The sequence below is a fragment of the Flavobacterium sp. UBA2787 genome, from assembly GCA_002352205.1.
GTDB lineage: Bacteria > Bacteroidota > Bacteroidia > Flavobacteriales > Flavobacteriaceae > Flavobacterium.
The window spans coordinates 1-57,671 of the sequence record DEHZ01000004.1; the positions used below are offsets into that span (position 1 = coordinate 1).

General features: G+C 34.9%; 45 protein-coding genes, 1 tRNA gene and 2 pseudogenes. 30 read left to right on the plus strand and 18 right to left on the minus strand.

What is annotated here, in order from left to right:
• Positions 1 to 3,638, minus strand: a pseudogene (locus tag B4N66_RS02865) (hypothetical protein); the annotation flags it as partial.
• Between the two features lie 155 nt (positions 3,639 to 3,793).
• On the opposite strand from B4N66_RS02865, the gene folE reads away from it, so the two are divergent.
• The 5 genes from folE to B4N66_RS02890 all read left to right on the plus strand — a co-directional run bounded on the left by folE (position 3,794) and on the right by B4N66_RS02890 (position 8,134).
• Entirely contained in the window at positions 3,794 to 4,465 is a 672-nt protein-coding gene (gene folE, locus B4N66_RS02870; protein WP_291092232.1) for a GTP cyclohydrolase I FolE, read from the plus strand.
• Positions 4,466 to 4,763: 298 nt separating this feature from the next.
• A complete protein-coding gene (gene cysS / locus B4N66_RS02875; RefSeq protein ID WP_291092233.1) occupies positions 4,764 to 6,245 on the plus strand; it encodes a cysteine--tRNA ligase in 1,482 nt (493 codons plus the stop codon).
• A gap of 95 nt (positions 6,246 to 6,340) precedes the next feature.
• Positions 6,341 to 6,565, plus strand: a complete 225-nt coding sequence (yidD, locus tag B4N66_RS02880; RefSeq protein ID WP_291092234.1) for a membrane protein insertion efficiency factor YidD — start codon at positions 6,341 to 6,343, stop codon at positions 6,563 to 6,565.
• Between the two features lie 82 nt (positions 6,566 to 6,647).
• The gene (gene lgt / locus B4N66_RS02885) at positions 6,648 to 7,574 is read left to right on the plus strand and encodes a prolipoprotein diacylglyceryl transferase (protein WP_291092235.1); all 927 of its coding nucleotides are present in this window, start codon (positions 6,648 to 6,650) and stop codon (positions 7,572 to 7,574) included.
• 35 nt (positions 7,575 to 7,609) lie between these two features.
• On the plus strand, positions 7,610 to 8,134 hold the full coding sequence (locus B4N66_RS02890; protein ID WP_291092236.1) for a hypothetical protein: 525 nt from the start codon (positions 7,610 to 7,612) through the stop codon (positions 8,132 to 8,134).
• Between the two features lie 667 nt (positions 8,135 to 8,801).
• On the opposite strand, the gene secDF is transcribed toward B4N66_RS02890, so the two are convergent.
• From secDF to gyrB, 3 genes are all read right to left on the minus strand, one after another.
• Positions 8,802 to 11,768: a protein translocase subunit SecDF gene (gene secDF / locus B4N66_RS02895; protein WP_291092237.1), complete on the minus strand. Its 2,967-nt coding sequence runs from the start codon at positions 11,766 to 11,768 to the stop codon at positions 8,802 to 8,804.
• Between the two features lie 191 nt (positions 11,769 to 11,959).
• Positions 11,960 to 12,895 (minus strand): malate dehydrogenase, encoded by a 936-nt coding sequence (gene mdh, locus B4N66_RS02900; RefSeq protein ID WP_291092238.1) that lies wholly within the window; start codon positions 12,893 to 12,895, stop codon positions 11,960 to 11,962.
• A 29-nt stretch (positions 12,896 to 12,924) separates the two neighbouring features.
• Positions 12,925 to 14,865, minus strand: coding sequence for a DNA topoisomerase (ATP-hydrolyzing) subunit B (gene gyrB / locus B4N66_RS02905; RefSeq protein ID WP_291092239.1), 1,941 nt, complete (start codon positions 14,863 to 14,865; stop codon positions 12,925 to 12,927).
• A 767-nt stretch (positions 14,866 to 15,632) separates the two neighbouring features.
• On the opposite strand from gyrB, the gene B4N66_RS02910 reads away from it, so the two are divergent.
• The 5 genes from B4N66_RS02910 (at position 15,633) to B4N66_RS02930 (ending at position 22,587) form a co-directional block, all read left to right on the plus strand.
• On the plus strand, positions 15,633 to 16,799 hold the full coding sequence (locus tag B4N66_RS02910; RefSeq protein ID WP_291092240.1) for a zinc-dependent alcohol dehydrogenase: 1,167 nt from the start codon (positions 15,633 to 15,635) through the stop codon (positions 16,797 to 16,799).
• A gap of 114 nt (positions 16,800 to 16,913) precedes the next feature.
• Positions 16,914 to 19,550: a cyanophycin synthetase gene (gene cphA / locus B4N66_RS02915; RefSeq protein ID WP_291092241.1), complete on the plus strand. Its 2,637-nt coding sequence runs from the start codon at positions 16,914 to 16,916 to the stop codon at positions 19,548 to 19,550.
• Between the two features lie 369 nt (positions 19,551 to 19,919).
• A complete protein-coding gene (locus B4N66_RS02920; RefSeq protein WP_291092242.1) occupies positions 19,920 to 20,468 on the plus strand; it encodes a hypothetical protein in 549 nt (182 codons plus the stop codon).
• 171 nt (positions 20,469 to 20,639) lie between these two features.
• On the plus strand, positions 20,640 to 21,755 hold the full coding sequence (locus B4N66_RS02925) for a DUF4268 domain-containing protein (protein WP_291092243.1): 1,116 nt from the start codon (positions 20,640 to 20,642) through the stop codon (positions 21,753 to 21,755).
• A gap of 199 nt (positions 21,756 to 21,954) precedes the next feature.
• Positions 21,955 to 22,587, plus strand: a complete 633-nt coding sequence (locus B4N66_RS02930; RefSeq protein ID WP_291092244.1) for a class I SAM-dependent methyltransferase — start codon at positions 21,955 to 21,957, stop codon at positions 22,585 to 22,587.
• A 264-nt stretch (positions 22,588 to 22,851) separates the two neighbouring features.
• Here B4N66_RS02930 and B4N66_RS02935 read toward each other — a convergent pair.
• A tRNA-Pro gene (locus B4N66_RS02935) sits at positions 22,852 to 22,925 on the minus strand.
• 92 nt (positions 22,926 to 23,017) lie between these two features.
• Between B4N66_RS02935 and B4N66_RS02940 the strand changes: the two genes are divergently transcribed.
• Positions 23,018 to 23,503 (plus strand): phosphoglycerate mutase family protein, encoded by a 486-nt coding sequence (locus B4N66_RS02940; protein ID WP_291092245.1) that lies wholly within the window; start codon positions 23,018 to 23,020, stop codon positions 23,501 to 23,503.
• Positions 23,504 to 23,615: 112 nt separating this feature from the next.
• On the opposite strand, the gene B4N66_RS02945 is transcribed toward B4N66_RS02940, so the two are convergent.
• Together B4N66_RS02945 and B4N66_RS02950 are read right to left on the minus strand one after the other, a co-directional pair.
• On the minus strand, positions 23,616 to 25,130 hold the full coding sequence (locus tag B4N66_RS02945) for a S8 family peptidase (protein WP_291092246.1): 1,515 nt from the start codon (positions 25,128 to 25,130) through the stop codon (positions 23,616 to 23,618).
• Positions 25,131 to 25,277: 147 nt separating this feature from the next.
• Entirely contained in the window at positions 25,278 to 25,961 is a 684-nt protein-coding gene (locus tag B4N66_RS02950) for an OmpW/AlkL family protein (RefSeq protein ID WP_291092247.1), read from the minus strand.
• 138 nt (positions 25,962 to 26,099) lie between these two features.
• Between B4N66_RS02950 and smpB the strand changes: the two genes are divergently transcribed.
• Complete coding sequence (smpB, locus tag B4N66_RS02955) at positions 26,100 to 26,552, plus strand: SsrA-binding protein SmpB (protein WP_291092248.1); 453 nt, start codon at positions 26,100 to 26,102, stop codon at positions 26,550 to 26,552.
• 268 nt (positions 26,553 to 26,820) lie between these two features.
• Positions 26,821 to 27,873, plus strand: a complete 1,053-nt coding sequence (locus B4N66_RS02960) for a Fic family protein (protein ID WP_291092249.1) — start codon at positions 26,821 to 26,823, stop codon at positions 27,871 to 27,873.
• A gap of 28 nt (positions 27,874 to 27,901) precedes the next feature.
• On the opposite strand, the gene B4N66_RS02965 is transcribed toward B4N66_RS02960, so the two are convergent.
• Complete coding sequence (locus tag B4N66_RS02965; RefSeq protein ID WP_291092250.1) at positions 27,902 to 29,182, minus strand: cyanophycinase; 1,281 nt, start codon at positions 29,180 to 29,182, stop codon at positions 27,902 to 27,904.
• Positions 29,183 to 29,218: 36 nt separating this feature from the next.
• Positions 29,219 to 29,860 carry a protein-L-isoaspartate(D-aspartate) O-methyltransferase gene (locus B4N66_RS02970; protein ID WP_291092251.1) on the minus strand — a complete coding sequence of 214 codons (642 nt, stop codon included), beginning with the start codon at positions 29,858 to 29,860 and terminating at the stop codon, positions 29,219 to 29,221.
• 178 nt (positions 29,861 to 30,038) lie between these two features.
• Between B4N66_RS02970 and mnmE the strand changes: the two genes are divergently transcribed.
• Both mnmE and B4N66_RS02980 read left to right on the plus strand, forming a co-directional pair.
• Positions 30,039 to 31,439, plus strand: coding sequence for a tRNA uridine-5-carboxymethylaminomethyl(34) synthesis GTPase MnmE (gene mnmE, locus B4N66_RS02975; RefSeq protein ID WP_291092252.1), 1,401 nt, complete (start codon positions 30,039 to 30,041; stop codon positions 31,437 to 31,439).
• Positions 31,440 to 31,728: 289 nt separating this feature from the next.
• Complete coding sequence (locus B4N66_RS02980) at positions 31,729 to 32,622, plus strand: DUF4349 domain-containing protein (protein WP_291092253.1); 894 nt, start codon at positions 31,729 to 31,731, stop codon at positions 32,620 to 32,622.
• An 82-nt stretch (positions 32,623 to 32,704) separates the two neighbouring features.
• Here B4N66_RS02980 and dnaK read toward each other — a convergent pair whose 3' ends face one another.
• The 3 genes from dnaK to B4N66_RS02995 all read right to left on the minus strand — a co-directional run bounded on the left by dnaK (position 32,705) and on the right by B4N66_RS02995 (position 38,319).
• Positions 32,705 to 34,591 (minus strand): molecular chaperone DnaK, encoded by a 1,887-nt coding sequence (dnaK, locus tag B4N66_RS02985; protein ID WP_291092254.1) that lies wholly within the window; start codon positions 34,589 to 34,591, stop codon positions 32,705 to 32,707.
• A gap of 187 nt (positions 34,592 to 34,778) precedes the next feature.
• Complete coding sequence (locus tag B4N66_RS02990) at positions 34,779 to 35,804, minus strand: tetratricopeptide repeat protein (protein WP_291092255.1); 1,026 nt, start codon at positions 35,802 to 35,804, stop codon at positions 34,779 to 34,781.
• A 16-nt stretch (positions 35,805 to 35,820) separates the two neighbouring features.
• On the minus strand, positions 35,821 to 38,319 hold the full coding sequence (locus tag B4N66_RS02995; RefSeq protein WP_291092256.1) for a M14 family zinc carboxypeptidase: 2,499 nt from the start codon (positions 38,317 to 38,319) through the stop codon (positions 35,821 to 35,823).
• 168 nt (positions 38,320 to 38,487) lie between these two features.
• On the opposite strand from B4N66_RS02995, the gene B4N66_RS03000 reads away from it, so the two are divergent.
• The 4 genes and pseudogenes from B4N66_RS03000 (at position 38,488) to B4N66_RS03015 (ending at position 41,543) form a co-directional block, all read left to right on the plus strand.
• A complete protein-coding gene (locus B4N66_RS03000; RefSeq protein ID WP_291092257.1) occupies positions 38,488 to 39,912 on the plus strand; it encodes an L-serine ammonia-lyase in 1,425 nt (474 codons plus the stop codon).
• A 29-nt stretch (positions 39,913 to 39,941) separates the two neighbouring features.
• A complete protein-coding gene (locus tag B4N66_RS03005) occupies positions 39,942 to 40,571 on the plus strand; it encodes a glutaredoxin (RefSeq protein WP_291092258.1) in 630 nt (209 codons plus the stop codon).
• A gap of 12 nt (positions 40,572 to 40,583) precedes the next feature.
• Positions 40,584 to 40,853 (plus strand): annotated as a pseudogene (locus B4N66_RS03010) (L-serine ammonia-lyase, iron-sulfur-dependent, subunit alpha); the annotation flags it as partial.
• A gap of 6 nt (positions 40,854 to 40,859) precedes the next feature.
• Positions 40,860 to 41,543: a potassium channel family protein gene (locus tag B4N66_RS03015; RefSeq protein ID WP_291092259.1), complete on the plus strand. Its 684-nt coding sequence runs from the start codon at positions 40,860 to 40,862 to the stop codon at positions 41,541 to 41,543.
• 388 nt (positions 41,544 to 41,931) lie between these two features.
• Here B4N66_RS03015 and B4N66_RS03020 read toward each other — a convergent pair whose 3' ends face one another.
• The 4 genes from B4N66_RS03020 to nhaD are packed head-to-tail and all read right to left on the minus strand — an operon-like array spanning position 41,932 to position 45,785.
• The gene (locus tag B4N66_RS03020) at positions 41,932 to 43,320 is read right to left on the minus strand and encodes a radical SAM protein (RefSeq protein WP_291092260.1); all 1,389 of its coding nucleotides are present in this window, start codon (positions 43,318 to 43,320) and stop codon (positions 41,932 to 41,934) included.
• Positions 43,317 to 44,054 (minus strand): prolipoprotein diacylglyceryl transferase family protein, encoded by a 738-nt coding sequence (locus B4N66_RS03025; RefSeq protein ID WP_291092261.1) that lies wholly within the window; start codon positions 44,052 to 44,054, stop codon positions 43,317 to 43,319. The genes B4N66_RS03020 and B4N66_RS03025 overlap by 4 nt, the downstream gene beginning before the upstream one ends.
• Positions 44,055 to 44,056: 2 nt before the next feature.
• On the minus strand, positions 44,057 to 44,488 hold the full coding sequence (locus B4N66_RS03030) for a nuclear transport factor 2 family protein (RefSeq protein WP_291092262.1): 432 nt from the start codon (positions 44,486 to 44,488) through the stop codon (positions 44,057 to 44,059).
• A gap of 10 nt (positions 44,489 to 44,498) precedes the next feature.
• Positions 44,499 to 45,785 (minus strand): sodium:proton antiporter NhaD, encoded by a 1,287-nt coding sequence (gene nhaD / locus B4N66_RS03035; RefSeq protein WP_291092263.1) that lies wholly within the window; start codon positions 45,783 to 45,785, stop codon positions 44,499 to 44,501.
• Positions 45,786 to 45,915: 130 nt separating this feature from the next.
• On the opposite strand from nhaD, the gene panB reads away from it, so the two are divergent.
• From panB to B4N66_RS03065, 6 genes are all read left to right on the plus strand, one after another.
• A complete protein-coding gene (panB, locus tag B4N66_RS03040; protein ID WP_291092264.1) occupies positions 45,916 to 46,734 on the plus strand; it encodes a 3-methyl-2-oxobutanoate hydroxymethyltransferase in 819 nt (272 codons plus the stop codon).
• A 40-nt stretch (positions 46,735 to 46,774) separates the two neighbouring features.
• Positions 46,775 to 47,476 carry an RluA family pseudouridine synthase gene (locus tag B4N66_RS03045; protein WP_291092265.1) on the plus strand — a complete coding sequence of 234 codons (702 nt, stop codon included), beginning with the start codon at positions 46,775 to 46,777 and terminating at the stop codon, positions 47,474 to 47,476.
• 129 nt (positions 47,477 to 47,605) lie between these two features.
• Positions 47,606 to 48,952, plus strand: a complete 1,347-nt coding sequence (locus B4N66_RS03050) for a hypothetical protein (protein WP_291092266.1) — start codon at positions 47,606 to 47,608, stop codon at positions 48,950 to 48,952.
• 42 nt (positions 48,953 to 48,994) lie between these two features.
• The gene (locus B4N66_RS03055) at positions 48,995 to 50,323 is read left to right on the plus strand and encodes an aldehyde dehydrogenase (protein WP_291092267.1); all 1,329 of its coding nucleotides are present in this window, start codon (positions 48,995 to 48,997) and stop codon (positions 50,321 to 50,323) included.
• Between the two features lie 13 nt (positions 50,324 to 50,336).
• Positions 50,337 to 51,125: a hypothetical protein gene (locus B4N66_RS03060; protein ID WP_291092268.1), complete on the plus strand. Its 789-nt coding sequence runs from the start codon at positions 50,337 to 50,339 to the stop codon at positions 51,123 to 51,125.
• Between the two features lie 49 nt (positions 51,126 to 51,174).
• Positions 51,175 to 51,792 (plus strand): class I SAM-dependent methyltransferase, encoded by a 618-nt coding sequence (locus B4N66_RS03065; RefSeq protein WP_291092269.1) that lies wholly within the window; start codon positions 51,175 to 51,177, stop codon positions 51,790 to 51,792.
• 132 nt (positions 51,793 to 51,924) lie between these two features.
• Here B4N66_RS03065 and B4N66_RS03070 read toward each other — a convergent pair whose 3' ends face one another.
• On the minus strand, positions 51,925 to 52,557 hold the full coding sequence (locus B4N66_RS03070) for a LysE family translocator (RefSeq protein ID WP_291092270.1): 633 nt from the start codon (positions 52,555 to 52,557) through the stop codon (positions 51,925 to 51,927).
• Positions 52,558 to 52,661: 104 nt separating this feature from the next.
• Here B4N66_RS03070 and B4N66_RS03075 point away from each other — a divergent pair, with 104 nt between their 5' ends.
• Positions 52,662 to 53,537, plus strand: a complete 876-nt coding sequence (locus B4N66_RS03075) for a LysR family transcriptional regulator (protein ID WP_291092271.1) — start codon at positions 52,662 to 52,664, stop codon at positions 53,535 to 53,537.
• A 126-nt stretch (positions 53,538 to 53,663) separates the two neighbouring features.
• On the opposite strand, the gene sucC is transcribed toward B4N66_RS03075, so the two are convergent.
• Complete coding sequence (sucC, locus tag B4N66_RS03080; RefSeq protein WP_248434538.1) at positions 53,664 to 54,860, minus strand: ADP-forming succinate--CoA ligase subunit beta; 1,197 nt, start codon at positions 54,858 to 54,860, stop codon at positions 53,664 to 53,666.
• A gap of 396 nt (positions 54,861 to 55,256) precedes the next feature.
• On the opposite strand from sucC, the gene B4N66_RS03085 reads away from it, so the two are divergent.
• The 4 genes from B4N66_RS03085 (at position 55,257) to B4N66_RS03100 (ending at position 57,661) form a co-directional block, all read left to right on the plus strand.
• Positions 55,257 to 55,937 carry a DUF6794 domain-containing protein gene (locus tag B4N66_RS03085; protein WP_291092273.1) on the plus strand — a complete coding sequence of 227 codons (681 nt, stop codon included), beginning with the start codon at positions 55,257 to 55,259 and terminating at the stop codon, positions 55,935 to 55,937.
• Between the two features lie 153 nt (positions 55,938 to 56,090).
• The gene (locus B4N66_RS03090; RefSeq protein ID WP_291092274.1) at positions 56,091 to 56,528 is read left to right on the plus strand and encodes a DUF4844 domain-containing protein; all 438 of its coding nucleotides are present in this window, start codon (positions 56,091 to 56,093) and stop codon (positions 56,526 to 56,528) included.
• 18 nt (positions 56,529 to 56,546) lie between these two features.
• Positions 56,547 to 56,948: a hypothetical protein gene (locus tag B4N66_RS03095; protein WP_291092275.1), complete on the plus strand. Its 402-nt coding sequence runs from the start codon at positions 56,547 to 56,549 to the stop codon at positions 56,946 to 56,948.
• Between the two features lie 68 nt (positions 56,949 to 57,016).
• Positions 57,017 to 57,661 carry a DNA alkylation repair protein gene (locus B4N66_RS03100; RefSeq protein WP_291092276.1) on the plus strand — a complete coding sequence of 215 codons (645 nt, stop codon included), beginning with the start codon at positions 57,017 to 57,019 and terminating at the stop codon, positions 57,659 to 57,661.
• Positions 57,662 to 57,671 lie beyond the last annotated feature (10 nt).

Here is a 57,671-nt window from a genome sequence, read left to right on the forward strand (position 1 = left end):
GTTGGGTTGGGGTTAACGGTGACTATTCCACTAGCAGAAATTGATTGACAACCAGTTGTTAAATCGGTTATAATTACACTATAAACACCCGCTTGAGTAGTCCCGAAACTTGCTACATTACCCGGATTGGTTCCTGAAGGAACTGTCCAGTTATAATCATATGGTCCTACACCACCTGGTGTGGCTGTTACAGTAGCTGCAATTCCATCACATACAGTTGAATCGTTGACTGTAACAGTTACGGCAGGATGTACTGTTAATGAAAAAGACGCTGTTCCAAAATTAGTTGTTGGATTAGCAATTTCTTCCACACGAACATAGATAGTTTGAGTTGTACCATTATATGCATTTGCAGAACCAATTGGTGCTGCTCCTACATTTGCATCGGCTTGACTTGTATGGTAAGTAATGTTATGCAAACTTGAATCCAATCCATTTAAAGCGGCTAAATCATTTTGTGTTAAATCAAAAATTTCAAATCCATCATCAGAAACATCATCACATAATTCTAGTGGATCAGCTTGAGGATCTAGTCCACATGGGTTCCATTGTATTAAAAAAGGTTTAATTCTATTACATCCTGTATTAAAATCTAAAACTCCGGCATAAATTGTTTGCGGATTACTTGTTGCAACAAATGTTGTAGGGTCTACAATTTGATCCAACAAAAACTCCGCATCACTTTCCGTTAAAAAGTAACCAACACTAAAATCAAAAGGATTACCTGTACCAATCACTACGGCATCATTTTCTGTTAAATCAAAAAGATTTTCACACTCAACTAAGTCATTTGCATCAGAACCAGAATCTGGAAAGACTTCTACTAAGAAATCTCTTTCTACACTAGTTACACCACTACATTGTGTATATGTTGCTTGTGCGGTGTAAACAGAAGTTACTGAAGGACAAACAGTTATAGTTGTATCTGTACTATATGGTGCTCCATTTTCTAACCACTGAAATGTTGTTGATGATGGCCCTGAAGGTGTAAATCTGAATGCCTTATCAGTAGCAGACCATGCTCCGGTGTTATAACCTGTTGGTGTGTATGCTAAAGTACCTGCGGCATTTTGAATTCCAATCAAACCATTACCACTATTCCATCCAGGACAAGGTGTTCTGCGTTGAACATATACTTCAATAATATTAGATATTTCATATAAAACTATTTGGGAAGTCTGCAGACCAACACTATTATTACACGAAAACTGTGGTAGATTAGCAAAATTAGCAATAAATTTTCTACAAGGATAAGTTCCTACAACAGCATATGTAGCACTAATTTGTGCAGGTGGTGTGGGAGTTACTGCAAAATTAGTGTCTTGATAAACACCATATATAGCATTTCTAATTGGAAAAGTAGCATTAGGAATGGTTTGTGTAAAAGGCCAAGGACAATAACTTCCTCCAGCTTGAGGATTAAATGTTATAACTCCATTAGTTCCTACATTGACGCTCGTGTATTGATTCCCAAAGAAGCAAAAAACAAATGGTGGGTCGGCAGGATTTGGATTTGGAAAAACAAATGGTGCAGCCCATTGATCATCTCCATTTACTCCACCTGGAGGAGCGGGATTTCCATATAATTCATTCCATGGAGCACCGCTATTTATGAAAGGTGCTTGAGGACAGAAATCTATCTCACTAACTGTATATTGTGTAGTTGTTCCAAAATCCACGTAAGATGCGGTTAATTCAACACAATCACCAACTTCACAGATTTGAGCTGATGAAGAATCTCCCAAATCTACACCTCCAGCTGTAACCGTGGCACAACCATTAAGATTAATTGTTATTGTAACACTACCTGAAAGTGGTGCTGTACAACCCGGAGGATTTTGGAAAATACTTACTAAATTAAAAACAGTTGTTGAACTCAAAAAGGGTGTTGTAAATGAAGCTGTTCCTGCAGCATTAATTGGTATATTATAGAATCCTCCTGAACTAGAAGAAATAGTAATATTCGTATTTGGTGTTCCACTAAATGTTAGAACTGTTGATCCAGGACAACCCGCAACATCTCCACTTGTAAAAGCAGCAGTAGCAGAAATTGTTTGAACAGTAACTATTACAGATTTAGAGAGGTTACAGGTCACATCGGTTACAAATTCAATATCATCAATAGCAAAATCATTTCCAGCGGCAGTAACTACCCTATCGAATATGCAAATTTCTGCTGTTGTATCTGAACCTGAGTTCCAAGTATATGTTCTTTGTACCCATCCACAAGCGGTAGATGGAGCAAGATTGGAACCTACAGATGTACCATTAATCATTACTTCAAGATTGGCTGGATTTGGAGTAGCAACCGTTTGAACCCAATAAGAAAAAGTGTAATCTTGACCCGGTGTTACCGGTACTGTTTGACACCAAACTTTATCATTTCCTGCATTGGCCACTGAACCATCCAAAACCATCATATTACCAGTTCCTGAAGTATTATCAGTACAATTTGAAAAACCTGCAAACCATGTTTGAGAATTTGTTACTACTGCATAAGCACCTTGAACACCAACTGGATTTACAGGATCCAAATATTGATAATCCGTAGTAAAACCTGTGTTGCCTAACGAAAAATCGCCGTTAAAAATTAAATTTCTTGATGCAACAGATGTTGAATTGACTGTATAAGTTGTTGTATTATTTGGACTTACTACAACTGAAGCACTATTCGGGTTAGTTAGTGACGGATCTGCGGGAACTGCTGTCCAAACATAATTATCACCACCTGATGCGGTTAATGTGGCAGACTCCCCTAGACATATCGTTCTGTTGGGGGTAACTGTTAAATCATTTGGTTCGGTTATAATTATTCCTGAAACGGCCGCTGAGTTTCCATCTGAATCTGTAACTGAGGCACTATAAGTTCCCGGAGGAAGTCCGACAAAAACACCATTAGTTGTGTTCGTAAGATTTACTGGGCCTGCTATGGAATAAGAAGTATAAGGTTGTGTACCTCCTTGACCATAAACAACAATTGAACCATCATCTTGACCAAAACACGAAACATTTATAGCCGAATAATTAACTTCTAATGCATCTAAACGTTCTAAAATAATTTCATCAATTGCAAAATCATTTCCAACGTCACTTTGATTGATATTGAATAATTCAAATCTTCTGTAAGGAGCACCAGGCTCAGAAACAGTATATTCGAAACTAACCTCTTGCCAACCTGTTGATGGATTTGTAACAGTATAACTTCCTGTGAAGTAAGTAGCTGCCGCAGCCATAACTCTAAAACCAATTTCAGGTTGAGGGTTGGTATTATTGACTGATCGTATGAAGAATCTAAAACGATACGTTTGACCAGCCTCTAATAAAATATCTCCATTTGTTTTCCAAAAAACTTCTGATTGATTATGTGCTCCATCACAAACCATCATTAATCCTGTTCCGGTGGTATAATCGCCTGAATTGACAAAATTGTTTGTGTTGAGTAAAAACGGATTATTGATAATTGCATACTGTCTCGGAACACTATTTGCCTGACCAGCTCCCGGATTAGTGAAATTATAGTCGGATTGGAAACCAATTCCGTTTCCTTGCTCAAAATCTCCATTTGGAATTAAATTCTGAGCACTTAAAAAGCTGATTAAAAGACAACTAAACAAACAAAATAGTATTCTTATATTCATAATTTGGAATTTTTAAAGCTGGAAATTTACATATTTTTAACTTATAATTATCTTAAAATTTCTAAATTTTACAATTCAATTTTTTATACCTGAAAATTTCCTTGTTTTGTTTATCTTTGCAGACTTTATAAGTTTACTTATTTATACTATATTTAATGAACAGTAACGATACTTTTTCCGATGATTTAGGAGATAACCACATTGGAACTTCTGTGGATAATCCGGTAAGAAAAGATGCATTTGATTTAACCGATGATCAAAAAATCGAATTAATCAAAAAAGATGTAACCAATATTTTGAATACATTGGGAATGGATTTAACCGATGACAGTATGAAAGGCACTCCGAACCGAGTAGCAAAAATGTTTGTCAAAGAAATTTTTGGTGGATTAAATCCGTCCAGAAAACCGAGTTCTTCTACGTTTGAAAACGGATATAAATACGGTGAAATGTTGGTTGAAAAAAACATCACACTTTATTCTACTTGCGAACATCATTTGCTTCCTATTGTGGGAAGAGCTCATGTGGCCTATATTTCGAGTGGAAAAGTAATTGGTTTATCTAAGATGAACAGAATTGTGGATTATTTTGCAAAACGTCCGCAAGTTCAGGAAAGACTTACGATGCAAATTGTGAAAGAATTGCAAAAAGCTTTGAATACCGAAGATGTTGCTTGTGTGATTGATGCAAAGCATTTGTGTGTAAATTCAAGAGGAATCAGAGATATTGAAAGTAGTACGGTTACTTCTGAATTTGGTGGAAAATTTAAAGACGAGAAAGTTAGAAGAGAGTTTTTGGATTATATTAAATTAGATACGAAGTTTTAGGGAGAAGTAGGTTTCAAGTTTCGGGTTGAAAGATTGACTAGAAATTGAAAGTTAGCACTGAGCCCTAGCCCCGATAGCAATGGAAATCCTTGCGAAAAAAAAAGTATATTTTTGTTAGTGTTTTTTTGCGACCAACGGAAGCACAAAAAACACTTAGAAAAATAACTTTTTTTGACGAAAGATTGGAATGGATAGCGGGATTAGCTTCTTATTCAGTCGCTCCCGATAGTTATCGGAATCAGTCGCAGTTTTCAGTTGGGAGTAATTAGTTTGGAGTTAAAAAAATATAGAAATAATAATGAAGTTATACGAAAATCAGACCTTAAAAATATACAATTCGCTTTCGGGTGAAAAAGAAGTTTTTAAACCAATTCACGAAGGAAATGTGGGAATGTATGTCTGTGGACCAACGGTTTACAGCAATGTTCACCTTGGAAACGTGCGGACTTTTATGAGTTTTGATGTGATTTTTCGTTATTTTCTTCATTTGGGATATAAGGTTCGCTATGTGCGAAATATTACTGATGCCGGCCATTTGGAAAATGATGCGGAAGAAGGTGAAGACCGAATTGCCAAAAAAGCACGAATCGAGCAGTTGGAACCAATGGAAATTGTGCAACGTTATACGGTTGATTTTCATACGATTTTGCATAAATTGAATTTTCTTCCGCCAAGTATTGAACCAACCGCAACCGGACATATTATTGAACAACAGGAAATTATACAAAAAATTATTGATAATGGTTTTGCCTATGAATCGAATGGTTCGGTCTATTTTGATGTAAAAAAGTTTAATGAAACACATCATTACGGAAAATTGAGCGGCAGAAACATTGAAGATATGATTGCGAATACACGTGATTTGGACGGTGTTTCGGATAAAAAGAGTCCGCAAGATTTTGCCTTATGGAAAAAAGCGGAACCACAACACATTATGCGTTGGCCTTCGCCTTGGGGAATTGGTTTTCCGGGTTGGCATTTGGAATGTACAGCAATGAGTACCAAATATTTAGGTGAAACTTTTGATATTCACGGTGGTGGAATGGATTTGAAATTTCCTCATCACGAATGTGAAATTGCTCAAAACGAAGCGTGTACGGGCCACAGTCCGGTGAACTTTTGGATGCACGCCAATATGCTGATTTTGAACGGTAAAAAAATGGCGAAGTCAACCGGGAATTATATTTTACCAAACGAAATTTTTAGTGGTGAAAATGAAATTTTGAGTAAATCTTTTTCACCCAATGTGACGCGTTTTTTTATGCTTCAAGCACATTATAGAAGTGTTTTGGATTTTTCTAATGATGCGATTGTTGGTTCCGAAAAAGGATTTAATCGCTTGATGGAAGGAATGGATTTGTTGGAAAAATTAAAAACCGGCTCCACCTCTACTTTGGATATTTCAGCTTGGAAAAAAAGTTGTTATGAAGCGATGAATGACGATTTTAATACACCTATTTTAATTGCTCAGTTGTTTGAAGGAATTCGTTTTGTGAATTTGATTAATGACGGAAAAGAAACGATTACGGAAAATGATTTGAACGAACTGAAAGCAACTTTAAAAGGATTTATTTTTGATGTTTTGGGAATTACAGACGAAAAAACTACCAACGATAATTCTGAAAAATTAGAAGGCGTAGTTAATTTGATGATTCAGATGCGAAACGAAGCTCGTGCGAATAAGGATTTTGCTCTTTCGGATCAAATTCGTGATCAACTTTTGTCTGTTGGAATACAGTTGAAAGATGGGAAGGATGGGACGAGTTTTAGTGTAAATTAGTTAAGATTGTTTCAGGTTTCAGGTTTCAGGTTGGATTGAATACATATGAAATCACTTTGCCATTGAATTAGTTTATTCTTAAGAAATCTCAATCAATGCTAAAAAAAATAATTCAGTTTCCTTTTATTTTTCTGATTCGGTTTTATCAAACGGTGATTTCGCCATTAACTCCGGCAACGTGTAGATTTGAACCTACTTGCTCACATTATTCTGCGGAAGCAATTCAGAAACACGGCGTTTTAAAAGGGATTTGGCTTTCTGTAAAACGAATTTCCAAATGCCATCCGTGGGGAAAAAGTGGTTATGATCCTGTTCCCTAATTTCATTTTTTAAGAATTAATTAAATGTTCGAAATTGCAAGTTCTGCGAAATTCATTTACATTTACGTCAAATAACATATTTATGGTTACATCGTTTTTGGCTTTTGTCTGGAATCCATCTGAAGGAATTGAAATTGGTTCTTTTGTAATTCGCTATTATAGTTTGATGTTCGTGGTTGCTTTTGCGTTAGGCTGGTATATCATGAAACACATTTTTAACAGAGAAAATGAACCTTTGGAAAAACTGGACAGTTTATTTATTTACACTGTTGTTGCTACTTTAATTGGTGCTCGATTGGGACATGTTATTTTCTACCAATCTGAGTTATTTAGAGAAGATCCGTTGAGTATCCTCTTGCCTATTCGAACAAAACCAGAATTTGAGTTTACCGGTTTTTCTGGATTAGCGAGTCATGGAGCAGCAATTGCTATTATTTTGTTTATGATTTACTTTAGTAAAAAAATCATGAAACAATCGTTGTTATGGATGTTGGATCGCGTAGTAATTCCGGTTGCCAGCGGAGCAATATTTGTACGATTAGGGAATTTTTTCAATTCTGAGATTGTTGGACATGAAACTAATTCTGCCTTTGGAATTAAGTTTGTTCAAGATTTTTACAGTAAGAATGATGCTGTTTTAAACACTAAAATAGCTGATCCTAAAGAAGCGTATAAAGCCATTTCTGAAAACCCTGATTATGCTTTTTTATTGGACAAAGTTCCGGCTTTGCATCCTTCACAGTTGTATGAAGCATTTGGTTACGTTTTTGTTTTTCTGATTTTGTTCTTCATGTATTGGAAAACAGAAGCAAGAAAAAAAGAAGGTTTACTTTTTGGAATGTTCATGGTTTTACTTTGGTCGGTTCGATTTGTTGTTGAATTTGTAAAAGCCAGTCAAGGTGGATTTGAAGAGTATTCGGCCTTTAATGCTTTAACAACCGGACAATGGTTAAGTATTCCATTTGTATTGATTGGTTTGTATTATATTTTTAGACCGAAGAAAGTGTAATTTTGCTAAGAATAAAAACTCTCTTTAACTAGATTATGACAGAAAAAAAATTTGACTCGAAAGATGAAGAAATTATAAAAAAAGAACTAAAGCAAACTCTCAAAGTTGGCTTTCCAATATTTATTTTCCTATCATTTATTACTTTAGGAACTTTTGTGATTCCAATAGGTTTTTTAAGTAGAACTGCCAGAAGAATGGGAGAATATACTACTTTGTATGAAATACATAAAGAAGTAGCTGTTATGGTAACAATTGTAATTTATATATTAGTCTTATTATCGTATATAATTTATTTTAAATTGTTTGAACTTCTATCTGATAACAAAAATAAAATAAAAGATGTCAAAAAAATTAAAGTATTAAGAATTAATGAACTAAGTGAAAAAGAAAAAAAACAGTGGTCTACTTTAAATAAAAACTATACACATCAAATATATATCAACTATAACGACAAAAAGTATTTTAACTCAAATATAAATCCAGAATTATTGAACGCTACAATCAAAGAAATAGAATATTCTAAGGCAGCAGAAATATTATTAAGTGAAAAATATTATTAAAATTTTTATTTCAAAATAATATTGTATTTTATCAAAGAACAAAATATATTGTTAAGTAGTTTGTTAGAGAACGATTCCTGTACTGTTCTACTTGTAAAATATTTTTTTCATTATAAAAATAGTTTCTATTACAGCTTTCTTCTTAAGTAAAAAGCATCTTGAATTGGAGTAACCTTAATTTTTATGTTATTTCATAATTTGGCAATAAGATGAAATTCATTTTGAAAAATTGTGACATAATATCAACATAAAAAGTTTTGAAATATTTCTAGCCGGAAACATGAAAAAGAACCTGAATTTTTGTGATTTCAGAAAGAGATAAATTGTAATTTATTCTTGACCGAAGCTGAAAGGAACATGATTTCATTTTTTAGCCCCGACCTTGCCTACCGGCAGGCAGGTTGCAGTGGAAATCTTTTTGTTGGAGAGCTTTGCTCGAGAACAAAAAATTGGAACGGAAAGCGGGAATATGGTTTACTGAAAAAGCCCGAGCCATTCGCTCATAAAAATTTTTAAACGCTACAATTGCTTACGACTTTAGAGTAGTAAATATTTCTTATTTATGAGATTAATTTAAATGTAAACTTTGAACGTAATTTTTTTGGTTACTATCCAAAAAACAAAACCCGACACAAGGCCGGGTTTATTTTTATAAGTAATAAATTTACTATTCTTCTTTCTTTAAAGCTCTTTTTCTTTCTTCTTGTTTGTTCACTGTATCAGCCATTAATGGTGTTGCAATGAATAAGGAAGAATAGGTACCAACCAAGATACCAACCAAAATAGCAAATACGAATCCACGGATGGTTTCACCTCCTAAGATAAAGATGGCAAACAATACAATTAACGTAGTTAATGATGTATTAACTGTTCTACTGATTGTTGTGTTTAATGCTTTGTTTACAACTTGATTAAACGTTCCTTCTTCATGTGTTCCTAAGAACTCACGCACACGGTCAAATACAATTACCGTATCGTTTAACGAATAACCAATTACAGTAAGAATTGCAGCGATGAACGCTTGATCAATTTCCATGTTAAATGGTAAGTACTTCCAGAATAAAGAGTAAACTCCAAGTACGATGATCACGTCATGGAATACGGCTCCAACAGCACCTAATGAGAACTGCCATTTTCTGAAACTAATTAATAAGTAAAGGAAAACTACTAATAATGAACCTAATACTGCCCAGTATGAATTTGTTTTGATGTCTTCTGCAATGGTAGGACCAACTTTAGAAGCTTGTAAAATTCCAATTTCTTTACCTTCATAATTGGTAACAAAATTTTCATAAGATGTGTTAGGGAAATAAGATTTTAATCCTTCAAATAATTTTTCATTTACTTCTTTATCAACCCCTTCACTCTCTTCGTTTACCTTATATTTAGTGGTAATTTTTAACTGATTATCATTACCAAACGTTTTTGCTTCTACATTAGTTCCAAAAGTTTCGGTTAGAGCAGAACTAACTTCACTAGCAGTAACTGCTTTATCAAAACGAACTTGGAAAGTACGTCCACCCACAAAGTCAACACCTTGATTTAATCCGTTCACAAAGAACAAAGAAACCAAAGAAATAATTACTAACACACTTGAAATAGCATAAGCAATTTTCTTTTTACCCAAGAAATCAACATTCATGTTTTTAAACCAATTATGTGTCATTGGTGTAGAAAAAGAAAGATTTTGATTTTTCTTCACGCTCCAATCCAAGAATAATCTTGTAATGAAAATAGACGTAAATAATGATGTTCCAATACCAATTAATAAAGTGGTAGCAAATCCTTTGATTGGACCTGTTCCGAATACTAATAAAATTAATGCTGTTAAGGCTGTTGTAATGTTTGCATCAAAAATAGAAGACATTGCACCTTTCCAAGTGAATGAATAGTTAACAGCTTCTTCTAATGTTTTGCCTGCATCTAATTCTTCTTTTGCTCTTTCAAATATAATTACGTTTGCATCTACCGCCATACCAATGGTTAAAACGATACCGGCGATACCAGGCAAAGTCAATACAGCTCCTAAACTTGCTAAAATTCCGAAGATAAACAAGATATTCACTAACAACGAAATGTTTGCATAAATACCAGCTTTTCCATAGTACAAAATCATCCAAAGAACAACTAATACCATTCCGATAAGGAAAGACAACATACCATTATCAATAGCTTCTTGACCTAATGATGGTCCTACTACATCCGATTGAACAATATCTGCTTTTGCAGGTAATTTACCAGCTCTTAAAACGTTAGCTAAATCTTTTGTTTCATCAATGGTAAAACTTCCTGAGATTTCAGAGCTTCCACCGGAAATTGGCCCTGTAGAAACACCCGGTGCAGAATAAACAATATTATCTAAAACAATCGCAATGCTACTTTTTTGAGTAAAAGCTTTACCTGTTAATTCTTCCCATTGTTTGGCACCTTTACCATTCATTTGCATGGATACGGCTGGTTTTCCAAATTGATCAAAAGTTTCTCTGGCATCTACAACAACACCACCACTAATAGCTGGTTTTCCTACTCGACCGTCAGATTTTAAAGCATATAATTCAACTGCTTCTACTTTTTCTTTTTTCTCGTTATCAATGGTTGTTGGTTTACCCCATACAAAACGAGCAAATCGCAACTCAGGAGACAACAAAGCTTTGCTGCTACTTCTGTTTATATACTCATTAATAACCGCAGTATCTTTTGGTGCAAAATAGCCTAAAACAGGACCACCACCATATGATAACATTTTATCAAATAAAGGATTATTTCCTTTTGCGTTGGCTAAAGAATCTTTTGAAGCATCAGTTAATAAAGAATCAATTCCAGTTTTAGTAGTTTCTTTTATATCAACTTTTACTTCAGTTGCTTTTAAATTTTCGTTTAATTGACCTAAGAAAGGAGCAACTTCTTCAAATTTATGCGTTTCCCAAAACTCTAATTGAGCTGTACTTTGTAATAAATTTTTAATACGATCAACATCTTTCGCTCCCGGTAATTCTACTAAAATTCTTCCGGTTTCACCTAATTGTTGAATGTTTGGTTGTGTTACACCAAATTTATCGATACGTTTTCTAAGTACTTCAAAAGCACTTAAAACAGATTCGTTTACTTTTCTTTTAATAACTGCTTTAACTTGAGCATCAGTCATTTTTAAATCAATCTCACCATCTAAGTTTTTGTTGAAGAAAACATCAGGCGACGCTAATTTTACTTTTCCTTTTGATTCTGCATCAAAAGCTTCAAAAAAGGCATCCAAATAGGTTTGATTTCCTTTGATGTTTTTAGTTGCATCAGCTAAGGCTTTATTGAAAACCGGATCTTGTGATTCGTTTGATAAACCAACCAAAATGTCTTTTACAGAAATTTGAAGGATTACGTTAATTCCTCCTTCAAGGTCAAGACCTTTATTGATTTGCTTATCTTTTACCTCATTATAAGTGTAATCTGTAAAACCTAAATTGAACACTTTTTCTCTGCCGATTGAGTCTAAATATTTAGCTTCTTTAGCTACATCATCTCCGGCAAAAGCTTTGGCATCCGATTTAACTTTATTGGCTACAAAAGTGAATGAAAGTTGGTAAATACATACCAATGCAAATAAAATTGCGAAAAATTTAATAAGTCCTTTACTCTGCATTATTACTTGAATTAATTAATTTTTGTTGGTTAAGGTTTTGATTTATAAGTAAAAAGAAAATAAGTCATTCTTTTCGATTTTATAAAACGTGCAAATATATAATTATGAATAGGATTAACCAATTTATTTATCGATTAATCTCAAAAAAAAGACTGCAAAATTGCAGTCTCTTCTATATTATATGAAAAATATTATGCTAAAACCGATTTTAAATCAGCATTCATTGCTCTAACTGCATCAGCACTTTTGGCAAATTTTGCTTTTTCTTCTTCGTTTAAGTCAATATCAACTATTTTCTCAATTCCGTTTTTACCTATTATACAAGGCACACCGATACAAATATCGCTTTGACCATATTCACCTTCTAAAAATACAGAACAAGGAATCATTTTCTTTTGATCGTTTAAAATGCTATCCACTAAGTAAGCTACCGAAGCTCCTGGTGCATACCAAGCTGATGTACCTAACAATGCTGTTAACGTTGCACCTCCAACCATTGTGTCGGCTGCTACTTTATCCAATTTTTCTGCTGATAAAAATTCAGAAACCGGAACACCATTATAAGCTGCTAAACGAGTCAACGGAATCATTGTGGTATCACCGTGACCACCAATTACCATTCCGTGAATATCATTAGCAGGTTTATCTAATGCTTGTGACAAATAGGTTTTGAAACGTGAACTATCCAACGCACCACCCATTCCAATGATTCTGTTTTTTGGTAAACCGGTTGCTTTCAACGTTAAATACGTCATTGTATCCATTGGGTTTGAAACCACAACTACAATTGCATTTGGCGAATGTTGTAACAAACTTTCCGCTACTGATTTTACAATCCCGGCATTAATTCCGATTAACTCTTCACGAGTCATTCCCGGTTTTCTTGGAATTCCTGATGTAATGACAACCACATCACTTCCGGCCGTTTTTGAATAATCGTTCGTGCTTCCTGAAACTTTTGTATTAAAACCTAGCGTGGTTTGCGTTTGCATAATATCTAGTGCTTTCCCTTCGGCAAAACCTTCACGGATATCTAACAATACAATTTCGCTGGCAATTCTTCTGTAAGCAATTGCATCGGCACATGTTGCACCCACGTTTCCTGCTCCTACAATGGTAACTTTCATTTTATTAATTTTTATATTTATATAATTTCTTATGCGTCAATTTTAGCGTAAACCGCATTTTTCTCAATAAACTCTCTTCTTGGCGGAACTTCGTCACCCATCAACATTGAGAAAACGCGATCTGCTTCGGCCAAACTATCAATAGTTACTTGACGTAGCGTTCTGAAATCAGGGTTTAATGTGGTTTCCCAAAGCTGTTCCGCATTCATCTCTCCCAAACCTTTATAACGTTGAATCGCAGCAGAACCTCCTAAACGTTGATTAATCAAATCACGTTGATCATCATTCCAAGCATATTCTTTTTTGTTTCCTTTTTTCACTAAATACAAAGGTGGTGTTGCAATATAAACGTGACCGCCTTCAATCAATTCTTTCATAAATCGGAAGAAGAATGTTAGAATCAACGTAGAAATGTGACTACCATCCACGTCGGCATCACACATAATAACTACTTTATGGTATCTTAATTTTTCTAAGTTTAAAGCTTTAGAATCTTCAGATGTTCCGATGGTTACACCCAACGCCGTGAAAATATTTCTAATCTCTTCGTTTTCAAAGACTTTGTGATGCATCGCTTTCTCCACATTCAAAATCTTACCACGAAGCGGTAAAATCGCTTGAAATGCTCTGTCACGACCTTGTTTTGCCGTTCCACCTGCCGAATCTCCCTCGACTAAGAAAATTTCACATTTTTCAGGATCTTGCTCAGAACAATCCGAAAGTTTACCCGGCAATCCACCACCGCCTAAAACGGTTTTACGCTGCACCATCTCACGAGCTTTTTTCGCTGCGTGACGAGCTTGTGCTGCCAAAATTACTTTTTGAACAATGATTTTTGCATCATTCGGATTCTCTTCCAAATAATTCTCTAACATTTCCGCAACCGACTGACTTACCGGAGAAACAACCTCACGGTTACCTAACTTGGTTTTAGTCTGTCCTTCAAATTGTGGCTCTTGAACTTTTACCGAAATAATAGCAGTTAATCCCTCACGGAAATCGTCTCCGGAAATTTCAAATTTTAATTTATCTAATAAACCTGAACTATCGGCATATTTCTTCAACGTACGCGTTAATCCCATACGGAAACCTTGCAAGTGCGTTCCACCTTCGTGCGTGTTGATATTGTTTACATACGAAAAAATATTCTCAGAATAACTTGTATTGTACACCAACGCCACTTCCACCGGAATTTCGCCTTTTTCATTATCCATGCTAATCACATGCGAAATGATTGGCTCACGGTTTCCATCTAAAAACTTAACGAATTCTTTCAAACCTTCTTTCGAATGGAAAGTTTCAGTAACTAATTCGCCTTTATCATCCAAATGTCTTTTATCACACATTGTAATGGTGATTCCTTTATTCAAAAAGGAAAGTTCACGCATACGAGCGGCCAACGTATCATACGAAAACTCGATCGTTTGTGTAAAAATAGTAGTATCCGGCTTAAACGTAACCATTGTTCCGCGTTTGGTAGTTTCACCAATTTGCTTCACAGGATACATCGCTTTTCCACGTTCGTACTCTTGTTCGTATATTTTACCATCTCTAAAAACGGTCGCTCTCAAATGGTCAGAAAGTGCGTTCACACACGAAACACCAACCCCGTGAAGACCTCCGGAAACTTTATACGAATCTTTATCAAACTTACCTCCCGCTCCAATTTTGGTCATAACCACCTCAAGAGCCGAAACGCCTTCTTTTTTATGAATATCTACTGGAATTCCACGTCCGTTATCTTCAACCGAAATGGAATTATCTTCGTTTATAAAAACAGTTATGGTATCACAATGTCCGGCCAACGCCTCATCAATCGAGTTATCCACAACCTCATAAACCAAGTGGTGCAAACCTCTCACACCTGTATCGCCAATGTACATGGAAGGACGCATTCTCACGTGCTCCATTCCCTCTAATGCCTGAATACTATCTGCTGAATAACTATTCTTTTTGATTTCTTCGCTCATATAAATTTAATGCTAAAATGTATTTTTTGTCAAACACGCAAATATACGGAATTGTGAGGGATTTTCTATGTTAACTCCATCACAAAGAAGATAAGTTATTAACAAATTGTTGATTTATTTTTACTGTTTTTTGAAGATTTTTATTGAGAATTTATAAGAAAAATATTGATTTGGGCGTGCCCCTCCGACAAGCTACGGGTCAGGCTTTTCGTTGCAAGTCCTCGTCCAAAGGTTGGTTTTTGTCGGATTGTGCTCGGCTTCTTTGGTCGCCGGCACAAACCGCAAAAACTCAACCTTTGTCCTGCGGGCTTTTCACTTCAATCCTTCACGCAGGTGAAGTGCTATAAAAAAATTGACAGTTCTCAAACATATTTTACAACGTCTCCAACCACAATTAATATCCAACAACATATTTTAATACGTCTCGAACCCCTTTCAATAGGTTCACCAACGTAATAAAAGTATTTCTAAATCACAAAAGAGGAGTCCCCCTTCTCACGAAGTCTCCCGACTTCGTAGCATCAACTTAGTTCACAACCAAAATATATGTAAACTATATAACCCTTCCCCAAAATTCTATAACAAATTTCTGCAATAACAGTAGACCTTTACAATATAGTAATGAGGTCGCTACAACTATGAACCTAACCTAGTCATTCACAAATTTGTGAAAGCTTTCAACCGCTGTATTTCCGATACTAATCAATCTTTTTTGAAGGTACGCCATAACGGCACCATAAATAAATAGTAACTAAAAAACTAAGCGTATGAAAGCAGCAGTTGTTCACCCCGGTGGTAAAATTAAGTATGAAACAGTAGCAGACCCTACAATTCAAAAAAGTACAGACGCAATTATTAAAGTAACATCCACTGCCATTTGCGGTAGCGATTTACACGTTTATAACGGCAGTCTTCCTATACTTCAGCCAATGGTCATGGGTCACGAATTCATGGGAATTGTGGAAGAAGTTGGTCACGATGTCAAAAACATAAAAGTAGGCGACCGTGTCGTTGTTCCTTTCCCTATTGCGTGCGGAAGTTGTTTCTTCTGTAATAATCTATTGCCGGGAAGTTGCGAAAACAGTAACCCTGACCACTATGGTCCCGAAGGTGCTTTACTAACCGAAAAAGGTGGAGCAATGTTTGGCTATACCGAGTTATACGGAGGTTATGATGGAGGTCAAGCCGAATATGCCCGAGTACCGTATGCCGATTTTGGTCCACGGGTTGTGCCTGATAATTTATCCGATGACCAAGCATTATTCCTCACAGATATTTTCCCAACAGGTTACACAGGTATTGATTGGGGCGAAGTAAAAGGCGGCGAAACCGTTTTAATCTTCGGTGCAGGTCCGGTTGGTATTATGGCAGCAAAAAGTGCTTGGTTACGTGGAGCCGGTCGTGTTTTAATTGTTGATACGGTACAATATCGCCTTGACAAAGCCATTCGAACAGCCAATGCTGAAGGTATTTTATGGGAAGAAGGCGATGGTGCAAATGTGGTCGATTATATCAGATCAATCACCAATAATCGAGGAGCCGATGTGTGTGTAGAGGCAGTAGGTTTTGAACCTGATAGAAACTTGATTGACCGAACCAAAGCGGTTATCAATTTTGAAAAAGGTTCGTCTAAAGTGTTAGAAGCTTGTATGAGTGCCGTTCGAAGAAATGGTATTGTCTCTGTTTTGGGTGTATACATCGGAACCTATGATAATTTTCCGGTCGGACAATTCTTTGATAAGGGAATTATCTTAAAAGGTGGACAAGCTCCCGTGCATAAACACATCGACTTATTATTACAATATGTAGTAGAAGGAAAAGTGAAATTAGATGACATCATCACGCATCGTTTACCACTTTCGGATGTAGAACACGCCTACCATATTTTCAGACACAAAGAAGAAGATTGTGTGAAAGTTATTTTAAAACCATAAATAAGTTACCCGATAATAAAATAAGTGAATCCAATTATTTCGCCTATTAAGTTGAAGAAATAATTTAAGGAATCAATAATTATAAAAAATGTTTAATATAAAGCGTGTAAGACGATGAAAATAGTAGATATCAAAGTAATGCGTGGACCTAATTACTGGTCCGGATACAGAAAAAAACTAATTGTTATGAAACTTGACATTGGCGAATGGGAACAACGACCAACAGATACCATTGATGGTTTTGGCGAAGCATTGAAACGCGTTTTACCGTCTTTGCAAAGTCATCGCTGTTCTATTGGTGAAGAAGGTGGTTTCTTTGAACGCGTCAAACAGGGTACTTGGCTTGGTCACGTCATCGAACACATCGCTCTCGAACTGCAAACATTAGCCGGAATGGAATGTGGCTACGGAAGAACCCGTTCTACCAACACATCCGGAATTTATCACGTTGTTTTTTCCTATACTAGCGAAAGAGCAGGAATCTACGCCGCCAAAGCTGCTGTGAATTTAGTTGAAAAACTAATCAACAACGAACCCTATTCTGTTGACGAAGATATTCAAGAATTAAAACGCCTCAACAACAGAGATAAATTTGGTCCAAGCACCTACTCCATCGTCGCGGAAGCCGAACGCAGAAACATTCCATACACCCGACTCAACAGCAATTCATTGATTATGTTGGGACAAGGTTGCAATCAGAAAATTATCTGTTCCTCAGTTGCTTCCACGTCAAGCAGTATCGCCGTTAATATGGCTTCCGATAAAGAAGATACACGAAATTTATTAGCCAAAAACTATATTCCGGTTCCAAAAGGCACACTCGTTTATGACATTACTGAATTGGAAGAAGCTATCAACGAAATCGGTTTTCCCATCGTCACAAAACCAATCAATGGCAATCACGGACGAGGAATTACAACCCGAATCAACACCATCGAACAAGCCATTAATGGTTTTTATGAAGCTAAAAAAGTTTCCCGAAATATCATTGTCGAAAAATTTATCAAAGGAAATGATTATCGTTTTTTAGTCATCAATTACAAACTTGTTGCGGTTGCCAAACGCACTCCGGCAATGGTTGTTGGCAATGGTTTTTCCACCATTTCAGAACTGATTGATGCCACCAATAAAGACGAACGAAGAGGAATTGGTCACGAAAAAGAACTTACCAAAATAAAAATTGACGCAGCACTTGAAGCTATTTTAGATGAAAAGAACCTTGCGTTAAATACAATTTTACCATTTGGAACTGTTTTATACTTAAAAGATACCGCCAACATCAGCTCCGGCGGAACAGCAGAAGATGTCACCGATTTAGTGCATCCTTCCAATGTTTTTATGGCAGAACGCATCGCACGTTTAATGAATTTAGACATCTGTGGCATTGATATTATGGCAGAAGACGTTGCAGAACCCATCACCAACCAAAACGGAGCAATCATTGAAGTCAACGCAGGTCCCGGACTCAGAATGCACCTTTCTCCTACCGAAGGAACGCCAAGAAATGTAGCAGAACCTTTAGTAGAAATGCTTTTCCCAAATAACGCAGAATCGCGTATTCCACTTGTTGCCGTGACAGGAACGAATGGTAAAACAACCGTTACCCGATTAATCGCCCATTTGGCACAAACTGCAGGACATCATACCGGTTATACTTCCACTGACGGAATTTACATCGATGGAAACCTAATTCTGAAAGGCGATTGCAGCGGTCCGGCCAGTGCAGCAGTAGTTTTGCGTGATCCATTAGTCGATTTCGCCGTACTCGAATGTGCCAGAGGTGGCATTCTTCGGTCCGGTTTAGGGTTTGATAATTGCAACATTAGTATCGTAACCAATATCACCGACGACCATTTAGGTTTAAACGACATTGACACCATTCATCAACTCGCAAGAGTAAAAGCCGTTGTTCCGCAAAGCACGTTTGATCACGGTTATGCGATTCTGAATGCCGATGATGATTTGGTTTTCCGTATCAAACGAAGCCTCGATTGCAATATCGCTTTGTTCAGTATGGATGCCAATAATCCACGCATCATTAACCATTGCCGCGAAGGTGGATTAGCCGCTTTTATCGAAAACAATCGTTTTGTCATCAGTAAAGGCGAATGGAAAACAACCATCGCAGAAGTGTCTCAAGTTCCGCTGACCTTCTCGGGCACGTGCGAGTTTATGATTAAAAATATTCTTCCTGCTTTGTTGACCGCTTCGATTAGTAATTTTTCGTTAGAAGCAATAGCTGCCGGACTTCAAACGTTCATTCCTTCTCCCGAAATGACACCGGGCAGAATGAATCATTTTAAATTCAAAGATTTTATTTTGATGGTCGATTATGCTCACAACACCAGCGGATATGAACATATGGAAAAATATATGAATCAAGTTCAGGCAACCCAAAAAACAGGTGTTGTTTCTGCCACGGGCGACCGTCGTGATGAAGACGTTAGAAGCATCGGCCGATATGCCGGACAAATGTTTGATAAAATAATTCTCAAACACGACAGAAACAACCGCGGACGAACCAAAGAACAACTCACCACTTTACTTATGGAAGGCATCCGAGAAGTTAACCTCAACGTAGAAGTCACCATCGTTTCCGATGAAACCGAAGCCATTCAGTATGCCATTGATAGTGCAAAAAAAGGCGAATTCATTTTTGTGTGTGCAGATGATATTCCAAACACCCTAGCCTATGTGCAACAACAATTGGATTTTGAAAACGCCCCGATCGATTTAGGAGCGGTTATATAAAACTGTAAATCTAAAACTTCTTATTTTTTTTGAGCATGCCCCTCCGTAAACTACGGGTCGGGCTATCCGCTGCATCCCGATAGTTATCGGGATCGTTCGTCGTGCCTCCTCTCTGTGGGCTTTCCGCTGCTATCCCTCATGCGGGTGAAGTGCTAGGAAGATATTTCATTTTAAAAATACAGATTTACATTTCATTCAACAATTATCAGGAAATAACAGTAGCAAAACAACAAAAATTTACACACACGTCAGTACCAAAAGTATTTAACAGATAAAAGTCGAATTGACGATTTGTAAGAATATAAATAAATTGTATATTTGATTATATTACGCTATAAAGTAGCGGGTATAAACAAGTTGTGCAACATTATGAAAAAAACAATAATACTTCTTTTAATCTTTATTTTGGTGGCTTGTTCTACTAAAAAAAATACGCTGGAATCAAGTAATAAAAACGAAAATTTTATTATTAATAAAGACAGCGTTAGCATAATTACGCCCTACATTGAAATAAAAGAAAAATCAAATTTTTCCTTTATTGAACATCCAGACAAAAGGGAAAGCTTAACTAAATTTACGATAGAAACTTTGACAGCTGAATATCCAAATGCAGAATACATTGAAGTACCGTTCTTGTTCAAGGATTACAGAACAATCAATTCGTCAGTGGAAAGAGGAATAAGTTATAAATCCGAAAATGTGCCTGCTGAACTTCTTACGGACAAACATAAAAATTCAATTTTTATATCTATAAATGGTTATTTTGGAGATATAAACAGAGGAGTTATGATGTTGTATGTAATTGATAATAAAAATAAAAAGTGGAAAATGATAGAAAGATTTGTTTATGATAATAGTCCATTAGAAACTGACAAAACCAAAAAAAGAATCTTGAAATCATTGGAAAAACTAAAATAACGTTGCACAACATCGGCTATAGTTCACTGCTACGTATTTTTACTTTCGGAAAAACTTCGCATCCGTGAATGGTTGGTGTTTATTTATTAACTTTATTGCTTAACCAACGCAGCGAAACTATAGCCGAGGAACGTTATAGACAAGGCTAAAAATTCGTACTCAAAACAATATATGTACATAATAGACAAAAATACAAACCGAATTACAAAACTAAATGAAAAATCATTTACAGAACTTGGGTTCAGGGAAAGAAATCATTTGCAAGAATGGATTGCCAATAATCCGGAATCATTAGGCGAAGAAATACTAATAATTCAAAAAGAATTTAACGGATTCAACGATACTAATGAACGCTTGGATCTTTTAGGTATTGATAAACAAGGAAATTTAATTGTAATTGAAAACAAACTTGACGATACTGGTCGAGATGTAACTTGGCAAGCGTTAAAATATGCTTCATATTGCTCAACACTCAAAAAAGAACACATTCGGCGTATTTATCAGGATTATTTAGACAAGCAGTCAAAAGGTGAAAACGCCGAAGAAAATCTGATTGAATTTTTCAACGCAAATGATTTTGCGGAGATAAGTCTAAATAGTGGACAAACTCAAAGAATTATAATGGTTGCCGCACATTTTAGAAAAGAAGTTACGTCAACCGTTTTATGGTTACTGAATTATAAATTAAGGATCCAATGTTTCAAAGCAACTCCTTTCGAGTTTGGTGATCAATTAGTTCTGAACATTGAACAAATTATTCCAATGAAAGAAGCTGAGGATTATGTTATAAGTATGGCTGATAAAACACAAGACGACATTAACACTCAAGAAGAACTTAAATCTAGATATATTATAAGACTTGAATTTTGGAAACAATTATTAAAAGAGATAAATTCTCAAACAAACAGTTGGCAAAACATTAGTCCATCGAAAGACAATTGGCTTGCGATCGGTAGCGGACTTTCAGGAGTCACATTTAATTTCGTTATTACTAATCAAAATGCTAGAGTTGAGATTTATATTAGTAGATCAAAAGAAGAAAATAAACTTATTTTCAAAATACTTAAAGAACAAGAAAACGAAATCGAATCAGTTTTTGCTGAACAATTAATTTGGCAAGAGTTGCCCGATAAAAAAGCCTCTAGAATAAAACTAGAGAAAACAAACTTTGACTATTTTCAAAAAGAAGATTGGCCAGAAATTATTAAGTTTTTAGTTCACTCAATGCTACAATTAGAGAAAACTTTTAGAGAACCAATTTCTAGATTAAGAACTAAATTGAAATAATACAAGCCCAGCCTATAACAAATACTAAAACTCATGGCTAATTTTCAGTAAGTTGTTCGTTTGTTTTTCCTAACTTCGTTTTGTGCTAATGGAGAAATCTCGGTCCCCCGCTCTCCGAAGTCTCCCGACTTCGGAGTTATCAAAAACCTATAAAATAGCTCTATAAACAAGTTAAATACATTCTGTAAAAACAAAAAAAATGGACAGATATAAAGAAACATTTGAAACATGGAACAAAATTGCTTCATTATATCAAGACCGTTTTATGAACTTGGACTTATATAATGAAACGTATGATTTTGTTTGCAATTCAGTGACCAAGAAAAATGCAAAACTGTTAGAAATTGGTTGCGGACCGGGTAACATTACAAAATATCTTTTATCAGTACGAGCGGACTTTGACATTTTCGGAATTGACATTGCCCCAAATATGATAGAACTTGCGAAAAAGAATAATCCCCCAGCAAGCTTCGCCATTATGGACAGCAGACATCTTGACGAAATCAAAACAAAATATGACGGAATAATTTGTGGTTTTTGCTTGCCTTATTTGTCGCATACAGACAGTCAAAAATTTATCACAGACTGTTTCAATTTGCTCAATGAAGATGGGCTTCTTTACATAAGTTTTGTTGAAGGCGACCCAAGTAAATCCGACTTTCAAATTGGAAGTAGTGGAGACAGAAGCTATTTCTATTTTTACAATTTAAACGACCTAACCAAACAACTGATAGAAAATAATTTTGCCATCTTTAAAATTTTTAAAGTAGAATATAAAAAAAATGAAACCGACATCGACATTCATACAATATTGATAGCGAAGAAAAAATGACTGCTTAAAAGTAGCTCTCTGCTCTACGTAGTTTCCCGACTTTGTAACAAACAATAAAAGCATTATTTGTTTTAATACATTTTTTTGTTAAAGTAAAAATCCAAATGACAAAAAATAACTGGATTATTTTATGATCCAGAATGGGGGTTTGATGCTAATAAAATCCTAAAAACTTTTTTCAAAAGTTTTGGGATTTTTTTATGTCTAAAATTNNAATTTTAGACATAAAAAAATCCCTTGAGCAAAGCTCAAGAGATTTTACTGTCGGGATGACTGGATTCGAACCAGCGACCCCTAGCACCCCATGCTAGTAAGCTACCAGGCTGCTCTACATCCCGAAAAATGATGGCAAAAGTAAGAGTTTGAAATTTATATCACAAAAAATACTATGCAGAAATTTTAAATTTTTACTTTTATAAAAAGTAAAATCATGAAAATCATTGCTCACTTATTGTTGCTACTTATATTTCAAAACACTTTAGCCCAATCCGAAACGACCACAGTCTACTTTATTCGCCACGCCGAAAAAGCAGATAGTTCTCCAAATCCCGAACTTTCAGAAGAAGGAATAAAAAGAAGTGTTCGCTGGACAAAGCTTTTCGAGAAAACACAAATTGATGTGTTTTACACAACTTTAACGCGTAGAGCACAAATGACTTGCAGTACCATTGCTACTTCCAAACAAAAAGATATGATTTTTTATGATTATGCTAAGTTTTCAATTCAAGAAATTATAGCTAAACATTCAGGAAAAACGATTCTGGTAGTGGGGCACAGTAATACCATTCCACAACAAATCAATACTTTTTTAGGCGAAGAAGTTTACCGACAAATTGATGAAAATGAATTCGGAAATCTTTATACAATTACCATAAACGGTGATAAAATTGAGCACAAACTCACTAATCATAATTAAAGACACCAATTTCTAAAGTAATTTAGCCACGAATTACACTAATTTACACAAATCAATTCGTGTAAATTAGTGAAATTCGTGGCTATTTTTTTATTTGTAAAATTCTATTTTCTTATTGCACCGCAGTCAACGCATTTATAATTCCGTGACCAAATTGCGAATTTTTGGTTGGGTAAAATTGGGATGATTGTTTCATTTTTGTCAACACTTGAGCTTTTGTCCAAGTAGGATTTTTTGCCCACACCAACGCTGCAATTCCGGCAGTTGTGGCAGTTGCTACTGAAGAACCACCTACATAATCAGCTTGATTATTATAATAACTCAAAACCGGTACTTTATTTCCGGTTCCGGCACGTTCCATCATGATAGTAAAATCAATTTCGGCACCACTGTGGCAAACATCACATTTTTGGTATGTAGATGCTTCTTTTATTCCGGTTACTGCCACTGTTTCAGACATCCAAGCTGGAAAAATTACACCCACAAAATTAGTAAATGATGTTGATGTTCCACCCGCACAAAAGATTAATTTTCCTCTGTTGTTGGCATAACGAACACCATCTTCAATTCTTCCTACAGAAAAAATGTGTCCCATTGACATCGAAATAATTTTTACATCGGAACGATTTCCTAAACCTGTAAACGCATTTTGAACACCTCTTTGCTCATGATAACCGTTCAAAACCACATCCGAAGATGCACGATACGAAACTAAATTTGCATTATACGCCACTCCAACCGGTAAACCGGCATTGTTTCGTGGAGCGGTTGCTACAGAAGCCATGCTTGTTCCGTGACTACATAAATCGTTTACACCATCTGTTGTGGTAGACCAAGGCCAAATTGAATCTACATACGTTCCATATTTTTGCACAAAACGTCCGGAAGATTGACCTGTGTTAAAACTACCATTCATTAGGGATTGTTGTGGAGATAAGCCGGTATCAATCACTCCGATGGTCACACCACTACCCGAAGTTAAACCCCAAGCAGCCGGAATATTATGTTTATAAAAAGCCCAAGGAACTCTGGCATTTGGTGAAACCGTTGTAAAGTCGGCAGTGCTTAATGTAGATGAACTGTAACCACAACCGGAACTTGACATGATTTGATTACCTCCTTCGGTTTGTTGGTTTTCATATGTAAAATAACGATAATCAGCAGGTTCAACATACCGAACGTAGCGATTTCTGCGAAGAGCTTCTAACGTTTCTTGTTTTGTGATTCTTACATCAATTAAATTTAAAAATGCGTCTTCATAAACTACTAAATCTTCTGTTTGATCAGTTTCGTAACGTTTAATTAGATTTAAAATTTCCGTTTGCATTTGGTCTGCCGAATTGGATTGCGTTCGGTCAAAATCATTCACATTTCTACCAAAGCCAATTGTGACTAAATTGTTTCCTTTTAAAGCAGCACTCCACAACATGTGTGTACTTGCTTCTTTCCAATAGAATTTTTTTCCGTCTTGATTAAACGAATTGATTTTATCGTTTATTTGACGAGCCGTAAGCGGTTCTTGTTGATTTTCGATGACGATTAATTCTTCTTTAAAATCTTCTTCTTTTGAACAAGAAGTAAAAACCAATAACGCCAAAACTGAAATTTTGAATACTTTTTTTATCATACTATTAATTTTTTAGCTTGAGTATGACGAATATAATAATAAAATAATTCAAAAATTAAAAAGTTAATAAAAAGTTAATAAAAAAAGGTTGGCGTTTGACCACCAACCTTTCTTTGTTTATAATGCTTAATTAACCAATAGAATTCATTAAAATTTCATCCCGAATCCCAAGCCAACAATCCATGGATTAATCTCTACTTCTGCCGGAATAACTAATCCTTCTGCTAAATTAGTAGCATCTACGGTAACATCAGTTTTTAGGAATAAACGTTTTACATCAAAATTTACAAAAAATGTATCATCAAACATGACGTCAAAACCAATTTGAGCCGCAAAACCGATAGCATTTTCATATTCAATACCTTTAACAATATCACCTTCTTTTACATTATAAAATAAGGTATAATTTACACCGGCTCCCACATAAGGTTTAAATTTTTTCTCTTTCAAAGGGAAAAAGTGATACTGAGCCGTTAACGTAGGAGGCAAAAGCATTACACTTCCTAAATCTACATTAAAACTTGTTGGTCCACCAATGGCAGAAATGTCTGAACCAACAGTGTTTACATCGTGCTTAGCTGTTCCGAGAATTAATTCAGCGGCAAAGTTTTCTGTAAAGAAATAAGTAAAATCTAATTCAGGAACTAGAGCGTTGGAAATGGCAACATCTCCACCTATAATTCCGATTTTAGCACTCTCGTTTGGCACAACACCGATACCTCTTAAACGAACTTGCCATCTTTTAAAATCATTGCTTTTTTCTTCTTGAGCTTGTGTGAAAGTTGTCACGAATAATGACATTGTCACTAATGCATAAACTATTTTTTTCATTTTTTTGTTTATTAAAATTATAGCCCAAAAATAATTTTAACAAAAAACAGAAATACTGATAAAAGTCATTGACGGAAAATTATTTCTACTGTATAAAATTTTAGTTTTCGTAAAATTTGTTCATACCTTTGCACTCCTATGCAGAAAACGATTAACATACTTAATAAAAGAGCCAAATTTGATTATGAAATTTTGGAGCGATACGATGCCGGAATTGTATTAACAGGAACCGAAATCAAATCGATTCGATTGGGAAAAGCTTCGATAACAGAAAGCTTTTGCGAATTTCATAATGGCGAACTATTTGTGATCAATTCACAAGTGGAAGAATATTTGTATGGCACACACTACAACCACAAAGCCAAAAGCGAACGTAAACTTTTGTTGAACAAAAAAGAGTTAAAGAGCTTAGAAAAAAGTATGCAAAACAAAGGTTTAACCATTGTTCCGTTGCGACTTTACATCAACGAAAAAGGTTATGCAAAAATGGAAATTGCTCTTTGCCGCGGAAAGAAAAACTACGACAAACGCGAAACCATTAAAGACCGAGACACCAAACGCGATATTGATCGGGTGAAGAAAAGTTTTTAATTTTCGGGAATAAATTTCAATTGAATTACCTATTTGCTCTTCATTGCGTTAGGGATTGCAGCGAAAAGCCCGGAACAAAAAAATACTAATTTTCTTGGACCAAAAAAGCGACCAAAGGGAGCTCTTTTTGGTCCAAGAAAATTGTGTTTTTTGTGAGGACTTGCAGCGAAAAGCCCGACCGGAGCTTGCGGAGGGAACGCTAAAAAGTTGAGAAAAAATTTTGCAGTTAATTAAAAATGACTAAATTTGTCATGACAACATTTAGAATATGAAAGATTTACTTAGAACAGCCCGAGAAAAAAAAAACCTAAAAACCCGTGAAGTCGCACAACTTCTTGGGATAGACCAAGCATTGGTGAGTAAGTTTGAAAGTGGAAACCGAAAACCAACTCGAGAGCAAGTGGCAAAATTGGCTTCGGTTTTGGAGATTGATTATGAAACATTGATGGTGGCTTGGTTGAAGGAAAAAATTCTTTATGAAATTGGCGATGATACTCATTTTGGCATCAAAGCGATGATGGTTGCGGAAAGTGAAATGAAGTATGAACTCACTCCAAAGAAGAGAGAATTATCAGCTTCGTTGATGGAGATTTTGAATGAAATAGACTCGCTTAGGAAAATTTTAGACCAAAAAAGGGCTTTTGACAGTTTTAGAATTGCTCAAGCTTTAGAGCTAGAATATACGTTTGAAAGTAACCGCATTGAAGGAAACACACTGACTTTGCGAGAAACCGATTTGGTTATCAATGAAGGTTTGACTGTTTCCGGAAAAAGTATGCGAGAGCATTTGGAAGCCATCAATCACCAAGAAGCCATTGGTTATATTAAACAATTGATGGAAAGAGGTTTTAGTTTTAATGAGCGAGAATTGTTGTCGATACATAATTTGATTCTTCGGGGGATAATTCCTGAAGATGCGGGAAGATATCGCAGAGTGCAAGTCATGATTAAAGGAAGTACTCACATGCCACCTCAACCCTATTTGGTTGCCAAAGAAATGGAAGACTATTTTTTGTGGTATGAAAGTGAGAAAAAGAAATTGCATCCGGTGATTTTGGCTGCAGAAATGCACGAAAGATTGGTCACAATTCATCCTTTTATTGATGGAAACGGTAGAACTTCGCGTTTGGTCATGAATTTGATTTTGCTACAACACGGCTATGTAATTGCCAATATTAAAGGCGATTATGACAATCGAATGAAGTATTATAATGCATTAGAAACTGCTCAAACTAAAAGCAATAAAGAAGATTTTTTGCTTTTTATTGCTCAAATTGAAAAGGAAAGTTTAGAGCGATACTTAAGTATTATTGGTCAATAAAAAACCCGCTTGATAGCGGGTTTTCTGTTTATTTTTTAATTAGTTTCTTGGTTTGAATTTTATTATCTTCTTCAATTTTAACAATGTAAACACCTGATTTTATTTGAGTTGTATCGACTTTTTCTCCCGAAGCAATTTGTTTTTGAATTACTAATCTTCCTTGTACATCAAAAAGAGAAATTTTAGCAGAAATAATTCCTTTTACTGAGAAATTTGTTGAAAACGGATTTGGAAAAACTTGAAAAACAGTTTCAGAAAAATCATTTAATGTTAATGAACAATCTATCGGGGTTCCCGGAACTGCTGCAAAAACAGCGTTATTCACAGACCAATGTTCCCAACTTCCGCCTGAATTTGAACCGCTTTCCCAATTACTTAAATCAAAAAAGTGATCTCCTGTCATTGTTCCGGGGACTTTATAGACTTTTAGGGCTTGACCGTCGTAATTCCATGTTAATGGAACTCCGGACTGGATTGTTTCAATTCCATTAGCATTAGTGCAATTGGCTTGTGCAAAAAAAGCATATTCTTCATAATCAGGATATTCACCGAAAACTCTTGCTTTTCCGGTTTCATCAATGCAAATAGCAACATATTCGTTGGCGGCAATTCCTTTTACTTCAAAATTAAAATCATTTTTAAATCGGGCAATAAAGGTGCTTTGTCTTCCTCTCCTGTCCGGGTTATCATAATGTGTGTCGGTAATCACATCATCTAAAAACGGAACGGAAAGAAAATCATCATAACCCAACGTTACATTCGGATGATACGGATTATTCATCGCTTGCGTAGAAGTAACCGAACCATTTTGAGCATTGAAATATTTGCCACTTAAAATTGCCATTCCTGCACTTGTTCCGCCGATTGGTGCGTTTTTTACATTAATATGTTGATTGAGTAAATCTTCTAAAGCGTTATCTTTAAAGAACGAAACATAATTCCATTGATCGCCACCAGCAAACCAAATCATTTCGGCATTGGCTACTTTATCCAACACATAAGGATTTGTGGCTCCGGCAACAGAGGTAATAACCAACGTTTCTACAGAATTGACAGTAACTCCTAATCCTGAATACAAATAATTGTTGTATCCGTTACTACCCGAACTTCTCAAAACCACGACATCTCCACCATTGGCTTTTTGTAGTAACCATCGCATAGCATCGTCGTGTTCGGAAGCTCCGCCCATCAAACAAACGCCAAATTCAGGTGTTGTGGTGATATTGGTTGTATTTCCTGTAAAATAACTCGTGTAACCTTGAGCATTTAGAAATACAGGAAGAAATAAGAAGAGTAGTTTTTTTATCATTGGATTGATTTTTCCATAAAAATAGGAAAAAAAAATTTAATTCTTATCCTCCAACAATGGTACAAATCGAAACTCTCCAAATTCATGTTTTTCAAATTGGGTTTCGTTTTTGCGGATTAATAATGTCATAATTTGTTCTTTTTCGCCTAAAGGAATCACTAACCTTCCTCCTATTTTAAGTTGAGCCATCAGTGGCTTTGGAATAATTGGAGCACCGGCCGTCACGATAATACTATCAAACGGAGCATAATTGGGCAACCCTTTGTAACCATCGCCAAACGTTAATAGTTTTGGTCGAATACCTAATTTTGGTAGTAATAGTGAAGTGGTTTTAAACAATTCATTTTGTCGTTCCACTGAATAAACTTTTGCTCCCATTGTGCATAAAACAGCGGTTTGATAGCCTGAACCTGTCCCAATTTCCAAGACTTTATCATCTTTCTTTACTTCCAATAATTGCGATTGAAAAGCAACAGTGTAAGGTTGTGAAATCGTTTGTCCGGCTCCAATGGGGAACGCCTTATCTTGATAAGCGTATTGCTCAAAACCGGAATCTAAAAACAAATGTCGGGGAATTTTTTTGATTGCTTCCAACACAATTTTGTCTGAAATTCCTTTTTCGCTTAAAATTTTAACTAATTGATTTCTAAGTCCTTGATGTTTTTCAGTATCTCTCACTTGGGGTTCGGGTTAGTTTGGTAAAATTAAACTTTAAATAATGAACTTGCAAATGTTGGAAGATGGAAGTTGGGAGTTTTCAATCGCAGTCGCAGTTTTCAGGAAACTGAGAACATACAACAGACAACTGATAACTATCAACCAAAAAAAATCGCTAATTTTGCAGAAATAAAAAACTATGATTCCAACTGAAACTATTGTTGCTTTAGCTACTCCTTCCGGAGCTGGTGCAATTGCAATTATTCGTTTATCCGGTAAAGATGCGATTGCTTTGGCTGATAAAATTTTTGTTTCGGTTTCCGGCAAAGAATTACTAAAACAGAAAACACACACTATACATCTTGGTCATATCGTAGATAATGGAAAAACGTATGATCAAGTCTTGGTTTCTGTTTTCAAAAATCCGCATTCTTATACGGGTGAAGATGTAGTCGAAATTTCATGTCACGGTTCTACTTTTATTCAGCAACAGATTATTCAGCTTTTGTTGCGAATGGGAGCAAAAATGGCTCAGCCGGGTGAGTTTACATTACGTGCTTTTTTAAATGGAAAATTAGATTTATCGCAAGCAGAAGCGGTGGCGGATTTAATTGCTTCGGACAACGAAGCTTCGCATCAAATTGCCATGCAACAAATGCGTGGTGGATTTAGTAATGAAATTGCTCAACTTCGACAAGAGTTGCTCAACTTTGCTTCGCTGATTGAATTAGAATTAGACTTTGCCGAAGAAGATGTTGAATTTGCAGACCGAACACAGTTTAATGAGCTTTTAAACCGAATTGAGTTTGTGTTGAAACGTTTGATTGACTCGTTTGCGGTGGGCAACGTGATTAAAAATGGTATTCCGATTGCGATTGTGGGCGAACCAAATGTAGGTAAGTCTACCCTGCTCAATGCCTTACTAAACGAAGAACGTGCGATTGTTTCCGACATTGCAGGAACAACCCGCGACACCATTGAAGATGAATTGGTAATAGAAGGCATTGGTTTTCGATTTATCGACACAGCCGGAATTCGTGAAACCACCGACCATGTGGAAAGCATTGGGATTAAAAAGACGTTTGAAAAGATTGAACAGGCACAGGTGGTATTATATTTGTTTGAAAGTTTCAAGTTTAAGGTTTCAAGTTCAGAATACTTGACTGAAATTGAAAGGGTGAAAAATAAATATCCTTTAAAACCACTTGTTGTTGTAATCAATAAGGTTGATTTGCTGACTGAAAACGAAATTCTAACTATTCGCCTACAACTTGAAACGTTAAACCTGAAACCTGAAACTATTTCAGCAAAACAAAATATCGGTATTGATGAACTCAAGCAAACCCTACTCTCTTTTGTAAATACCGGAGCATTGCGAAACAATGAAACAATTGTAACAAACTCACGACATTATGATTCGCTTTTGAAAGCGTTGGAAGAAATTCAGAAAGTGAAATGGGGATTGGAGAGTAATCTATCTTCCGATCTAATGGCAATTGACATTCGAGAGGCGTTGTTTCACTTTGGTGAGATTACAGGCGAAGTAACGAATGATGAGTTGTTGGGGAATATTTTTGCGAATTTCTGTATTGGCAAATAAATATCCCAAACTAGTACACAATATTACTTAAAAAAACAAACAAAACCCATGTAAAACATGGGTTTTTATATGTTTACTAGTTTTGTAATTTTTTAAATATTATTCGCTGTTTTGGAATTATTTGTACCTCCCTTGTACCTCGAAAAATATTTTTTTGATTACAAAGAAAAAAAGAAAAATTTTGGCACGTTTTTTAGTACTGATTTGTTAGTACTAAACATAGGGCAAAATATGGTTTAAAAATTACTTACTTATCACTTAATCAATTTGTAATTTTAAACCATTTCTTATGAAAAAAATCATCCTTTTTGGTACGTTGCTTTTTTGCTTCGCCCTACTCATGTTATCTTGTAAAGACGGAAGAAAAGAAGAATCTGTTGCAAATGTGTCAACAGAGTCTGAAACAAACAAAAGTCTATCTTCTTCGGCTGCTATTGAAAACACAGATTCTAAACGAAAATTTATTCGAACTGCGGATGCTAAATTCAGGGTAAAAAATGTTGAAAAATCTACCTATTCGATTGAAAATACGGTTACAAAATTTGGTGGTTTTGTAATATACACGAATTTGCAAAGTAGGATTTTTGATACTGATAAAACCTTAATTAGTCAGGATAGTATTTTGGAAACGACAAAATTTGCGGTGGAAAACAATATGACAATTAGGGTACCAAATACGCAACTTGATACTGTTTTGAAGTGTATTGCAAAAGAAATCGACTTTCTAGATTACCGCCTTATAAAAGCGGATGATGTTGCTTTAAAACTGTTGGCTAACGAATTGGAAGAAAAAAGAAGTGCCACACAAAGTGAACGCATGGAAAAAGCCATCGATTCTAATGGAAAAAAACTCAATCAAATTGTGGATGCCGAAGAAGATTTATCTGCTAAAAGAGCAGTAGCCGATCAAGCTAAGCTTGCGAATCTCAACCTGGAAGATCAAATTAACTTTAGTACGATTACACTTCAACTCTATCAAAGAGATAGTGTGAGACGAGAACTGTTGACAAACGAAAAAAACATCAATAGCTATCGTCCGCATTTGGGATTGAAAGTGATGGATGGATTGAAAACAGGATGGTATATGCTTGAGGAAATTATTGCTTTTATCATTCAACTTTGGGCACTTATTTTAATAGGTGGGATAGGCTTTTGGTTATACACACGGTATTGGAAAAAGTAAATCCCTCCACTTAATTCAAACTCTTATAATAAAAAAAACCGGGTTATTTCTAATCCGGTTTTTTACTATTTATAAGCGATTATTACTTCACTTCTTCAAAATCAACATCTTGTGTTTGATCTCCACTTGCATCGGCTTGCGGCTGAGCTTGTTGAGCACCTTGATTGTCTTGTGATTTATACATTTCTTCTGAAGCATTTTTCCACGCTTCATTGATTTTGTCTAAAGCAGGTTGAATTGTTGCAATGTCTTTTGTTTCATACGCCGCTTTCAACTCGTTTAACGCAGCTTCAATTGGTTGCTTGTTCGCATCTGACAATTTATCGCCGTATTCTTTTAATTGACTTTCAGTTTGGAAAATCATTCCGTCTGCTTCATTCAATTTGTCAACTCTTTCTTTTGCAATTTTATCAGCTTCTGCATTAATTTCCGCTTCTTTTTTCATTCTTTCGATTTCTTCCGGCGTTAATCCTGAAGAAGCTTCGATACGAATATCGTGTGATTTTCCGGTTCCTTTATCTGTTGCAGAAACTTTGATGATACCATTGGCATCAATGTCAAACGTCACTTCAATTTGTGGAACACCTCTTGGAGCTGGTGGAATTCCGTCTAAATGGAAACGACCAATTGTTTTGTTATCATTTGCCATTGGTCTTTCACCTTGCAAAACATGGATTTCAACCGATGGTTGGTTATCCGCAGCTGTAGAGAAAACTTGTGATTTTTTGGTTGGGATGGTTGTGTTTGACTCAATTAATTTTGTCATTACACTTCCCATTGTTTCAATTCCTAATGATAAAGGCGTAACGTCTAATAACAATACATCTTTTACATCACCACTTAAAACACCACCTTGAATAGCAGCACCAATTGCCACAACCTCATCTGGATTTACACCTTTTGATGGTTTTTTACCAAAATATTTTTCAACTTGTTCTTGAATGATTGGAATTCTTGTTGAACCTCCAACCAAGATTACTTCGTCGATATCTGATGTTGATAGACCAGCATCTTTTAATGCTTTTACAACCGGTTCCATTGAACGTTTTACTAAACTTTCTGCCAATTGCTCAAATTTAGCTCTCGTTAATGATTTTACCAAGTGTTTTGGTCCACTAGCTGTAGCCGTAACATAAGGCAAGTTGATTTCTGTTTGTGTAGAAGATGATAATTCAATCTTCGCTTTTTCAGCAGCTTCTTTCAAACGTTGCAAAGCCATTGGGTCTTTACGTAAATCGATACCTTCTTCGCTGTTGAATTCATTAGCCAACCAATCGATGATTACTTGGTCAAAATCGTCTCCTCCTAAATGAGTATCTCCGTTTGTTGATAATACTTCAAAAACACCATCACCTAATTCAAGTACAGAAATATCAAATGTACCTCCGCCTAAATCGTAAACCGCAATTTTTTGATCTTTTCCGGCTTTATCCAAACCATACGCTAACGCAGCAGCAGTTGGTTCGTTGATGATTCTCATTACTTTTAAACCTGCAATTTCTCCCGCTTCTTTCGTTGCTTGACGTTGAGCATCATTAAAATAGGCAGGAACAGTGATAACTGCTTCGGTCACTGTTTGACCTAAATAATCCTCAGCCGTTTTTTTCATTTTTTGAAGTGTCATAGCTGACAATTCTTGTGGTGTATATAAACGACCGTCGATATCCACACGAGGCGTATCGTTGTCACCTTTTACCACTTTATACGCTACATTTCCAGCCTCTTTTGCACTTTCAGTATATTTATTACCCATAAAACGTTTGATAGACGCAATGGTTTTGGTTGGATTAGTTACTGCTTGTCTCTTGGCAGGGTCACCTACTTTGATTTCACCACCGTCAACAAATGCAATAACAGATGGCGTAGTTCTTTTACCTTCAGCATTTGCAATTACTACCGGTTCTCCACCTTCCATTACGGATACACAAGAGTTGGTAGTTCCTAAATCGATTCCAATTATTTTACTCATAATTTTTTAATTTGTATGTCTTGTTTTTAAATTCGTTTTTCAAAACTTGATTTGCAAATGACAAGGATTATGCCAAGTAGGAAAATCAAAAAGAAATGTCATATTTTGACTGACGCATCAGAAAAAATATGACATTATGACATTTTAGAACTATAGATTTGGTTGCTGTAAAATCTATTCTATACGACTAATACGTATGTTTGTATGTTTTTAACCAAAATATTAACTTTTCTATTTGAACTGAATTGGCATTAATCCATTCGCTATTATTATCATCCTTTTTCGATTGATAAACATGATGAGAATATGCTTCATACATTTGTTTATCTTTGCTTAAATCATAGAAAAAATCTACATAAAAGTCCCAAAAAAAACCTTTTTTACCTTTCCGTTGTTCACCTAATACCTTAAAAAAAGAATTATTAGTATTTGAAAACATTTCAAATTCCGATTTGTTTTCATTCTCTTCAGTATGTTTAGATGCTTCTAATAATTGTAGCATCATTTCTGCCGTTCCAAAATCATTTTTATCAAAATCTGAATTTACACTTATTGAAATATTCATATTGTCTTCTTTTTGAACACCATGTTTCTGCTGTTGTTCAATCAATTGAAACACTTGATTTGCCCGGCTTCCCTCCGGTTCTAAAAGCAAAAAGTAAAAAAATGCTAATAATGATTTACTTCTTTCTTTTTGATCATATTTTAAAAAACCCATCAACATATGACTACTTGTATGATACGGATTTACTTTAATTCCACTAATTAATGCTTCTTCAGCATCTTCAAACTTTCTCAAATTGTAAGATGTCAACGCCAAACTATAATGCAGCTGATGGTAATTAGGATTAAATTTAATTCCTTGTTTAAATGTTTTTATAGCTTTTTCCGGAGTGCCTTGATAATCTTCGCAGGCTCCTTTTACACCATAAGCTAAATGCGATATATCAGCTTTAGATTTTATGACAATATCGCAATATTTAATTGCTTTATCATACTCTTTTATTACTGAATAAGTGAGAGCTAATTCGTAATTGGCCTCGGGATGTTTAGCATCTTCTTCTAAAATACTTTCATAAACTTTGATTGCTTCATCATATTTACCGGATTTATGCAACTCAACCCCGTTTGAAATTCTCTCTTTGAAAGATTGAGAAAACACGACAGAAAATAAAAAAAAGCAAGCTATTGATAATTTAAATTTATTCATCATAAACTAAAGTTTGAAATTACTCCACCAAAAACAACGCATTACTAAACAATAAATTTCCATTTTCCCAAAACCCTCTAAATAGCGGATTATCAATCATATAAATTACTTTTCCGTTTCCGTGATAATCAACAGCGAAAGAAACAGTTTCTTGAATTGATTTCTTTAGTTTGTTTCCAATAAATCCAAAACTTTGGTAATTTTTAGGAACGTAAATGACATTTTGAGCTCCTTTTAGTAATTTAAAATTGGAATCTGTCGTTTTTAAACTAAAGTATTTTTCACCTAATCCGAATATTAACGGATGACTTGCATCAATTGAATTTTCAATAATCGCTCCCGGAATGTAGCCGGAAATCGAACGTCTTTCACTTCCTTCAAAATCTAAAAAGCGATCTAATAATTCTTGTTCTTCAATAAATTTTTGAGCTTCTGCTTTTTCATCTTCGGTCGCAAATTTTGTTAAATGATAGCCCGGACGATCTTCAAATTGACCTACAGCACCGCCAATTGCAATGACTTTTCCACCTTTGGAAATAAAATTATCAATTGAAGTCTTTTGGCTATCTGAAAAACCATACCAACCTTCGGGCAAAATTAACGTGTTGTATTCGGCTAAGTTTACGCGATTAAAATGTTGGATTTCAACAGTACTCATTGGATATTCAATCACTTGATCCATAAAAAACCAAACTTGTCCAAAATCAATATTGCTCACTCCGCTCCCACCTAAAACCAATACTTTTGGTGCTTTTAACAACGGATAACTTTCGCCGCCCAAATCACCACCATTACTGGCAAAACCACTTTCTAACGCAACATAATCATATTTTTCTTTTATTAAATTCTGAATTGTCTCTTCAAAATTCTGCACTTTCGAATTATCGCCTTTCGTCACAATCAAGCCACCTCTTTCGATTTTTAAATCTCCAAAATAGACTTCTTTTCTGGCCGAACGAACTTTGATATTTTCTTGATGCAACAAACTCAACACACGAGCAGAACTTCTGTTATTCCACGGAATGTAATACGCATAAGCATTTTGAACTTTCGCTGTTGGACTGACATCTAACCTTGTTTTTGTTTTAACCGGTAAATTTCCTTTTACGGCAAAACTTTCTACGCCATATGCCAACGGCAACGACCAAGCCGTGATGTCATACGACAAACTATCGGTTAATTTGTGATGCGGTTCAAATAAAACTTGCGTTAAAACCGCTCTGGGTTGATCTACTTTAATAATCAAATCATTTGGTTCAATCGTGAATGATTTTTCTTTATTGGATTGATAATGATAACCGGAAAGTTTCTTCGTTTCATCGGCAAACGCAGTTTCAATTCGGTTTCGATTAAGTAACACAGAAAGTTCTAAATTTTTAGGACTATTTTTTACGATGTACGTTTGGTATTTTCCTTTTGGTTTCGTTCGATTATCTTTAAAATAAGCTCTAAATTCTTTCGTCAAAACGTCTTTTTGTACATTTGAAAGTTCCACCACGGTCAAAATTGCTTTGGTATGATGATTTATTCTGTCTTGCAAAGTAAGAACATCTCCATTTTTTAATAAAACGGCTCTTCCTGCTCCAATTCCGCCTTGTTCATAGGTCATTCCAACTGCTCCATTGTAGCAAGGATAGGTATCGCCATAACTCGGATAGAACAAATCAAATCGTTCGCCGGAATAATACATCCAACCTTCTTTATCGAATTTTTTTGAAGTAATCTCCCCTATTTTTTTATGAAAATCCCTTTGAAAAGGAGCAATTTGTTCGTGATACGGTTCTGCTGCCGGTGGGAAAAAGTAGGGTTCATTATAACCCATTTCGTGCACATCAGCGTGAACCATTGGCATCCACTGATGATACAAATCCATTCGCAACTGGGTTTCCAATTGTGTTTGCCAAGCCCAATCGCGGTTTAAATCATACACATAATGATTTTGTCTTCCGCCCGGCCAAGGTTCCATATGCTCTCGGTCTGAAACTCCGGGATGTGTTTTCTTGCCCGAAATATCGCGAAGCCAATTGGCATAACGCGAAAAACCATCGGGATTTAAACAAGGGTCTAAAATGACAATGATGTTTTCTAACCACTTTTTTGTTTCTTTATTATTTGGGTTTATCAGTTCGTAAGCGACTGATAATGCACTTTCTATCGCTCCAATTTCATTGCCGTGCACATTAAAACTCAACCAAACAATCGTTTTTGATTTTGAATTATTTTTGGTTGGAAAAAGTCCGATTTCATACAAGTGATTTTTTCGGATTTCTTCTAAATTTTTTAAATTTTCAGGGGTTGAAATATAATAGGCATTCAAGTTTCTTTCCTGCGTTGTTTCACCATATTTCTGATGCTGAATCCAATCTGAATTTTTAACTAATTGTTCAAAATAAGCTTCCACCTGATGATAATAGGTTACTTGCTTTCCATAATTTGGTAAAAATTCTGATGGCGATTTGGGTTGAGAAAAGCCTGTTAAACAGACAAAAAACAGAAGTAGGTTGAAAAATCGATTCATTTTAAAAAAATTAGAAGTCAAATATAGGTTATTTTTTAAACGGTTTAACTGAAAAGTTAATTCACAAACTAATAAATAAAAGTTAATTATTGTATTCTATTTTTAAGAAACTGGTTTGAATAAGCAATAAACAAAACACTATATTTGTCCAACTAAATCGTTTGAGTTATGGAAGAATGTATTTCTGTTTTTGATATGCTTAAAATTGGTGTTGGACCCTCGAGTTCACACACCCTCGGACCGTGGAGAGCTGCCGAACGTTTTTTAGCCGAATGCAGAGAAGAAAACATTCTGAATCAAGCTATTAGAGTCAAAGTGGATTTGTACGGTTCGCTTTCCTTAACGGGAAAAGGACATGCCACCGACTTAGCGGTCATCTTAGGATTAAGTGGACAAGATCCGGAAACCATTCCGATTGCTCACATTGATGGGATTGTTCAATCTGTAAAAACTTCCAAAAAAATTAATTTAGGAAATGAAATTCAAGTCAATTTTGATTTCGAAAAAGACATTGTTTTCAACCGAAATTTTCTTCCTTTTCACGCCAACGGTTTGACTTTTACTTTATTTACTAATGATAAAGAATTTAGTGAAACCTATTATTCTATTGGTGGAGGATTTGTTGTGAAAGAAGAACGAACGAATGCCAAAAAGAAGATTGAAATAAAATGTGCATTCCCCTATCCTATTCAGAAAGCAGATGAATTATTAGAATTTTGTAAAAATGAAAATAAATCGATTTCTGAAATTGTCTATGAAAATGAAAAATCGATGCGTTCCGAAGAAGAAATTAACCGCGAGTTAATGCGAATTTGGAATACGATGTTAGAATGTATTTACATCGGTTGTCACTCCGAAGGTATTTTGCCCGGCGGATTAAATGTTCGTCGAAGAGCATTTGATATGCACGAAGGTTTGAAAGGAACTATCCCATATTCAAATCCACAGGAATGGCTGGATACCATCAGAAAAACAGAAGTTAAGTTTCGTCAAATTCTAAAATGGGTAAGCTGTTTTGCATTGGCAGTTAATGAAGTGAATGCAGCTTTAGGTCGGGTTGTAACAGCTCCTACTAACGGAAGTGCGGGTGTAATTCCAGCCGTTCTGATGTATTATTTAGTGATTGAAAACCACGAAGCCGGTGAAAAAGAAATCAAACAATTTTTATTGGTAGCCGGAGAAATTGGCAGTATTTTCAAAAAAGGAGCTACCATTTCTGCCGCAATGGGCGGATGTCAAGCTGAAATTGGTGTATCAAGTGCAATGGCAGCAGCAGCATTATGTGAATTGATGGGTGGAACGCCTGCTCAAGTGACAATGGCTGCCGAAATTGCGATGGAACATCATTTAGGAATGACTTGCGACCCGATTGGCGGATTGGTTCAAATTCCGTGTATCGAACGTAATACGATGGGTGCGATAAAAGCGATTAATGCGGCCGAATTAGCTCTGGAAACTGATGCAAACAACGCGAAAGTTCCATTAGATAAAGTAATTAATACGATGTGGGAAACCGCCAAAGATATGAACTCCAAATACAAAGAAACCAGCGAAGGTGGATTGGCTGTTGGAGTGAATTTGGCAGATTGCTAGTTATTTGTATATTTATAAAAAATTAATTTATGAATAACCATTCTTTAAAATATTTACTGTTAACAATGTTTTTTATTTCTTCCGTTTTTGCACAAAGTAATCCAGAAATTGAAGTATTTCAGAAACCTAACGAGGAATCGATTATTATTTCAATAAAAAATATTAGCGATGAGCAAAAGGAAATAAATTTGAATATTGATGGCAAAGGAACTTGTAAAATAATTAAATCACCAATTACAAAACTAGTAAAGTCAGGAGGCGAAGTAACTTTTATTACTCTGACTCCTAATAAAGGAAAAAAACTAGATTATTCAATAAGTTACTCAGTAAAATCAAAACCAACTGTAGAAGAATTAAATATCTTTCAAAAAAAAATAGACTCAAAAACTATCAGTCAGGCAACTGATTTTTCATCAGGATTAATAATTTTTGGCAAAGATGGATGTCCTAGGTGCAATAAAACTTTGAGATATCTTATAAAAAACAATATTGATTTCAAATATATTAATACATCTAAATCTACAGATTTGAACAGTTTGATGTGGGAAATGCTTAAAGAGGCTGGTGCCAAAGACAATATAGCTATGCCCGTCATAGTTAAAAGTGGAAAACTAACTCACACTCACAAAAACCTTGAAGAATTTTTAACAAAAATATAGATTTCACATTTTGCGGAAATAGCAATGGAACATCATTTAGGAATGACGTGTGATCCGATTGGTGGATTGGTTCAAATTCCGTGTATCGAACGCAATACGATGGGTGCAATTAAAGCGATTAATGCGGCTGAATTAGCTTTGGAAACCGATGCAAACAACACGAAAGTTCCGTTAGATAAAGTAATTAATACCATGTGGGAAACCGCCAAAGATATGAACTCCAAATACAAAGAAACCAGTGAAGGCGGATTGGCAGTTGGGGTGAATTTGGCAGATTGCTAAATTAATATGATAATAGATTTCTTCAAAAAAATCAAAAAATTCTGGTTATCCGATACCAGTTTCATCAGTTTACTGATTGTTTTGTTGTGTCTGAATTTTATTGTTCCGGTTTTAATTGATGCAGAAATCATCGGCGAATATTCACTCAATGCCATTTATCTCTTTCTTTTTTTGATTGGAATTTTCTCGTCTGATCATTTGTGGTTTAAAGTATTAACGATAAGTTTCTTTCTTCTTCAGGTTATTTTACGATTCATTCGTTTTAGTGATTCGGATACCGAATTCTATTTTTGGGAACAAGTCGTAATGTTGATGAACCTTATTTTACTGATTATTGTCAACTTAAAATTGCTTTTTAGAGATAAAGAAATCACCTATTACAGAATTATTGGTGCAGTAAATGTTTATTTAATGTTGGGTCTGATTGGTGTATCCATGTTAGAACTTATTCATTTAGTCTTCGGAAACTCACTAGAAGGCAGTTGGAAACCTGACGAACAAACGCTCAATTTTCCTAACTTTATTTATTATAGTATGACCAGTTTAACAACCGTTGGTTATGGTGATTTAATCCCAATCAATGCGGCAGCACGAATGACATCCGTCTTTTTGTCTGCAGTTGGAATTTTATATCCTGCTGTGGTTATTTCTAATTTAATTTCGACGGGAATGGCGAAGAAAAAAAACTAAAAGGTTTATCAATGCAAATTCAATTTAAAATAAGCTGCACAAGTTCCAAATCCGATAATAAACGAGATAATTGAAATCACCATCATTTTTAAACCTAGCTTTCGTTTTGATTCAAAAAACAACAATATAAAACCAATTACAAAACTGATTAAACTCAGTATTGCGACTATTATCCCAAAACCAACAAAAAACTCATCCATAATACTAGTTATTTAGCTGTAAATCATTGCAAAACAAGAGCCAAATCCGATAATAAGCCCTATCAAACTATACATCATTAACTTCAATGCATTTTCCTTTTTATCTTTCTCAACAAACAATTGTATTAATCCAATAAGGAACATAAAACCGCAACCAACTATTGTTATGAAAAAAAATATAAACATTTCTAATAGTTTAATTGTTTTCTAATTTCATCAATCTTATTATCTCTGTAAAAAATATTCATGGTTTCAAACGGAATCATTTTCATTTTATCGCTAACAATATGAACGCATGATTTTTTTACAGCACGAACATCAAAATCATACGGATCCATAAAATTCATAATCAATACTCTGAATAAATTACTGTAACTTAAATTATCCGATTGAACTCTTGGCAAACAACACATTAATTCGCCAAACGTTTCTTCGGCACAATCTACTGAAACTCCGGTGCTGAAAAGATTCAACATGTGGGATTTTAATTTTTCATCGTGTTCAAAAACAATCGTATTCTTGGAATTATTCAGCAAGTCTTCAGGATTAATTAAATGTGTCATCGGAAAAACTTCTCCATCTACTTTGAGTGCATAAGCCATGCAAAGTGCATCGGGATTACAAGGTACCGGAATTAAATCTTTTGGCGTAAAAAGCGGATATTGCTCATAAATTTTTCGACGAACTTCAGTTAATGTTATTCTTCCTTCCCCATCATTATAATTTTGATTTCTTCCGGCTACTTGCGTGGGTTGAAAAGTAACTCCTCGAACACATTTCTGTTGTAACGCATAGTTGAGAATTTCGCCTATTTCATCATCGTTTACACCTTTTTGTAACGTAATAACCAACGTTGTTGACAGATTATATTTGTTTAAATATTCTATTGCTTTTTTTCGTGTTTCGGTTAAATCTTCGCCTCTTAGTTTTTCTAAAACTTCCGGATTAAAACTGTCAAACTGAAGATAAAGTTCAAAATCCGGCATATAATCTGCTAACTTTTGCACAAATTTTTCATCTTTGGCAATTCTAATTCCGTTGGTGTTGACCATCAAATGTTTGATCGGTTTTGTTTTCGCAATATCCAAAATTTTAAAAAATTCAGGATGCACAGTAGGTTCTCCTCCGGAAATTTGAACTACATCGGGTTCTCCTTCGTTAGCTACTATTACATCAAACATTTTTTCAATTTCTTCTAAGGTGCGATGACGACCGTAATTTGGTCCTGAACTGGCATAACATGTCGGACATGTTAAGTTACATCTATCCGTTACTTCAACAATAGATAAACACGAATGTTGCTCATGATCGGTGCATAAACCACAATCGTACGGACAACCATAATGCACTTTTGTATTGAATTTCAATGGCATTTCGGATTGCTTATTGTAATTTCGAATTTGCTTGTAATACTCCACATCATCCGCAATCATCACTTTTGAATCGCCATGCGTTTTACAATGCTTTAGCATAAAAACCTGATTATCTTGAAATACAATTTTAGCATCAATCGTATGTAAACATTCCGGACACAAACTTTTGGTGTAATCGTAATAAATGTAATCTCTGGTTTTCATGTGTTTATCTTCTTGACAATTCGAATTAAAAAGTTAGCATAATAAACAAATATAAATAAAGCTGACCAATGAATACTACTCAAACCCAAAAACAATGGTTCAAACGGCTTCAAAAACTCAATGCCAAAACGATACAAAAAATAGAGCACCATTAAAAGCTTAAATCGGTCACCGTTAAGTAAATCAACCTTCTTAATTTTCCAAAAAAGAAATAAAAGAAATAACATAAATAGCATCTCATACAAGGCAGTTGGGTGTCTTTTTAGTCCGTCGCCCAAATCCATTCCCATAAAAAAAGTGGTTTCAATACCATGCGTTGGTTCTGTAATTCCGGCAAAAAAACAACCAATTCTTCCAATAAAAACAGCGACGACAATCGGAATAACATACAAATCACCGGAAGATGATTTTTCGCCGATTATTTTTTTGATGAGTTCAACCCCAAATAATCCTCCAAAAAAACCGCCGGCAACTGTTTTGTTTTGGTAAAAAGTAAGCCACGTCATTTCATAAAGTTGTGAAGGAGTTTCCAAAGCGGCTAAAATTCTTGAACCTAATAATCCTCCAAGCATTGCTCCTACTAAAATCCAAAGGCGATTAAGGTTTGAAATCGGATCAACGGTTCGTTTTTTTAAATAATAATATAATCGAACACCAACGAAAAAAGCCGAGACTTCAAAAAAGTAATGAACGGGTTCAACGGATTCAAATCCAAACGTTACAGGAAATTTCATGGTTATTTCCGCCTCGTATCCAAAATATAAACCACTTTCCAACCGTCATTTTCTTTATATAATTGAAAAGAATTTACTCCGGAATGACTCAATTTATCATTCACATAAAATTCGTACGGTGTCCAAACGTGAGCCATTGAACCATCAATTTGAACTTTGAAGCTTAAAATTTTCTCTTCAAATTTCATAGTTAATGGAATTGTTGCAATTGATTTATAAAAATCCGACGCTTTTTGAATTGAAAATTTAGATTCTTTTTCCGATTCGGAAATAGAATGTAAAACCAAATTTTCAGAACAAACCTTCTTTAATGCAATGGAATCTCGTTGATGAAAAGCATTAAAAAATTTCCCAATTGTCATTTGAATTTCGCTTTCTTGAGCAAAAGAAAATTGAAAAAATAGTGCTAAAATGAGAAGTAAAACTTTTTTCATAGTCAATAGTTTAATGTGTTAGTAGATTTAAAATCAAATACGTTACAATACCGGCTACATATCCGGCAATGGCTAACGGTGTGATTTTCTTTAAATACCACAAAAACGTCATTTTTTCTTTTTCCATAATGGCGATTCCGGCCGCTGAACCGATAATCAACATACTTCCTCCTGTTCCTGCACAAAGAGCGATGAATTCCCACAGTGAATCATCCATAGGATAATCTGTTAATGAAAACATTCCTTGCGTGGCAGCTACTAAACTTCCATTATCAACAATGGATGATAAAACACCAATGGCAACAATCATCACATTATTATTGGGTAACGTTTCTTGTAAAAAAACGGATAACTGACTCAAAATCTGTACTTCTTGCAAAACATACACCAAAAGTAAAATCCCCATAAAATAAAGAATGGAGCTCACATCTACTTTTGATAATGCATAAGCAACCGAATATTTTTCTTTCACATCTTGTGGTTTATTGTGATGATAGATGATCGAAACCAATGAAACAAAGGCTAAAGCCATTAAAACCCCAATAAAAGGTGGCAAACCAGTAATGGATTTTATCACCGGAACCATTACCAACCCAAAAACACCGGCTAAAAACACACTTAAACTGCCACGCATTTTTTCTTCTTTAATCACTTCAGCCATAGAAAGTTGTACTCGTAGCATCGTAAATCCTTTCATTCGATAACTGGCAATTATTAGTGGAACCAAAATACACATCACAGAAGGAAGAAAAAGCACTTTAACAATTCCAAACGCACTGACTTGTCCACCAATCCAAAGTAAAGTTGTCGTAATATCTCCAATTGGACTAAAAGCTCCACCGGCATTGGCAGAAATGACAACAATTCCGGCTAAAATCATTCTGGTTTCACTTTTTGGCATCAATTTTCGCAACAGCGTAATCATTATAATTGCTGTGGCTAAATTGTCTAATAAAGCCGACATAAAAAAGGTAATTCCGCCTACAATCCATAACAATTTTAAAACAGATTTTGTTCGAATACGATTCGTAATAACCGAAAAACCTTTATGAATATCAATTAGTTCTACAATTGTCATCGCACCCAAAAGGAAAATTAACAATCCTGAAATTTCTCCAAAATGAAGAATTAATTTTTCTGAAACTTCAGTTTTATCGCCCGTGTACAATAAGGCATAAACAATCCAACACAAAGAACCTGTCAGAATGGATGTAATTGTCTTGTTTATACGGATTGGCGATTCAAAAATAATCGATAGATAACCTAAAATTGCAATAGCTAGTAGGATTGAAGTCATTTTTATAAGATTAAAAAATCCATAGCTAAAGTAGTAAGTTTTTGTAACCGAAAACATCTTTATCTAAAATATTTTAAGTCACAAATAAACATTGCTTACATTTGTATTTCGTTCCAATAAATTTATAGAAATGTCAACAGCAAAAAAAGATTACAAACGCATCACGACCAAATCCCTCATTGATATGAAAGCCAATGGCGAAAAAATATCAATGCTTACCGCTTACGATTTTACTATGGCGAAAATTGTAGATGCTGCGGGAATTGATGTGATTTTAGTGGGAGATTCTGCCAGTAACGTAATGGCCGGACACGAAACGACTTTACCTATTACATTAGATCAAATGATTTATCACGCAAGTAGTGTGGTTCGTGCCTGTGAAAGAGCTTTGGTTGTAGTTGATTTACCGTTTGGAACCTATCAATCCGATCCGAAAGAAGCTTTGCGTTCTTCCATTCGAATTATGAAAGAAAGTGGCGGTCACGCTGTTAAATTGGAGGGCGGAAGCGAAATCAAAGAATCCATCAAAAAAATATTGAATGCCGGAATTCCTGTCATGGGACATTTGGGTTTAACTCCTCAATCTATCTATAAATTTGGGACTTACACCGTTCGTGCCAAAGAAGAAGCCGAAGCCGAAAAATTAGTAGAAGATGCCAAATTATTAGAACGAATTGGTTGTTTTGCGTTGGTTTTGGAAAAAATTCCTGCCAAATTAGCTCAAAAAGTGGCAGAAAGCATTTCGATTCCCGTAATTGGAATTGGTGCCGGAAATGGAGTTGATGGTCAAGTTTTAGTTCTCCACGATATGATTGGAATGACGCACGAATTTAGTCCACGATTCCTCAGAAGATATATGAATTTGTATGAAGATATGACCAAAGCCATCGGACAATATGTTACCGATGTGAAATCGTTGGATTTTCCGAATGCGAACGAACAGTATTAATGTGGCAATGTGTCAATTAGGTCAATGAGATAATTTGCGGATGAAAATAGTTACGACCAAAGATAATTTACAGATTCTTCATGAAGATAATCATCTGATTGTGGTTAATAAACGTGTGGGCGATATTGCTCAAGGCGACAATTCAGGCGACAAACCCCTACCCGACATCGTCAAAGAATACCTCAAAGAAAAATACAACAAACCCGGCGATGTTTTTTTGGGCGTGGTTCATCGGCTTGACCGACCAACCACCGGAATCGTTGTTTTTGCCAAAACCAGCAAAGCATTAACCCGAATGAACGATTTATTCAGTTCACGGGAAACTCAAAAAACGTATTGGGCAGTGGTGAAAAATAAACCGCCAAAAGAGGAAGATACATTAGTTCATTTTATCAAAAGAAACCAACAAAACAATACTTCCAAAGCTCATACAAAAGAAGTTCCGGAGAGCAAAAAAGCGAGTTTACATTACAAAATCATAACAGAATTAGACAATTATTTTGCTTTAGAAATTGAATTGCACACCGGAAGACATCATCAAATTCGGGCTCAACTGCAAGCTATTGGATGTTCTATCAAAGGCGATTTGAAATATGGTTTTGACCGCAGTAATCCCGATGGCGGCATTCATCTTCATGCCCGAAAATTATCTTTTATTCACCCGGTTTCAAAAGAACAAATTATCATCATTGCTCCTGTTCCTCATGATGTCATTTGGAAATCAATTGAAACTAAAACATAATTTATTTCGTTTATAAAGTAGGGAAATTCCTTTTTCGATTGTTTCAATTCTGAATAAAAATACCTATTTATGGGTAGTGATTATTCAATAAAGGAGTTTCACCTTTGAAATCAACTAAATATAATCACAATGAAAAAATTAATTGTTTCAATTTTCATGCTTATTAGTGTTTGCTCATTTGCCCAAGAACATTTTTCCGGAATAGGAACTTCTAAGCGAATTGGCATTCTCAATGCAAATTTCAATCCTGCTGAATTAGCTAATCTTAGTTCCAAAATGGAAGTAAATCTATTTGCGACCAGCGTTAATATTTCCAACAACAAAATCGGCGTTAGCGATATTACCGGTGATGAAGATTTTGAAGATTTAATTTTTCAAGGAAATGAACCGGTTAATTTGCGTTTTGATGTAGAAGTTGCCGGTCCCGGATTTGCTTTTAAACATGAAAAATGGGGATTTGCCATTACATCCAAAGCGTATGGAAAATTAAATTTAGTAGATATTGATGCCAATATTGGTGATGCAATTGCCAACAACGGATTGAATTCGTTAGTAAATTTCACTACGTTAAACGGAAATTACAATCAACGTTTAGTGGGAATAACCTATGGCGAAATCGGACTTTCTGCCGCCAGAAGTTTATGGGAAACCGATAAGTACAAATTAAATGGTGGTGCTACTTTTAAACTATTGTTTCCCGGTTCGTATGCCAATTTTGGTGCCGATCAATTTGAAGGAACTGTTAATTATATTGGCGGAAATTCATTTTTAACCAATGCCAATGCGTCAATTAACGTGGCTTATTCCGGAAGTTTAGGCAGTAGCTTTTCCGATTTTGACAGTTATTCTGATTCCGTTTTTGGAAGTTTAAACGGATTTGCTGTTGATTTTGGCGGAACGTTTACGATTAAAGATGATAAAGACGGCTACAAATTCAATTCAGGAATTTCAATCAGAAATATTGGCGGGATGACTTTTAAAGATGAAAATAATTCCTCAACAAACTATAATTTGGTGATTGAAGGAACCGAAAGTTTAGATTTATCTCAATTTGAAGATGTTGACAGTTTGCAAGAAGTTGAACAAATTTTGGTTGATAGTGGATTCTTAACTTCTACTTCTACTTCAGAAGATTTTAAAGTTAAATTGCCAAGTGTTTTGAACGTTTATGCTGATTTACAAGTAATTCCAACCTTATATGTTTCGGTATTTTTACAACAAAAATTAACCGATGATGCTAAAAATGATCAAATTACAGCACAAAATGTAGTAACGTTAACGCCTCGTTTTTCATTGAAAAATTTCGAAGTTTTTGCACCATTATCGCAAACCGAAATCGCAGGTTTTAATGCCGGAATTGGTTTTAGACTTTACGGATTCTTTATCGGATCGGGTTCTGCATTCACCGCTTTGATTAACGATAGCAAACAAGCCGATTTTTATTTCGGATATCGATTTGGATTAGGGAAAAGTTAATTTTTCTCATTATATTTGAATTCATTCCCAAACCAATTTGAAATGAGTTCGATTTCAACTGTTGCTAAACGAAAAAGTTTGCTCAAAAAACTGCTGATTGCTATCAAAAAGCACGAATCAGAAGTAATTGAAGCGTTACACAACGATTTTAAAAAACCTGAATTTGAATCGTATCTAACAGAGATAAATTATGTTATTTCCGATTTAAAAAATACAATATCCAACATAAATCGATGGTCAAAACCGAAACGAGTTTGGCCATCGATTTTAAATTTCCCTTCGTCCGACTATATTTATTCCGAACCGTATGGCCGGGTTTTGATTATTTCTCCATGGAATTATCCGTTTCAATTGGCTATGTGTCCGCTTATTGCTGCCATTGCTGCAGGAAATACCGTAGTTCTAAAACCTTCGGAATTAACGTTCAACACCTCGCAAATTGTCACAAAAATAGTAGAAGAAGTTTTTAATGTGAAAGAAGCTGTAGTCGTTCATGGCGGAGCTGAATTCACCCAATCATTACTAGAAAAACGTTGGGATTTTATATTTTTTACCGGAAGTGTTTCTGTGGGAAAAATTGTAGCTCAAGCCGCTGCCAAGCATTTAACTCCGGTGACATTAGAATTAGGCGGAAAAAATCCATGTATCATTGATGAAGGTGCCGATTTGGAAATAGCAGTGAAACGAATTGTATGGGGAAAATTCATCAACGCCGGACAAACGTGCATTGCACCGGATTATATTTTGGTTCAGGCAAAAGAAAAATACAATTTTGTTGAACTACTCAAGCAAGAAATTACCCGAGCCTACGGAGAAAATCCGGAAGAATCGACTGATTTTGCACGCATCATCAATACCAAAAACTGGCAACGATTACAAGCAATGATTGACCCTAAAAAAGTTATTGTTGGGGGAATTTCAAACGAAGAAAGTCGATACATTAGTCCTACCCTACTTGATGAACCCGATTTGAATAGCGAAGTGATGAAAGACGAAATCTTTGGACCGATTCTACCCATCATTTCCTATCATGATGAAAAAGATTTAGAACGAATCATTATGAAATATGAAAAACCTTTGTCATTGTATGTTTTTACAGAAAATAAAGATTTTGCCGAAAAAATAATTACAAAGTATTCCTTTGGTGGTGGATGCGTGAACGATATTATCATTCATTTTTCCAACAAAAGATTACCTTTTGGCGGCGTTGGTCATAGCGGAATAGGTGCCTATCACGGAAAATTTGGTTTCGATTCGTTTTCACATAAAAAATCAATTGTAAAAAAACCAACTTGGGGCGATAATCCGGTTCGCTACGCACCGTATAAAAACAAATTAAAATATATTAAAAAATTATTATCTTGGCTTTAAACTAAACTTACTTATGGAAACTAACACTACAAAAAAAATCAACCATGCTACTCAACAAGGCTATTATCTTGACTTTGGAACAGTTATCGAAAAAGCATTTGAAAATTACAAAAAAATTGCCCTAACAGGAGGATTAGGTTTTTTAATTATAGTAATTGCCTCTTTTGCTCTTTTTGGTTCTATCGCAGTCGTTGCTTTTGGCACAGCAGACATGATGGGTACACTAACCGAATTTAACCCGATGGATTTTTCGGTAGTCGGCATACTTATTTATTTTTTAGTGATGATTGTTTTTGCCGGATTTACCGCTCCCATTGGAGCCGGATTTTTCAAAATGGCTCATTTGGCTGAAACCAACAAACCCTTTTCTGTGGGAGTTATTTTTGACTATTACAAAACTTCCTATTTCAAAGAATTGTTTATTTCTGCATCAATACTTGCCATCATTAATTTTGCTTTTGTAACCGGTTTTGAATTTATAGACTATCCGATTGTGGGCAACATTCTATCTTATGTTGTTGCTTTTTTTACCATGCTAACGGTTCCATTAATTATTTTTGATAATCAAACGGGTGTGGATGCCATTTCCATCAGCATAAAATTAGTTTTAAAACAACCGCTTATTTTATTAGGCCTAGCAATAGTAAGTTTCATTATTGTTTGTCTGGGTATCATTGGATTTTGTATTGGAATTCTGTTTACATTTCCGTTTTGGTATTCCTTTCTTTACACAACCTACAACTCCATTTTCCCGATTGAAAATGCAAGTGAGATTGAGGAGATTGGGAGATTTGAGGAATAAATAGTTAGCATCCAACATAACTACATTCACAAAATTAAACCAACAAAAAATGGACAATACAACTAGAAAAAATCATTGGGAAACAGTTTACGAAACCAAAAACCCCGACCAAGTCAGTTGGACACAAGAAGTGCCAAAAACTTCGCTTGACTTCATTTCTTCGTTTGGTGTGACAAAAGATGCTAAAATCATTGACATTGGTGGCGGCGACAGTACATTGGTAGACTATTTACTTGAGAATGGTTTTGAAAACATAACCGTTTTAGATATTTCCGAAAAAGCACTCGAAAAAACCAAAAATCGATTAGGCGACAAAGCAAAAAAAGTAAATTGGGTTGTGAGCGACATAACAGAATTTGAACCCACCACAACCTTTGATATTTGGCACGACAGAGCAACTTTTCACTTTCTGACAACAACTGAACAAGTCGCAAAATACTTAAACACGGCAAGAAAATCTGTCAATGGCTTTATGACAATCGGAACCTTTTCAGAAAACGGACCAACAAAATGCAGCGGTCTCGAAATCAAACAATACACAGAACAAACGTTGACAGACGAACTTAAAGGTTTTGACAAAATTCGTTGCGTAACCGAAGACCACACAACACCATTTAACACAACACAGAATTTTTTGTTTTGCAGTTTCAAAAGACAAGAGAATTAAATTTTCAAAGAATAAAAAAGTATTTAGAAGAGACCATTCACCCTAAAATGATAGACTAAAAATACCGAGAATAATCTAGTAAATAAGAATTTAAAAAAAAACACCCAACTAAACAAAAGTCGGGTGTTGAATTTAATTTTTGCTCAATGCAATTTTTAATCCCATTAAAATAAATACAAATCCACTTAATTTATTCATCCTTACACTAGCACTTGGATTGGCCATTATTCTTTGAGAAAAAACACTTGCAAAAAAGGTTAAGATTAAAAACCAAACTATTCCGATTAATGCATAAGTAAAACCTAATAGAATAAACGGCATAGGATTTTCTATTTGAGCAGGATCTATAAATTGAGGAAAAAATGCCAAAAAGAATAATGCAACTTTCGGATTAAATGTATTTGTCAAAAATCCAGACCAAAAATCGTTTTTTCCTTTTTCTCGAACTTGATTTCCATCACGAATTGGCAAAAAATCCTTTCTATCTCTTAACTTTAAAAATCCTAAATAGATCAAATAAATAGCCCCAACATATTTAATTACTGTGAAAACCAATGCAGATTTGGCTATGAGAACTGAAAAACCCATTGCAGCAAATAAAGTATGTATTAACACACCAGCATTGATGCCTAATGTAGCATAAATTCCTGACTTTCTGCCTTGCCCAATAGACTTGTTTAAAACAAATATTGTATCAATCCCCGGTGTGATTATAAAAAAGAAAGCCGTTACCATAAAAGTGAATAAATTTTCGATTCCCATCATTTTCTTATTTTTAAAATTAAAAAAAACTTTCAGCAAAGAAACTACTTTGAATTCAACTAAAAAATACGTAGTTTTGATTAACTAATGCACAAACAGCATTAATCATGACAATTCAACAAATAAAATACTTTTTAGAACTTGCGAAAGAACTTCATTTCTGGAATACAGCAGAAAAAGTTTTTATATCACAATCTTCATTAAGCAGACAAATTCAGGCTTTAGAAGACGAATTGAAAATACAGCTTTTTGAAAGAGATAAAAGAAATGTAAAATTAACGGATGCAGGTAAATTTCTTCAAGAACAATGGACAGATAAAGTAAATGAATTTGACCAAATATTAAGACAAGCCAAAAAGATTGATGAAGGTAATTCCGGCACCATTTCTATAACGTATCCAGGTTCTATTGCCTTTGAATTTTTGCCAAGCTTTTTAAAGATTTTAAATACCAATTTACCTGATCTCAAGATAGAATTAACAGAGCCAACTGATGAAAATCATGAAAAATTATTGTTGGATTATAGAACAGATATAGCTTTTAGCAGAGATGAAATTAAAAATGGGAATATTGATTCGCTGAATTTATATTCAGAACCAATTTGTTTGGTCGTTCCCAAAAATCATTGGTTAAATGAAAAATCTCTAAATAGTATAACCGATTTACAAAATGAAAAATTTATTATTTCAGGGTTACATCAAACCACTTTTTTTGCTTCGTTAATGAGAAGCTTGTTTGCCAAATATGGTTTTGAACCAAAAACGACAATTGAATCTGACTTTGGCGGAATGATAATAAATCTTGTTTCAAAAGAACTTGGAATTTCAATTCTACCACTTTCATTTAAATCTGCTAAGCTTGAAAATTTGCGGTTTATTGAATTAGAGGAAAAAATAGATTTGTATGTTAGTTGGAGAAAAAATGAACAAAATAAAACGATAAAAAAAGTAGTTCAATTTGCTGAAACTATAGAGCTTAAATAAAAAAATGTGCTAACATCGTTAACTATTCCGCTCCACTAAACCTTCTTTAACAACACCCGGATAAATGCTTGCCAAAAAAAAAGCCACCTCTCGGCAGCTTTTTCACACTATTATATTCTAAAACTATTATTTCGTCAAAGCCGCTTTCACTTGATCCGCTGCTTCTTGAAACTGTACTGCCGATAAAATTGGCATGCCTGAATTATCAATTAATTCTTTTGCAATCTCAGCATTTGTACCTTGTAAACGTACGATGATTGGCACTTTAATTGCATCACCCATGTTTTTATACGCATCTACAACACCTTGAGCCACACGGTCACAACGAACAATACCACCAAAGATATTAATCAAAATCGCTTCCACGTTCGGATCTTTCAAAATGATTCTAAACGCAGTTTCCACACGTTTTGCATCCGCAGTTCCACCCACGTCCAAAAAGTTAGCAGGCTCAAAACCGGCATACTTAATCAAATCCATTGTTGCCATTGCCAAACCTGCACCGTTCACCATACAACCGACGGTTCCGTCAAGGTCAACATAGTTCAAACCAACCTCTTTTGCTTCTACTTCAATCGGATTTTCTTCACGAATATCACGCATATCAGCAATTTTGGCTTGTCTGTACAAGGCATTATCATCAATATTCACTTTCGCATCCACCGCCATAATTTTGTTGTCAGACGTTTTCAAAACCGGATTGATTTCAAACATCGACGCATCACAACCAATGTACGCGTTATATAAACTATCCACAAATTTCACCATTTCCTTAAACGCATTTCCCGAAAGACCTAAATTAAAGGCAATTCTTCTTGCTTGAAAACCTTGTAAACCAACAGCCGGATCAATTTCTTCAGTAAAAATTAAATGTGGAGTATGTTCCGCCACTTCTTCAATATCCATTCCGCCTTCGGTAGAATACATAATCATATTTCTTCCCGTTGCACGATTCAACAAAACCGACATATAAAACTCCGATGTTTCACTCTCACCAGGATAATAAACATCCTCGGCAATCAACACCTTGTGTACTTTTTTCCCTTCAGCCGAAGTTTGAGGCGTAATCAATTGCATCCCAATAATTTGCTCTGCAATTTCCTCTACTTGTTGCAAGTTTTTAGCCAACTTCACTCCGCCACCTTTTCCTCTTCCACCCGCGTGAACCTGAGCTTTAATAACGTGCCATCCTGTACCGGTTTCAGCAGTTAATTGTTTAGCGGCAGCCACGGCCTCAACCGGATTGTTAGCCACAATTCCACGTTGAATTCTAACGCCATAACTGGCCAAAATTTCTTTACCTTGATATTCGTGTATGTTCATAGTAGTATAACGTTTGTCTGTTAAAAAGTGCCACAAAAATAGCAAATTCAAACCAATTTCAGAAACTATTTTCTTTTTTATTTTTAAGAAGCTATTCCCGCTTTCCGCTACAAGCTTTTGCTCAAAAACCTTTTTTTCTAAGGTCCTGCAGTAGCTTCCGTTGGTCGCCCTGCCAAACCAAGAAAAAATAGGTTTTTTTCACCAAAGGCTTTCCGCTGCAATCGGGGCTAGGAAATCTAATTACATTTTCATTTCATAATACCATTGAGGATTTTTAAACAAAATTTACTATTTTAGTAAAAGTATTACGTCATTTCAAAAATGGTTACGCACTTTTTGAGACTAAACTCAATACTATAGAATTATAATAAACTTATCATTTAAAAAGTCACCTTTATGAAGAAAATCATTTTTATAATGTGTTTATTTATGATTTCTTGTTCACAAAAAACTGTGCCTTTATTTCTTAGAGGAACAATTAAGGATATTGATAAAAATCTAAATGATACGTTGAAATTTGATTTTAAAACATATCCTGAATACATTTCAACTTCCAAGCAACATTTTGGTTTAGGACTAAGTATAAGAAACGAAAGAAAGTTGTGGAGAGAAAGTTTGTTAAAAAACTGGTTTAGATTGAATGGGATTAATCATCCAGATGATATGAGTGGTATAATACTGACAACATATCATAGGAAGTTAAATGAAAAAGATATTAATTTTAGAGAGCAAAAACAGTTTTATAAAACCTATTGGAAATTAACTAAAAAAAGTAAAGACTCATTAAAAGTATGGTATGATAGTTACAAATCCACCCGAATAGAATCAGAAAAAATTTATTCTGAAATATTTAGAAATCCAAGGAATGTTATGGGGTATGAGATTGCTCTTTCTAAAAGTAAAAAAGATTATAAAGAAGTCAAATACATAGCTGAAAGTATATCAATTGACAAACATCAAATAAATTTAAAAGTATTGTACATAGAAAGTTTTAATGATGAATATAATTTAAGTTTAAAAGTTGATGATACAATTAAAGTTTTTATTGATGACATATATTTGATTCCTCTAAAATAATTTTGATAATTTACAAATAGAAAAAATAGTTTATAATATTGTTAAAACAGAATCATAAGACTCTCACCTCCGCTGTCGCACGAATCTTTTCGCATGAAAATTTAACGCTCTATTTATTTCATAAATATAAACAATATGATAACTATTCAAAAAATGAAAAAATACATTCAAACCATTTTAATTCTTTTTACATTAACTTCTTGTAGCCAAAATGCAATAGAAATGAAAACACCTGAAAATGCTAATCAAAAGTTTAATGAATTCATTTCTAAAAAAAAGTTTGTAGAAAAACCTTATCCTAATTTCTATCTGGGAATTGCAGACGAAAAAATGCGTCCTATTTTTACAGAAAAAATTAATCAAGTTGCATTAGATTTTAAAAGTGTTGCTGAATCCAAAAAACCAACTGATAAAGAATACCAAGAAAAAATACGAATTGGACTTTTAAGATTTAAAGATATTTACTTGGATTTAGACACCGAAGACCGAGAACAAGTTTGCGTATATTTTGAGGAATTAATGGATATCGTCGGACTTGAAAGTTCAAATGGACAACTGAATAAATTTCTTTATGGATTTGACCCCAATTGAAGCTATAAATGTTAGAATATGAAACAAATTATCCTATTTTTAGTTTTTTGTAACTCAATTTATGCTCAGAGAGTTGAATTAAACAGTATAACAATTGACTCTCATTTAAAAATGATTGAAAAAAACCTTAATCGAGATGAAATTGTGAAGTCTTTTAAATGTAAAGATGAATTTATTTTTTCAAAAGACATTCTTGATGAAGAGCTGGCTTCCCTTTATGGACAAGAAATTTTTAAAAAGCAAAATTCTAGGGTTAACCTTGAAAAAGTCGAGCATAGTGTTGCAGTGCGTGAAAACAAATCAAAGGAACTTTGGGTAGTCATGATCATCTTTCCAAATGCAATGGACGGATTTTTTGCATACATTTTCAAAAAAAATAATGGTAAATTAATTTTTTATGGAAATCATTGGAGAGGTTAAAAAAGTTTTAATTATTGCGACTGAGCTACGAAATGTCAACATACCGGTAAAAAAAATCATCACAAAACATGAACCTCTCCCCAAAAGCTCAAAACATCTCCTCCCAAATCAACCCAAAAACAACCAAACTAGGCGATTTGCGAGTTATTGCCAAAGAAATCAAAAAAGATCACGAACTTGCAAGGGAACTCTGGTCAATCGGCGGTTTTCATCACCGCCAGTTAGCCATCCTGATTATGGATAAAAAATTGCTCACGCAAGAAGTCATCAATCAATTGGATAATGACATCGGCCAACACCCCGAAGAAGAAAGAACTCAATTAATCGATTGGTTAATGGCGAACCAACTTTCCAAAGACAAAAAAACCATTTCGCTCATCGAATCGTGGGAAAATAGCAAATCACCACTTCAACGTAGAATTTTTTGGTATTACCAAGCTCGCTTGCGATGGGTCGGACAAACACCTCCTCCCAACAGCGAATACCTTCTTTCAAACATCGAAAAAAATATAGAAAAAGAACAACCGGAAGTGCAATGGGCAATGAATTTTACTGCTGCTCAAATCGGTATTTTTCAATCTGAATTTCGCCAAAGATGCATCGCCCTCGGAGAACGAACCGGCTTATACAAAGGTGAATTTGTACACAAAGGCTGTACACCAAACTATCTACCGGAATTTATTGCGATGCAGGTTTCGAAGATGAAGAAGTGAAAAATTTTAA

Bases quoted from the DNA above. Each gene is read 5' to 3' on its own strand.
- folE (WP_291092232.1), top strand. From the start codon at position 3,794: ATGAACAGTAACGATACTTTTTCCGATGATTTAGGAGATAACCACATT.
- cysS (WP_291092233.1), top strand. From the start codon at position 4,764: ATGAAGTTATACGAAAATCAGACCTTAAAAATATACAATTCGCTTTCG.
- yidD (WP_291092234.1), top strand. From the start codon at position 6,341: ATGCTAAAAAAAATAATTCAGTTTCCTTTTATTTTTCTGATTCGGTTT.
- lgt (WP_291092235.1), top strand. From the start codon at position 6,648: ATGGTTACATCGTTTTTGGCTTTTGTCTGGAATCCATCTGAAGGAATT.
- B4N66_RS02890 (WP_291092236.1), top strand. From the start codon at position 7,610: ATGACAGAAAAAAAATTTGACTCGAAAGATGAAGAAATTATAAAAAAA.
- secDF (WP_291092237.1), bottom strand. From the start codon at position 11,768: ATGCAGAGTAAAGGACTTATTAAATTTTTCGCAATTTTATTTGCATTG.
- mdh (WP_291092238.1), bottom strand. From the start codon at position 12,895: ATGAAAGTTACCATTGTAGGAGCAGGAAACGTGGGTGCAACATGTGCC.
- gyrB (WP_291092239.1), bottom strand. From the start codon at position 14,865: ATGAGCGAAGAAATCAAAAAGAATAGTTATTCAGCAGATAGTATTCAG.
- B4N66_RS02910 (WP_291092240.1), top strand. From the start codon at position 15,633: ATGAAAGCAGCAGTTGTTCACCCCGGTGGTAAAATTAAGTATGAAACA.
- cphA (WP_291092241.1), top strand. From the start codon at position 16,914: ATGAAAATAGTAGATATCAAAGTAATGCGTGGACCTAATTACTGGTCC.
- B4N66_RS02920 (WP_291092242.1), top strand. From the start codon at position 19,920: ATGAAAAAAACAATAATACTTCTTTTAATCTTTATTTTGGTGGCTTGT.
- B4N66_RS02925 (WP_291092243.1), top strand. From the start codon at position 20,640: ATGTACATAATAGACAAAAATACAAACCGAATTACAAAACTAAATGAA.
- B4N66_RS02930 (WP_291092244.1), top strand. From the start codon at position 21,955: ATGGACAGATATAAAGAAACATTTGAAACATGGAACAAAATTGCTTCA.
- B4N66_RS02940 (WP_291092245.1), top strand. From the start codon at position 23,018: ATGAAAATCATTGCTCACTTATTGTTGCTACTTATATTTCAAAACACT.
- B4N66_RS02945 (WP_291092246.1), bottom strand. From the start codon at position 25,130: ATGATAAAAAAAGTATTCAAAATTTCAGTTTTGGCGTTATTGGTTTTT.
- B4N66_RS02950 (WP_291092247.1), bottom strand. From the start codon at position 25,961: ATGAAAAAAATAGTTTATGCATTAGTGACAATGTCATTATTCGTGACA.
- smpB (WP_291092248.1), top strand. From the start codon at position 26,100: ATGCAGAAAACGATTAACATACTTAATAAAAGAGCCAAATTTGATTAT.
- B4N66_RS02960 (WP_291092249.1), top strand. From the start codon at position 26,821: ATGAAAGATTTACTTAGAACAGCCCGAGAAAAAAAAAACCTAAAAACC.
- B4N66_RS02965 (WP_291092250.1), bottom strand. From the start codon at position 29,182: ATGATAAAAAAACTACTCTTCTTATTTCTTCCTGTATTTCTAAATGCT.
- mnmE (WP_291092252.1), top strand. From the start codon at position 30,039: ATGATTCCAACTGAAACTATTGTTGCTTTAGCTACTCCTTCCGGAGCT.
- B4N66_RS02980 (WP_291092253.1), top strand. From the start codon at position 31,729: ATGAAAAAAATCATCCTTTTTGGTACGTTGCTTTTTTGCTTCGCCCTA.
- dnaK (WP_291092254.1), bottom strand. From the start codon at position 34,591: ATGAGTAAAATAATTGGAATCGATTTAGGAACTACCAACTCTTGTGTA.
- B4N66_RS02990 (WP_291092255.1), bottom strand. From the start codon at position 35,804: ATGATGAATAAATTTAAATTATCAATAGCTTGCTTTTTTTTATTTTCT.
- B4N66_RS02995 (WP_291092256.1), bottom strand. From the start codon at position 38,319: ATGAATCGATTTTTCAACCTACTTCTGTTTTTTGTCTGTTTAACAGGC.
- B4N66_RS03000 (WP_291092257.1), top strand. From the start codon at position 38,488: ATGGAAGAATGTATTTCTGTTTTTGATATGCTTAAAATTGGTGTTGGA.
- B4N66_RS03005 (WP_291092258.1), top strand. From the start codon at position 39,942: ATGAATAACCATTCTTTAAAATATTTACTGTTAACAATGTTTTTTATT.
- B4N66_RS03015 (WP_291092259.1), top strand. From the start codon at position 40,860: ATGATAATAGATTTCTTCAAAAAAATCAAAAAATTCTGGTTATCCGAT.
- B4N66_RS03020 (WP_291092260.1), bottom strand. From the start codon at position 43,320: ATGAAAACCAGAGATTACATTTATTACGATTACACCAAAAGTTTGTGT.
- B4N66_RS03025 (WP_291092261.1), bottom strand. From the start codon at position 44,054: ATGAAATTTCCTGTAACGTTTGGATTTGAATCCGTTGAACCCGTTCAT.
- B4N66_RS03030 (WP_291092262.1), bottom strand. From the start codon at position 44,488: ATGAAAAAAGTTTTACTTCTCATTTTAGCACTATTTTTTCAATTTTCT.
- nhaD (WP_291092263.1), bottom strand. From the start codon at position 45,785: ATGACTTCAATCCTACTAGCTATTGCAATTTTAGGTTATCTATCGATT.
- panB (WP_291092264.1), top strand. From the start codon at position 45,916: ATGTCAACAGCAAAAAAAGATTACAAACGCATCACGACCAAATCCCTC.
- B4N66_RS03045 (WP_291092265.1), top strand. From the start codon at position 46,775: ATGAAAATAGTTACGACCAAAGATAATTTACAGATTCTTCATGAAGAT.
- B4N66_RS03050 (WP_291092266.1), top strand. From the start codon at position 47,606: ATGAAAAAATTAATTGTTTCAATTTTCATGCTTATTAGTGTTTGCTCA.
- B4N66_RS03055 (WP_291092267.1), top strand. From the start codon at position 48,995: ATGAGTTCGATTTCAACTGTTGCTAAACGAAAAAGTTTGCTCAAAAAA.
- B4N66_RS03060 (WP_291092268.1), top strand. From the start codon at position 50,337: ATGGAAACTAACACTACAAAAAAAATCAACCATGCTACTCAACAAGGC.
- B4N66_RS03065 (WP_291092269.1), top strand. From the start codon at position 51,175: ATGGACAATACAACTAGAAAAAATCATTGGGAAACAGTTTACGAAACC.
- B4N66_RS03070 (WP_291092270.1), bottom strand. From the start codon at position 52,557: ATGATGGGAATCGAAAATTTATTCACTTTTATGGTAACGGCTTTCTTT.
- B4N66_RS03075 (WP_291092271.1), top strand. From the start codon at position 52,662: ATGACAATTCAACAAATAAAATACTTTTTAGAACTTGCGAAAGAACTT.
- sucC (WP_248434538.1), bottom strand. From the start codon at position 54,860: ATGAACATACACGAATATCAAGGTAAAGAAATTTTGGCCAGTTATGGC.
- B4N66_RS03085 (WP_291092273.1), top strand. From the start codon at position 55,257: ATGAAGAAAATCATTTTTATAATGTGTTTATTTATGATTTCTTGTTCA.
- B4N66_RS03090 (WP_291092274.1), top strand. From the start codon at position 56,091: ATGAAAAAATACATTCAAACCATTTTAATTCTTTTTACATTAACTTCT.
- B4N66_RS03095 (WP_291092275.1), top strand. From the start codon at position 56,547: ATGAAACAAATTATCCTATTTTTAGTTTTTTGTAACTCAATTTATGCT.
- B4N66_RS03100 (WP_291092276.1), top strand. From the start codon at position 57,017: ATGAACCTCTCCCCAAAAGCTCAAAACATCTCCTCCCAAATCAACCCA.